Raw genomic sequence first — 56,999 nt, 5'->3', positions numbered from 1 at the left:
CTACCTGAAGCCGGCGCGCGAAGCCGCGATGGAAGTGTGCAAGGCGCGCTACCTGTCCTTCGGTTGCGAAGGCATGGCAGCGAAGATCAAGCCGGTGCCGCTGGAAAAGATGGCCGAGCGCTACAAGGCCGGCGAGCTGGCCCAGATCGTGCAGTAAGCCTCGCATCCGCATGGCGCCGCCGCCCCAGCCGCGGTGGCGCCATGCGAATTGACGTAAAATGTCGCATTCGGCCCAGGCCATCCCCGGCCTGGGCGCCCTCACCGGAGGCCTTCTCCGGCTCTGTTTCCTGATATCCCTTCTATGAACAGCCTCTACAAATCCACCATCCAGTCCCTGCCATTGCTCGGCCACGGCAAGGTGCGCGACAACTATGCCGTCGGCGACGACAAGATCCTGATCGTCACCACCGACCGCCTGTCTGCCTTCGACGTGGTCATGAACGAGCCGATTCCCGGCAAGGGCATGGTGCTGAACCAGATGAGCGACTTCTGGTTCGAGAAGCTCGGCCACATCGTGCCGAACCACCTCACCGGCGTGGCGCCGGAAAGCGTGGTGGCCCCGGATGAGGTGGAGCAGGTGCGCGGGCGCGCCGTCGTGGCCAAGCGCCTCAAGCCGATCCTGGTCGAAGCCGTCGTGCGTGGGTACATCTCTGGTTCGGGCTGGAAGGACTATCAGGAAAGCGGCGCCGTCTGCGGCATCCAACTGCCGGAAGGCCTGCGCCAGGCCGACAAGCTGCCGCAGCCGCTGTTCACTCCGGCCGCCAAGGCCGACCTCGGTGAACACGACGAGAACATCTCGTTCGAAGAGATGGAAAACCGCATCGGCAAGGAACTGGCCGCCAAGATGCGCGACATCAGCATCCAGCTCTACACCACCGCCGCCGAATACGCGGCGACGAAGGGCATCATCATCGCCGACACCAAGTTCGAGTTCGGCCTGGACGACCATGGCGTGCTGCACCTGATGGATGAAGTGCTGACCGCCGATTCCTCGCGCTTCTGGCCGGCCGACTCGTACGCGCCGGGCATGTCGCCGCCCAGTTTCGACAAGCAGTTCGTGCGCGACTACCTCGAAACCCTGACCGACTGGGGCAAGACCGCCCCGGCCCCGACGCTGCCGCAGGACGTCATCGAGAAAACCCAGGCCAAGTATTTCGAAGCCATCGAGCGCCTTACCGGCGAAAAGCTGAAGGCGTGACGATGACGGATCAAGCAAAACCGGTTGTCGGCGTCATCATGGGTTCCTCGTCCGACTGGGACGTGATGAAGAACGCCGTGGACGTGCTGAAGCAGTTCGGCGTGCCCTTCGAGGCGCAGGTGATCTCGGCGCACCGCATGCCGGACGAGATGTTCAGCTACGCGGAAAGCGCGCGCGCGCGCGGCCTGCGCGCCATCATCGCCGGCGCCGGGGGCGCTGCCCACCTGCCGGGCATGGTGGCCGCCAAGACCATCGTGCCGGTGCTGGGCGTGCCGGTGCCCTCGAAATACCTGCGCGGCGAGGATTCGCTGCTGTCGATCGTGCAGATGCCGAAGGGCGTGCCGGTGTCCACCTTCGCCATCGGCGAAGCGGGCGCCGCCAACGCGGCCCTGACCGCGGTGGCGATCCTGGCTGCCACCGACGATGCGCTGGCCGGGAAGCTGCAGGCCTTCCGCCTCGAACAGACCGCGGCCGCCCAGGCCATGACCCTTCCGGTGTGACGCATGACTGAGGCATTTCTCCCGACCGCCACGCCTGCCGCCGTCCTCGGCGTGATGGGCGGCGGCCAGCTCGGCCGCATGTTCGCGCATGCGGCCCAGGCCATGGGCTACCAGGTGGCCGTGCTCGAACCCAGCCGGGTCAGCCCGGCAGGGCAGGTGGCCGAACACCTGATCGCCACATCCTATACCGATCCCGATGGCCTGGCCGAACTGGCACGCCAGTGCGTGGCCATCACCACCGAATTCGAGAACGTCCCGGCCGACAGCATGGCCTGGCTCGGCGAGCGCAGCTTCGTCGCGCCAAGCGCGTCCTGCGTGTCGATCGCCCAGGACCGCATCGCGGAAAAGCGCTTCTTCGTCGACTGCGCGCCAGCTTCCTCCGTGATGCCGGCGCCGCACAAGACCATCGCCTCGTACGCCGACATCGACGCCATCGATGACGCACTGCTGCCGGGTATCCTGAAAACCGTGCGCATGGGGTATGACGGCAAGGGCCAGGTGCGGGTGCGTACGCGCGAGGACGTGCGCGCGGCGTTCGACAGCATGGGCGGCGTGGCCTGCCTGCTGGAGAAGATGCTGCCGCTGGCCTACGAGGTCTCGGTGCTCACCGCGCGCGGCGCCGACGGCCAGTCGGTGGTCTATCCGATCGCCGAGAACGTGCACCGCGACGGCATCCTGTTTACCACCACCGTGCCGGGACCGAATGTGTCGGCCGCCTGCGCGAAACAGGCCCAGGACGCGGCCACCGCCATCGTCGCCCAGCTGGGCTACGTGGGCGTGCTGTGCATCGAGTTCTTCGTGCTGGAAGACGGCACGCTGGTCGTCAACGAGATGGCGCCGCGTCCGCACAACAGCGGCCACTACACCATCGACGCCTGCGTCACCAGCCAGTTCGCGCAGCAGGTACGGGCGATGGCGCGCCTGCCGCTGGGCGAAGTGCGCCAGCATTCGCCCGCCGTGATGCTCAACATCCTGGGCGATGCCTGGTTCGAGGGCGATGGCGATACCCTGCGCGAGCCGGCCTGGGACCGCATCCTGGCCCTGCCGGGTGCGAACCTGCACCTGTACGGCAAGGACGATCCGCGCCGCGGGCGCAAGATGGGCCACGTGACCTTCGTCGCGCCGACCCTCGACCAGGCCCGGGCCAGCCTGCGCGCGGCCTGCGCGATTCTGGGCATCCCGGAGTGACGATGGACCACCAGGACCTCGACCAGGCCGCCATCGCGGCCGCGGCGCGCGCGCTGGAAGCCGGCGCGCTGGTCGCCTTCCCGACCGAAACCGTGTACGGCCTGGGCGCCGACGCCGAGAACCCGGCCGCGGTAGCCGCCATCTACGCCGCCAAGGGCCGCCCGCAGGACCATCCGGTGATCGTGCACCTGGCGCCGGAAGCGCCGCTCGACTACTGGGCGGCCGACATTCCGCAGCAAGCCCGTGCGCTGGCCGACGCCTTCTGGCCCGGCCCGCTGACCCTGATCCTGAAACGCGCCGCCAATATCCCGGACGCCGTCAGCGGCGGCCAGGACACGGTCGGCCTGCGCTGTCCCGCACACCCGGTGGCGTTGGCGCTGCTGCGCGCCTTCAAGGGCGGCCGCGGCGGCGTGGCCGCTCCTTCCGCCAACAAGTTCGGCGCGGTCAGCCCGACCCTGGCCCAGCACGTGCGCGACGAGTTCGGACCGGACGGCACGGTGGCCATGGTGCTCGATGGCGGCGCTTCGCAGGTCGGCATCGAATCGACCATCGTCGACCTGTCGCGCCTGGCCACCCATGGTCCGGTGCTGCTGCGCCCCGGCCACATCAGCGCCGAGGCGATCGCCGCGGTGATCGACCAGCTGCCGAGTGCCCCCGATGCTGCCGCGCCACGCGCTTCCGGCACGCTCGACTCGCACTACGCGCCGCATACGCCGGTAGCGATGCAGGACAGTGCCCAGCTGCGCCTGACGCTGGCTGAGCTGGCGGCGGCCGGCCGCAAGGTCGCGCTGATCCATTATTCGGCGATGCCGCCCGCGCATGCGGCCCTGTGCCTGCCGGCCACCCCGGACGGCTTCGCGCATGCCCTGTACGCCGCGCTGCGCGCGATGGATGGCCAGGGCGCCGACCTGATCCTGGTCGAAGCGCCGCCGCAGGAAGGTGCCTGGCTGGGGGTCAACGACCGCCTGCGCCGCGCCGCCCACGGCTCGACTGGCATCGTCCACGGCCTGCTCAACAGCAGCGCGCCAGGCAAGCCTGCCTGAACCGCCGATCGGCCAGAACCCCTGTATTCACAGGGGTTCTTCGATACCACACCGTTCACAAACCATTTCGTGCTGCCTCGGCAGCAGGGCTATAATCGCCTCCCCGTTGTGTTTGCCTGTTGTCACGAAAAACTGACATATCGGCAAGCATTTCGCTATACAAGCAAGTTGAACACTGGCATATTATTATCGGTACGAATAGCACGCTCGTTCGTTTCGTGGCAAACCAAAAAACTTAGGAGACAGAATGCGTCAAACCAAACTCGCGCTCGCCCTGTTGACGGCGGCAGTGCTGGCGGCATGCGGTGGCACCAGCCCAGGTGGCGGCGACCAAACGCAAAAACTCAGCTTCACCCAGCAGGTCTCGTTTGGCGACAGCCTGTCGGACGTTGGTACCTATGCCGTGGGCGCGGTCAAGCAGGCCGGCGGCGGCAAGTTCACCATCAACGGTGATGGCACCGCCAAGAACCCCGAACTGAACGGCAAGATCTGGGTCGAATTCCTGGCCGCCGAGCTGAAACTGCCGGCGCCATGCGCGGCCCAGACCGGCCTCGAAGGCGACCCTGCGCGTGGCTTCTCGGTACCTGTCACGAACAACCTGAACTGCTTCAACTACGCCCAGGGTGGCTCGCGCGTCACCAACCCGATCGGCCCGGGCAACAAGGCCACCGGCTCGCCGATCGGCGAAATGACGGTGCCGCTGGTGACCCAGGTCGCCAACCACCTGTCCCGTACCGGCAACAAGTTCAGCGGCACCGAGCTGGTCACCATCCTGTCGGGCGGTAACGACGTGCTGATGGCGCTGAGCACCCTGTCGGCGCAGGCCACGGCTGCCGGCAATGCCGCCGGCGCGCAAGCCTTCGCGACCTCGCTCACGGCCCAGCTGGCCGCCGGCGCCACCAATCCGCAGACCGCCGCGCAGGCGATCGGCGCGGCCATCATGGCCGAGAGCGCACGTCCGGGCAGTACCTCGGAAACCATCGTCGCCGCCGCTGTCGGCACCGCCGCGCGCCAGCCGGGCAACGCCGCCGTGGCGCAGCCTGCGGTGTATGGCCCGATGGTCGCCAAGGCCCAGGCCGACGCTACTGCCGCCGGCGCCAAGGCCGGTGCCGACTATGCGGCAGCCAACGGTCCGAAGCTGGTCCAGGACCTGGGCACGGCTGGCGCGCAAATGGCCGCGCTGGTAAAGAACGAGATCCTGGGCAAGGGCGCCAAGTACGTCATCGTGGCCAACCTGCCTGACGTTGCCAGCACCCCGGCCGGCAAGTCGCGCAGCGCCGACATCCAGCAGCTGATCACCGCCATGGTGAACGCCTTCAATACCCAGCTGAAGGGCGGCCTGGGCACCGACGAGCGCATCCTGTACGTCGACCTGTACACCATCAGCAACGACCAGGTGAAGAATCCGGCGCCTTACGGCCTGACCAATACCAGCAGCCCGGCCTGCGGCCCGAACGCACTGGGAAGCACGTCCCTGATCTGCACCAACGCCAACACGGTGGCCGGCGACGTCAGCCACTACATGTTCGCCGACGACATCCATCCGACGCCGTTCGAGAACAACCTGATCGCACGCCTCGTCCTCAAGGAGATGGCGGTCAAGGGCTGGCTGTAACAGAGCAGCGAGGCCTGCCGCGAGGGCAGGCCTCTACAAAAACATCAGGAGAAAACATGAAAGTTCGTTTCAATAGCCTGTGCAAGGCGCTGGGCGTGGCCGCCGCGCTGGCCTGCGCTTCGACCGCATCGGCCCAGTCGGCCGGCCAGCTCACCGCCAAGATCGGCGCCAACCAGCTGACCCCGAAGGTCGAGAGCGGCGACATCAGCGCGCCGGCCCTGCCGGGTTCCAAGGCCGACGTCGGCAAGGACACCCAGCCGGTGCTGATCTTCGCCTACGGCCTGACCGACAACGTCTCGCTCGAAGCCGCGCTCGGCACGCCGTACAAGCACAAGATCTACGGCGCCGGCGCGATCGCCGGTACCGGCGAGCTTGGCACCGTGCAGGCCCTGCCGCCGACCCTGTTCGTGCAGTACCGCTTCGGCGCGCCGAACGCGCTGTTCCGTCCTTTCGTGGGCATCGGCGCCACCTACGCCTACTTCATGAAGGAACGCGGCTCGGCCAAGATGACGGCCATCACCAATCCGGGCAGCGGCGTGCCGACCACCTTCAGCATCGACAACAAGTTCACCTACACCGGCCAGATCGGCCTGGCGATGAACTTCAACGAGAAGTGGTTCGCCGACGTTACCGTCAACAAGAGCAAGCTGCGCACCGACGTGCAGTTCTCGACCGGCCAGACCCAGCACATGAAGCTGGATCCGGTGGCCGTGGTGCTGGCGGTCGGCTACAAGTTCTAAGCGGGACCACGCCCTGTCGGAAGGCCCGCCGCGTGCGGGCCATTTTCTTGGCTGCCAGGCTCCTGCCCTGTGCGACCAGATGCGGTGTCGGGTCCCGCGCAGCGCGCGTGGCGCTGACACGGGATGCAAGCTGGCATTGCGCGCTCAGCGCTGCGCCAGGCGCGACGAGATCACGATGCGTTCGGCAAAGCGCCGGTCCGGCGCGTAGCTCATTTGCATGTCGTCGCCGGTTTCGCCGAGGTTGAACTGCATGGTCACGTTGCCGTCGCCCGAGACGAAGCGGTAGGGCGCTACCTGGACCAGGCGCAGCGGTGGCTGGTCGTCGATGACCGTCTCGATGAAGCGGCGGGCGATCCATACACGCATGTACCAGCCGTTCGACATGTCGTACGCGCCGGAAATCTTGCGCGCTTGCTGGGGCTTGATCGGTGCTGAAAAGGAGGGTGCCGTCACCTGCACGGACGAGGTGATGGGGGCGGTATCGGCTGGTGGATAGGGCATGTTCTGGGCACCGGCTCCGGCGGCGAGCAGCAGCGAGGCGGGGATCAGGAGGACGAGAGGACGCATGATGGTTCCTTCACGAAGCGACAATAGGCCTTCGGAACAGGCGTCGCGCCGGGTGGCGCGGTGTCGACCGTTGGGATGCCGCGCTGCGCGGAGCAGGCGGATGCTTCAGTCTAGAGCGGTCTCTGCCCGATACAAGAGGCCATCCTCCGGCATCACGAAACAATCTCAGTTTTCGTAAATACAGAACGCCGTGAAATGATTCATTTTTGGCCTCTGGCGCCGCGTTCTGGATCGTCTTTTTCCACGCTAACGATCGAGGTGCACTCAGGCCTGGCCGCCTTTGCGGGCCTGGTACCACAAGATGCCGATCAGTTCGTAGAGCGCGTACCAGGAGCGCCGCAGTCCCTCTGCGCTTGGCACCCAGGCATGCAGGCTGCGCGCCTGTCCGCTGAAGAACATGGTTGGTGCATCGACCACCTCGAGTCCGGCGCGCTCGAAGGCGGCGCGCGAACGCGCCATGTGCATGGCATCGGTCACCAGCAAGACCCGCCGCACCCCGTCCGCCCGCAGCAGGGCGGCGCTATAGGCCGCGTTCTCGGCGGTATCGCGCGAACGCGCTTCGGTCCACCTGACCGGCACGCCGAAATCCTCGCGCAGCGCGCTTGCCATGGCATCGGCCAGCGTATACGGCCGGTCGGCGGGCGCCGGGGGGCCGGCGCTGCCTCCGCTCACCAGGATCGGCAAGCCGGTGCGGCGCTGCAAATGGGCCGCATAGCGCAGGCGCGCCAGGGCGATGTAGTCGGGAATGTCGCGTCCGCCGTATTCCGGCGCATCGCGCAGGCGCCCGGCGGCCAGCACCACGATCGCCCCGGCGCCGGCGCGCTCCGGCGCCGGCAAGGGCGCCGTCATGCGCTCCAGCGGCGTCAGGAACAGGTCCGCCACCGCCGTCATCGACAGCAGGGCCAGCAGGACCACGCCGGTGCCGGCCAGGATGCGTCCGGTGCGCGGCCGGCGCCGCCACAGCGCCAATCCCACCAGGATCAGCAGGAACAGGCTGGCGGGCGGAAGGATCAGGCTGCGCGGGATGGCGTTAAGCAGGTCGAGCACGGGCGGATTCCTGAGTTGGTTGTTGGTAAGTCGCTAATTGGCAACAGGTGATTCTAGGCCATATTTGCTTTGTATGATTTGCATCAACTCTGAGGGCGCAGCGTTGTGCCGGGATTCACGGTCCGCCATCGAACTCCTCGAGTAGCCGCCGCAGTTCGCGCAGGTCGCCCTGCGACAGTCTGTTGCGGCGCCCGAAATGCGCCACCAGCGGCGCGATGCGTCCACCGAACAGGCGCTGCACCAGCCTGTCGCTTTCGGCCGCCAGCCAGGTCTCGCGCGCCAGGACGGGGCGGTACAGGCAGCGCCGCCCATCCTGCTGCACGGCGATGGCGCCTTTCCTGTGCAGGCGGTCGAGCAGGGTCCCGACCGTGGCGCTCTGCCAGTGACGGGTTTCGTACAGTGCGACCACGACCTGCTCGGCCACCACCGCGGCGGGCGCGCGCCACAGCACTTCCATCACCTGCGACTCGGCGTCGCTGATACTGATTCCTTGCTCGTCCGGCATCGGTAGCCCATGTGCGGTTGTCATCGGCGGGCATGATGGCAAGCGGCGGTGGCAGCGTCAAGCGCCGCCCGATTCGACTTTTCACGCGCCGCACGCTACCCTGTGCGCGCTGATCATATGGAGTGCTGGACAGGATGCAGGGCAGGGACAGGGAATCAAAGGGAGGGCTTCCGCCCTTGCCGGTGCCGGCGGCGACGCTGGAAGAGCAGGCGGCGAGGAAGCTGGCGCAGGAAGCGCGCGACGCGGCGGTGCGCGGCGTGGTCTCGATCGCGGCGATGCGCGAGGCGGTCAAGGCGCAGGCGCGCAGCCTGCCGCCGCTGCGCGAGATTGCTCGCCTGAAGCGGCTGGATGCGCGGGATTTCGCCGCGCGCGCCGCGCTCGGCCAGCCCTTCATCATGCGCGGCCTGGTCGAGCGCTGGCCGCTGTATGGCCTCGGTCCGGAGGCGCTGCGCGAACGCCACGGCGACCTGCCGGTGCGCGCCCGGGTCGGCGACTACATCCGCCAGCCGTTCCGGGCCGACCGCCCGATGCGCGACATGCTGCTGCGCGACTATCTGGATCTGGAACCCGGCCGCATCCACGGCACCGGCGAGCCGCCGCCCTACGTCGGCAACATGGAGCTGCGCGAGCTGAACCGCCTGTGCCACTGGCCCGCCTACTTCCGCAAGATGGGGCCGCCCCGCTTCTGGCTGGGCCCGGTTGGCACGATGACGCCGCTGCACTGCGACTTCGACGACAACATCTTCGCCCAGGTCTGGGGCCGCAAGCGCATCTTCCTGGCGCCGCCGCACCACGACACCTGCCTGTATGCGCGCGAAGCGAACCCGGTGCTGTTCGGTTCTCCCTTCGACCCCGAGGCGCCCGATTTCGACGCCTATCCGCTGGCGCGCCAGGCGGCCACGGTATCCTGCGTCGTCGAACCGGGCGACATGCTGTACGTGCCGGCCGGCTGGTTCCACCAGGTGCGCGCGCTGGCGTTTTCGCTGTCGTCCAACCGCTGGGCGCGCGGCATGCCGCTGGCGCTGGCGCCGGAGCAGGCTGCCAGGCTGCGCCGGGCCTAGTGCGCGCTGCGCGCGTACTGCGTGAAGTGTTCGGCGCTGAGCGCGTGCTGGTACAGGAATCCCTGGTAGATGAAGCAGCCGGCGTCCGACAGGAACTGGCGCTGGCCCGGCGTCTCGACCCCTTCCGCGATCACCTGCAGGCCAAGGCTGTCGCCCAGCGCGATGATCGAGCGCACGATCGATGCGTCGTTCTGGTCGGTGAGCACGTCGCGCATGAAGGACTGGTCGATCTTGAGCTGGTCCAGCGGCAGCTTGCGCAGGTAGGCCAGCGACGAATAGCCGGTGCCGAAGTCGTCCAGCGAGAAGCTGATGCCGCGCTGCTTGAGCAGGGCCATGGTGCGCGCGGTCTGGGTGAAGTCGCTCACCACCAGGCTCTCGGTCAGCTCGAGCTTCAGGCTGGCCGGCTGCACGCCGGTCTCTTCGAAGATCCCCTGCAGCATCGGCACGAAATCCGCTTCCGTGAACTGGTTGGCGCTGACATTGACCGACAGCGTCAGCCCGGCCATGTCGGGATGGCGCTGCCAGTGCGCCAGTTCGGCGCAGGCGGTGCGCAGCACCCAGCGCCCGATCTCGATGATCAGGCCGCTCTCTTCGGCGGCTCCGATGAATTCCGCCGGATACAGCAGGCGCCCGTCCGGCAGGCGCCAGCGCAGCAGGGCTTCGGCGCCGATCACGCGGCTGCTGCGGTCCAGCTGCGGCTGGTAATGCAGGACGAACTCGCCGTGGCGCAGCGCGCGCCGCATCGCCCCTTCCAGCTCGGCGCGCGCGGTCCACGCGGCCTGCACCGCAGGATCGTGGAAGCGGTAGGTGTTGCGTCCGCAGGCCTTGGCCTGGTACATGGCGGCGTCCGCCTGGCGCAGCGTCGATTCGACTGTATCCACCGTGCCGCACAGCGTGGTCACGCCGACGCTGACCGAGACCGTGTACATCACCTCGGCCAGCTGAAAGGGCGCGGCCATTGCCGCCACCACCTTGGCGGCCACCGTCTCGGCCTGGGCCGCCGCGCCTTCGCGCGTGTCCTCCACCGGCTGGATCAGGATCACGAACTCGTCGCCGCCCAGGCGCGCCACCATGTCCGCTTCGCGCACGCAGTGCTCGAGGCGGCGCGCCACCGCCTGCAGCAGCATGTCTCCGGCGGCATGGCCCTGCGAGTCGTTCAGGTACTTGAAGTTGTCGAGGTCGCAGAACATCAGGGCGCCGCACTTGCGGCTGCGCGCGCTGCCCAGCAGGGCGCGGCGCAGGTGGTCGAGCAGGCTGGCGCGGTTCGGCAGGTCGGTCAGGGCATCGAAGAAGGCGAGACGGTAGATCTTGGCTTCGTTGTGCTTGCGCTCGCTGATGTCGGTGCCGATCACGAGGATCTTGCGCGGCGTGTCCGTTTCGCGGTCGGCGGCCAGCAGGGTCCAGCGGGTGTCGGTCTCGACGCAGACCCCGTCGCGGCGCAGGTGCGACAGTTCGCCGCTCCACTCGCCATTCGCCAGCGTGCTCTCCCAGGCGGCCTGGTAGGCTGGCGGATCGCCGCACAGGAGGTCGGAAAACCTCTTGCCGCGCACCTCGGCCGCGCTCCAGCCGTACAGGCGTTCGGCACCATTGTTCCAGTAGCTGATGCGGGAATCCATCTCGATCGCGATGATGGCGTCGCGTGCCTGCTGCAGGTAGGAAGCCTGTTCGCGCACCAGCAGGGTGGCGTCGTGCAGGGGGGTGTAGTCGAACAGGAAGCCTTCCAGGATCCGGCCCTTGGCCTGCGGTAGCGCGGAGCCCTGCTCGAAGACCCATTTCAGGCTGCCGTCGGCACAGCGGATGCGATAGGTCATCTGGAAAGATTTCCCCCTGGCAAGCGCCTGGGCGACGCGGCGCCGGACCCCGGCCCGGTCTTCCGGCAGGATCAGGTCGGCGAAAGGAATGCCATGCTGCGCCATGAACGCGGAGGCGGGATAGCCGGTAAGGCGCTCGATGCCGGCGCTGACGAATTCCAGTACCCACTGGTCGTCATTGCGGCAGCGGTAGGCGGCGCCAGGCAGGTTCTGGAGGAGCAGTTCGAGCGACAGCGTCTGCGCGTCGGCGACGTGCGCGTTGGCGACATGCGCGTCGGCGACATGCGCGTACGTGCTGTCGTACGGGTGCGTTCCGTCAGGAACTCTCAGCGGACCTCTCGACATGGTATGGGAGCCGAAGACCTTCGTGCGAAGTTATCACTTATCGTAACGCAAAAACGATGTGTATTGACGTCGCTCGATTGAAATCAGAAAAGATTGTGGTATGGGCGGAAACACCGGCATCAGCCCCAATACCACTCAGGTAAGGATTATCGTAGGGTGGGCGGCGTCGCCGCCGACGCGGTGATCGTTGTGATACGAACAGTCGCACGGGGCCACAGTACTGTGATTTGACCGCGTGGGCGGCATAGCCGCCCATGCTACGGATGAGCAGCACCTCTTCAGTGACCGGCTCGCGGAACAAGTCCGACAGCAGCGGTTCAGCGTCCGCCTGCGGCAGCCATTCGACAAAGCCGGGATTGGAACGCCCGAACAGCTCCCCAGGCAGAAAGCCCGTACCGCGACCGGTACGGGCACCGCATCAGAACGCCGCGATGCCGGTCTGGGCGCGGCCCAGGATCAGCGCGTGGATGTCGTGCGTGCCTTCGTAGGTGTTGACGACCTCGAGGTTGACCATGTGGCGCACGATGCCGAACTCGTCCGAAATACCGTTACCGCCCAGCATGTCACGCGCCGTGCGCGCGATCTCGAGCGACTTGCCGCAGGAATTGCGCTTCATGATCGAGGTGATCTCGACCGCGGCCGTGCCTTCGTCCTTCATGCGGCCCAGGCGCAGGCAGCCCTGCAGGCCGAGCGTGATCTCGGTCTGCATGTCGGCCAGCTTCTTCTGCACCAGCTGGTTGGCCGCGAGCGGCTTGCCGAACTGCTTGCGGTCCAGCACGTACTGGCGCGCGGTGTGCCAGCAGTCTTCGGCCGCGCCCAGCGCGCCCCAGGCGATGCCGTAGCGCGCCGAGTTCAGGCAGGTGAACGGACCCTTCAGGCCGCGCACGTCGGGGAAGGCATTCTCTTCCGGGCAGAACACCTCGTCCATGACGATCTCGCCGGTGACCGAGGCGCGCAGGCCGAACTTTCCGTGGATCGCCGGGGCGCTCAAGCCCTTCCAGCCCTTTTCTAGCACGAAGCCGCGGATCGCGCCTTCGTCGTCCTTGGCCCAGACCACGAACACGTCGGCGACCGGTGAATTGGTGATCCACATCTTGCTGCCGGTGAGCGAATAGCCGCCCTCGACCTTGCGCGCGCGGGTGACCATCGAGCCCGGGTCGGAGCCGTGGTTCGGCTCGGTCAGGCCGAAGCAGCCGATCCATTCGCCGGTGGCCAGTTTCGGCAGGTATTTCTGCCTGGTCTCTTCATTGCCGAATTCATAAATCGGCACCATCACCAGCGAGGACTGCACGCTCATCATCGAGCGGTAGCCGGAATCGACGCGCTCGACTTCGCGCGCGATCAGGCCATAGGCGACGTAGTTCAGGCCCGGGCCGCCATACTGTTCCGGAATGGTCGGGCCGAGCAGGCCGAGTTCGCCCATCTCGCGGAAGATCGAGGTGTCCATGCGCTCGTGGCGGAAGGCTTCGAGGATGCGCGGCTTGAGCTTGTCCTGGCAATAGCTGGCGGCGGCGTCGCGCACCATGCGTTCTTCGTCGGTGAGCTGCTGGTCCAGCAGCAGCGGGTCGTCCCAGTGGAAGGCGGCTTTACGGGGCGAATCGGAATGGCTCATGGATCTTCCTGTCTCGATGGTTTTCTCACAAGAGGCGCGCACCCGTCCCTGGGCGACGCCATAGCCTGACCATTATAGGAATGCGGCGGCGCGGCATCTTTTGAATCTGCGACAGGCATTTTCATTTTGGCGCAGTCAAGCAACATACCGTAGCGTGGGCAAGTCCCTTGCCCACGCGTTGTGCCCTGGCCCAGCTACGCAGGCGCGCCTAGCCGGTCTGGCCGAACCGTCCGCCATGGAACAGCAGCGCCGGTTGCGGATGCACCGCGCACTGCTCGACCTCGCCCACGAAGATGACGTGGTCGCCTTCCGGATAGCGGCTGCGGTTGTGGCATTCGAACCAGGCCGCGACGCCTTTCAGGATCGGCTGGCCGGTGCGCGACAGTGCGTAGTCGACGCCTTCGAAGGGATTGTCGTTGCGGCGCGAGAAGCGCAGCGCGAGCTCTTCCTGGCCGGCGCCCAGCACATTGATCACATAGTGGGAATTGCCGCTGAAGATGGGCAGGCTGTTGGCCCCGGCGCCCAGGCTCCACAGGACGAGCGGAGGCTCGAGCGAGACCGAATTAAAGGAGCTGGCCGTCAGCCCGCGATAGGAACCGTCGGCAAGGCGCGTGGTGATGACGGTGACACCGGTGGCGAACTGCGACAGCGCGTGGCGGAAATGCGCCGAATCGAAACCGCGCGTCGTGGCGCGGGGAGCACGTGTATTCATTGGACCGCCATTATGCCACTGTCGGGACCTTGACCGGGTTCGCCTCCTGCGCGCCTGCACGAAAGCCTGCTTTGCGTTACATTAAGAACTATCAAAACTGACGATAGCAAGGTGTGCGATGAGCGAGCAATCAGCAACCGAGATCGCGATCCTGGGTGGCGGGTGCTTCTGGTGCCTGGAGGCGGTCTACCTGGAGGCGCGCGGCGTGACGCGTGTCGAATCGGGCTACATGGGCGGACACGTGGCCGATCCCAGCTATGAACAGGTATGCTCCGGCACCACCGGCCACGCCGAAGTGGTGCGGGTGGAGTTCGATCCCGCCGTGATCAGCTATCGCGACATCCTCGAGGTCTTCTTCACGATCCACGACCCGACCACGCCGGATCGCCAGGGCAACGACGTCGGGCCGCAGTACCGTTCGGTGATCTTCACTACTTCGCCGGAACAGGAGGCAACCGCGCGCAAGGTGATAACCGAGATGGCGGCGGTATGGGACGCGCCCATCGTGACCCAGCTGCTGCCGCAGGAAACCTGGTACAAGGCCGAGGACTACCACCAGAATTATTTCGCGCAGCATCCCCTGCAGGGCTACTGCGCCTTCGTGGTCGCGCCCAAGGTGGCCAAGTTCCGCAAGACCTTCAGCGAGCGCCTGAAGTAGCGTGTTGCGCAAGCGCGCGCCTCACGGATACATGTAGCTGCGCGACCAAGGCAGCTGCTCCACGTCTTCGTCAGCCTTCCCGCACACGATCTGGTACAGGCTGATCCGCCCGTGTGCGAACGCATAGGCGCAGCCGGCCAGGTACACGTGCCAGATGCGGAAGCGCTTCTCGTCCGTCAGCGTGCGGATGTGCGCGGCCTGGCTTTCGAAGTTCTCGGTCCAGATCGCACAGGTCCTGGCGTAATGGCGGCGCAGGTTTTCCACGTCGCGCACTTCCAGCCCCCCTTCCTGCATGGCGCGCACCACGGTGGACAGGTGGGCCAGCTCGCCGTGCGGGAACACATAGCGGTCGATGAATTCGCCGCCGCCGTAGGGCGTGGCGCGGTTGTCCACGTTGGTGGTCGTGATGCCGTGGTTCATCACGATGCCGCCCGGTGCCAGCAGCCGGTTCACGCGTGAAAAATATGCCGGCAGGTGCTGCACGCCGACGTGCTCGAACATGCCGACGCTGGTGATGCGCTCGAACTGCCCCTCGAGGTCGCGGTAGTCCTGCAGGCGGATCTCGATCTGCTCCTGCAGGCCGGCCCGCGCGACCCGTTCGCGCGCCAGCGCGGCCTGGTTTTCCGACAGGGTGATGCCGACGCAGCGCGCGCCGAAGTGCCGGGCCGCGCGCAGCACCAGCGCGCCCCAGCCGCAACCGATGTCGAGCAGGGTCTGGCCCGGCCGCAGGTCGATCTTGCGCAGGATGTGGTCGATCTTCTGCTGCTGGGCCGTGGCCAGGTCCTCGGTGCCGTCCTCGAAGTAGGCGCAGGAATACACCATGCCCGGGTCGAGCCAGGCGGCATAGAAGTCGTTGGAGACGTCGTAGTGGTAGCGGATTGCCTGCGCGTCGCTCTCGCGCGTGTGCGGGGTGGCGCGGCGCAGCATCTCGCCCAGGCGGCTGGAGCCCTTGTCCAGGCTCGCCGCCAGCGTGTTGCCGATGCTGATGATGTCGGCGGCGCGGCCCTTGATGTCGATGTCGCCTTCGACGTAGGCGCGCCCCAGGTTGTACAAGGAAGGAGAGCGCAGGTAGCGCAGGGCCGAGCGCCCCGGAACGCGGATGGTGACCCGCGGCGGCTCCGCCGAGAATTCCAGTTTGCGGCCATCCCACAGCTCCACCCGCAAGGGCAGGGACGGCATCCCGCGCAATCCTGCGCTCCAGGCCGACAGCACCATCTGCTCGAACACGTTCACCTCCGGCGTCAAGGGCCGGCGTGCCGCGCGCCTGGTGGGGCTGCGCGGCGCCGGCGTCAGGGTTGCAGGCGCAGGCGCGTCCAGCTGCCGTCTTCCTGCCGCTCGTAGACGATGCGGTCGTGGAAGCGGGAGCGGCGCCCCTGCCAGAACTCCAGGCGGTCGGGCACGAGGCGGAAGCCGCCCCAGTTGCCCGGCCGCGCCGGATCTTCTCCGGCCTGCCGCGCGACGTCCTCGTAATGCTGTTCCAGTTCGGCGCGGCTGCCGATCGGAGCGCTTTGCTGCGAGGCGATGGCCGACAGCCGGCTCTTCAGCGGCCGGCTGCGGAAATAGCGGTCGCTTTCCTCGCTCGACGTGCGCTCCACACGTCCTTCGATGCGAACTTGCCGTTCAAGTTCGCTCCAGAAAAACAACAGTGCGGCATACGGCCTGTCGTCCAGCTCGTGGCCCTTGCGGCTGTCGTAGTTGGTGTACCAGGTGAAGCCGCGCTCGTCGAACTGCTTGACCAGCACGATGCGCGAGCTGGGGCGGCCATTGGCGCCCACGGTGGCCACCGACATCGCATTCGGTTCGTTCACCTCGGCCTTCAGGGCCTGCTCGAACCATTGCGTGAACTGGAGCATCGGGTCGTCCATCGCGTCGGTTTCGTTCAGGCTGGCCTGGCCATAGTCCTTGCGCAGGTCGGCCACGGCCTGCCCGATCGCGGGCGCAGCCACGGTGGTGGTGGTGGCGCCGATCCCGCGCCGGCGCTGCATGGCCGCGCCCATCTGTGCCATCTGTTCCGGGCCGAACAGGCGCAGGGCCATCGGCGCCAGCGTGCTTTCCTCGCGCTCCATGTGCGCCGCATAGCGCTGGATGAAGCGCTGCACGGCGCTGGCCGACAGCGTCGCCGCCGTGCCCTCGGCAATCGCCGTCAGCTGTTCGTGCAGGTCCTGCCACAGCGCGTCCATGTCCTTGTGGTCCTGCAGGATCACCGGCGCCAGCGCCTGCAGCGTGGCCGCGTCCTCGCCCTGGGCCAGGGCGCGCAGCATGGGAATCAGGTCCTGTTCCTCGTCCTCGTGGTGCAGGTGGGCCGCTCCCTCGAAATACTTCAGGACCGCGGCTGCCGCCTGGCGTGCCTGCGCGTCGGCGCCGAATTCCGGCAGGTGGGCGAGCAGCTTGTCGAGCGTGGCCAGTTGCTTGCGGATGCGTCCGTGGCAATGCTTGAGGACGGCGATCGGCTGGCCGAAATCGGGGGCGGGGTCGGGAAGAAGTGAGGTCATTGGCGTTTGTTGGGCACGCGAGTGGAATTTGATTGACGAGAAGCTATTTTAGTGCAGTTGCGAAACGATCGTCCGCTAAAATGGCGGGATGAACCTGAACGATACCCCATCCTTTGCCAGCACCCTGGACGACGAAGTCGACTTCGCGCGCCGCTTCGGCGGGATCGCGCGCCTCTACGGCGAGCGTGCGCTCGAACGCTTCCGTGCGGCGCACGTTTGCGTCATCGGCGTCGGCGGCGTCGGCTCCTGGATCGTCGAGGCCCTGGCGCGCAGCGCCGTTGGCCAGCTCACCCTGATCGACCTCGACAACGTGGCCGAATCGAACATCAACCGCCAGCTGCAGGCGCTCAGCTCGACCATCGGCATGCCGAAGATCGCTGCGCTGAAGGAGCGCATTGCGCTGATCAACCCGTTCTGCCGCGTCAACCTGGTCGAGGATTTCATCGACCCGGAGAATCTCGAGAGCATGATCGCCGGTAAAGGTTTCGACTATGTGGTCGATGCCATCGACGGCGTCAAGTCGAAGGCGGCGCTGATCGCTTATTGCAGCGCCAGCAAGCTGCCGCTGGTGGTGATCGGCGGCGCCGGCGGCCAGACCGATCCGACGAAGATCGAGGTGCGCGACCTGGCCCGTACCGAACAGGAGCCGCTGCTGAAAAAAGTGCGCAAGATCCTGCGCGCCCAGTATGGCTTCGCCAAGGGCGAGAAAAACAAGTACCACATCGACGCCGTGTTCTCGATGGAACCGCTGCGCTATCCGGACGCGGGCGACGCTTGCGCCGTGGAGCCGGCCAGCATCACCGGCCTGAACTGCGCGGGCTTCGGCTCGAGCATGGTGGTCACCGCCACCTTCGGCATGGTCGCGGCCGGCCACCTGCTGCGCAAGCTGGCCGATGCGGCCGACGCCGAGGCCAGGGCCAGGGTGGTCGCGGCCGAGCCTGTTGCTCATCTGCAAACTGTGCAAGCGGAAGCGGCCTTGCTATCATAGGATCAGTTATTTGATCACCTTGATGGAAGAAACCACATGATCCGTCGTACCGCATTCGCCGCCCTGGTGCTGGCCGCCGCACCGCTGTCCTGCGCGCTGGCCAGCGCCACCGCGCAGGACATCGCCGCCCAGCAGCAGGACGCATCCAAGCCCACCAGCCAGCCCGCGCCCGAACAGCAGAACGTGCCCCAGGCCACCCAGCCGCAGGCCGCGCCCCAGGCCGCGCCTGGCGTGCAGGTCGCGCCCGCGCCCCAGGTCGAGATCATCGACCGCGTGGTCGGCAAGGGTCGCGAAGCCACGCCCGGCAATACCGTGTTCGTGCACTACACCGGCTGGTTGCACAAGCCGCTCGCGCCCAAGCAGCGCGGCAAGAAATTCGATTCCTCGCTCGACCGCGGCGAACCGCTCGAGTTCCAGCTGGGCGCAGGCCGCGTCATCAAGGGCTGGGAGCAGGGCGTGGCGGGCATGAAGGTGGGCGGCAAGCGCACCCTGGTCATCCCGAGCGCGCTCGGCTACGGCCCGCGTGGCGCCGGCGGCATGATCCCGCCCGACGCCGACCTGATCTTCGATGTGGAACTGGTCAACGTCAAGTAAGGCCGATCGAGTAAGGTCAGGTAAGTCCAATCCAGCATCATTCGGGAGCCCGGCATGCGTATCGCCAACGACGTGACTGAACTCATCGGCAACACACCGCTCGTACGGATCCGCAGGCTGGGCCGGGGCGCCGGCGCCGAGATCCTCGGCAAGCTCGAATTCCACAATCCGGCGCACAGCGTCAAGGACCGCATCGGCCTGGCCATGATCGAGGCCGCCGAGCGGGCCGGCCTGATCCAGCCCGACACCGTCATCGTCGAACCCACCAGCGGCAATACCGGCATCGCGCTGGCGATGGTGTGCGCCGCGCGCGGCTACCGCTGCAAGCTGGTGATGCCCGACACCATGAGCAACGAGCGGCGCATGCTGCTGCGCGCCTATGGCGCGGAACTCGTGCTCACGCCGGGCAGCGAAGGCATGCTGGGCGCGATCCGTCGTGCCGAGGAGCTGGTGGCGGCCGATCCGCGCTGCTTCATGCCGCAGCAGTTCAACAATCCGGCCAACCCGGAAGTCCACCGCAACACCACCGCCGAGGAAATCTGGCGCGATACCGAGGGCCGGGTCGACATCCTGGTGGCCGGGGTCGGCACCGGCGGCACCATCACCGGCGTGAGCGAAGTCATCAAGGCGCGCAAGCCGGGCTTCCAGGCCATCGCGGTGGAACCGGAAGCCTCGCCCATGCTCTCCAAGGGAAGCAAGGGACCGCACCCGATCCAGGGCATCGGGGCCGGCTTCGTGCCGGCGGTACTCAACACCGGCATCTACGACGAAGTCATCGCTGTCAAGAACGAGGATGCCTTCGAGACCGCGCGCGCGGCGGCGCGGGAGGAAGGACTGCTGGTCGGGATATCGTCCGGCGCCGCCCTGTGGGCGGCGGTGCAGGTGGCGCAGCGGCCGGAGAACGTCGGCAAAATGATCGTGACCATCATTCCTTCGTTCGGCGAGCGCTACCTCAGCACGGCCCTGTACGCCAAGCTTGGCGGCTAAACGTGTAAGAAATTGCCAGTAATCAATATTGGCGCCACCGATGCTCCTATGCTCTCACGGGTGGCGACCAAGCGCAGCTAGCCGGGACCTGCCCGGCGGCGCATAGCGAACGAGGACCGGCCCCGGCGCCGGCATGGCCGCCCACCTTTCCCGTGGAGCGCGCCATGATCGACATTCCCCGCAAGGCCGGCCGGCATGGCGGCTTGACCCTGATCGAACTGGTTTCCGTCATCGTCATCCTCGGCATCCTGGCCGCCACGGTCCTGCCGCGCTACGCCAGCCTGGCCGGCGATGCCCGCGCCGAACACCTGCGCGCGGCCAGGAGCGCGCTGGCCTCGACGGCATCCCTGGTGCGGGCCAGGGCCATGATCGACAACAATCTGTCGACGGGCACGCTGCTGCTCGAAGGTCATGGCCTGTACGTCCGGCATGGCTATCCGGCCGCGGGCAACATCATGGAAGCGCGCGCCTTCGCTGCCGCCGCCGGGCTCGGCACAGGCCTGGGCCAGAACGACGACTACCGCATCAGCTTTGAACATGGCGGCCTGACGGTCGCGCCCAACAAGGTCAGCGCCGCCAACAGGGCTGCCTGCGCCATCACCTACATCGGGGCGGCCAGCCCGGGCCAGCCGCCGGTCCACGTGGAGCACACCCGCAACGGCAGCTTCGCGTGCGATTGAGGCGCGGCGCTAGTGCGCGTGGGCGTGGCCATGCGCGTGGCCATGCCCGAGCGCGCAGTCGTGGTGGGTGCTGCCTTCCTCGACCTGGAGCGTGCAATGGTGGATCCCGAAGTCGTGGCGCAGCGCGGCCACCATCTCGTCCAGCGCGTGGTCGCCCGGATAGCCGCCCGGCATGACCACGTGGGCCGTCAGTGCGTTCTCGTTCGTGCTCATGGCCCAGATGTGCAGGTCGTGCACGTCCTTCACGCCCGGCCTGCCTGCCAGGTAGCTGCGTACCCCGTCCACGTCCACGCCGGGCGGCACCGCCGCCATCGACAGCTGCACCGACTCGCGCAGCAGCGACCAGGTGCCGAACACGATCACCGCCACGATCGCCAGGCTCACCACCGGGTCGATCCAGGTCCAGCCGGTGCCCATGATGACCAGGCCGGAGACCACCACCCCCAGCGACAGCGCGGCGTCGGCCGCCATGTGCAGGTAGGCACCGCGCAGGTTCAGGTCGCCCTTGCTGCCGGCCATGAACAGCCAGGCCGAGAAACCGTTCACCAGTACGCCCACCCCCGCCACCACCGACACCGTCAATCCTTGTACCGGGGCCGGTTCGGCGAAGCGCTGCACCGCTTCCCAGGCGATGGCGCCGCAGGCCGCCATCAGCAGCAGGCCGTTGCCCAGCGCCGCCAGGATCGAGGAGCCGCGCAGGCCATAGGTGTAGCGGTGCGTCGGCGCACTCTTGCTCAGCACCGCCGCGCCCCAGGCCAGCACCAGGCCCAGCACGTCGGACAGGTTGTGGCCGGCGTCCGCCATCAGGGCGGTGGAGTGGGCGATGAAGCCGTAGGTGAACTCGATCGCCACGAACAGGGCATTCAGGCCGATCGCCAGCGCGAAGGCACGCTCGTGCCCGGCCGGGTCGGGCATGGGGTGATGGTGGCCGGCGCCGTGGTGTCCGTGGCCGTGGCCGTGATCATGGTTCATGCGTCGATTCCGTGGGCTGGTTCGGCGATGTGCTCGAACATGTTGGCAAGCAGGCTGCTGATGTGGGCATCGGCGGCCGAATAGAACACCTGCTTGCCCTGGCGCTCGGCCTTGACGATGCGGGCGGCGCGCAGCAGGCGCAGGTGGTGGCTGACGAGGGAACTGGACAGGTCGAGCGAGGCGGCGATGTCGCCCACCGCGGTCGGCTGCGCCAGGCAGGCCAGCACGATGCGCAGGCGCGTGGCGTCGCCGAGCAGGTGGAACAGGTCGGCCAGTTCATCGATCACGCCGGGAGCGTGGCTGGAGTCGGGTAGGTTTGTCATATCAAACAAATGAAGATTTGTTCATATGTTATGCGATTCCAGCGCGCGCCGCAAGCGTGGCCTTCCTGCTATAGCGGGAGACAGGTTGCGGCGGTCGCGCAGCCTGCGAACCCCGGCTACTTCGCCTTGCGCGACGACCAGTGCACGTGCACGATCGCCCAGGCATCGCCTTTTTTCTCCAGGACAGCCGTCCCGGTGCCGAAAACGTGGACTGGCTTGCCCCGGGAAGTACCGGTCGTCTCGCTCTCTTCCCATACGATGGCCGTGTTGCCATCGATGCGCTCGGTCTGCGCCAGGACCTTCCGGGTCGAGCTCCTGGCAAACTCCATGTCGCCGCCGAGGTGGTGGCTGGCATATTCGTCGCGCGAGCGTTCGACATAGCCGGCTTCATAGATCGCCACCTCCGGCGCCAGGAGCGCCAGCGCTTTCGCTTTGTCGCCGCTGGTGAGTGCCGCATGGAAGGCCTCCAGCGTTTCCTTGGGCGAGGCGGCGAAGCCGCTGGCGTGAACGCCGAAGAGCGCGGTGGCGAGGAGGGATGCTGCCATTGATTTCTTGAACATGTGTGCTCCTGAGAGGTTGTCGCTGGTTTCTTTTAGTCCGCCATCGGTGGCGGGGTCGAGGTGAGAAAGGCGGCAGCAATGATGACCGCAAGCAGGATTACCGCTTCGGCCTGAAGCACGCGCGCGAAGCGTCGGCTTGCCTTGCGTTGCGGCGGTCCTGCCGCCTGGAGGGACGCGATCAGCTGGGGCATCACCAGGAACCGGTTGACACCGCCGAGTGCCGCGGCGCAAAGGACGAGTCCGACCTTGATGAGCAGGGTCGTGCCATACGGATTCCCGATGAGGTCCGCAGGACTTGCCAGCACGCGCCAGGTGCTGATCGCCCCGGTCACGAGAATACCGGCCAGGGCGATGGTCGCGCTGCGCGAGAGTGCCTCGACGTAACAGGCACAGTCCGACCTGCTGGCAAGCTCATCGTTGGGAAGGAGACGCAGGGCGAGCAGGCCTGCCACGATCACCGCGCCGGTCCAGACGCTGGCCAGCACAAGGTGGACCCAGTCGACCGCAACGGCCCAGGTGAAGTCGCCGCCAGCGCCGGCGTGGCTGACCATGCTGCGGCTGTACAGCAGCACGCCGATGGCGGCGATGCGGAGCGCCGTCGCCGCGCTGCCCGCTTGAGCGCGTGATCCGGCGGCGCAGGTCGCGCCCGTCACGACGAGCGCCACGGCGCCGATCGTCCATGCGAGGCCATAGTGGGTTGCCGTCAGCACCGACCGAACCGCAGGCCATGCCTCGGCCAGGGGCACTTCCGCCATCGAAGCCGCCTCGACCCAGAGGATCGCCACATGGGCCAGCATTGCTGCGCCACACGCGACAAGCAGCACGCGGCGCAGGCGCGGCAGCAGCGTCGCCGCCCACGGCGAATGCCGGGCACGCAGCCATAGGCTGGCCGCACTGCCTCCGGCGAACAGCGCGAACGACAGGTTCAGGACGACGGTAAGGACGCGTTGCAGCAACGCGAGGTCCGGCTCCACTACTTGACCCGGAACCCGAACTCGCCCTTGACCTTGTGTCCGTCACGCGTGACGGTACTCCACTGGACACGGTATGCTCCCGGGTGCAGTGCCGGCATCGTCGCGACCAGGACGTTGGCATGCGCCGGGTCGACGGCGATCTTCGACGGGGCGACAACGGCGCCCTGGTCGTCGACGAGCTTGATCTTGCTGAACGGTAGTTCCAGCGGGTCGCTGAACTGCAGCCGCAGCTGCGCCGGCGCCGGGCTGACCACGCTGTCCGCCTGCGGAGATGAGGCTTCCAGCCTGGTGTGGGCGAGGGCGGGCGGGGCGCTGAAGATGGCGGCGGCTGCAAGCGCAGCGGTTGTGAGCTTCCTGATAGGCATGTGGTTCTCCTGGTTTCACGCGCCCGGCGGGCGCAGGAATCTGGCAGTGTGTCGGGATGCAGGCAGCGCGGCTTACTGCGCCTTCTGCAGCTGCACGATGGTCACCGCACCATCCACGCGGTCGGCGGCGAACCGGATCCTGTCGCCGACCTGGACCTGGTCGAGCATCGCCGCATCCTTCACGCGCAGGACCATGGTCATCGCGGCCATGTTGAGGTTCTTGATTTCGCCGTGGCGCAGGGTGATCTTGCCAGCGTCCTTGTCGATCTTCCTGACTTCACCATCGGTCAGCTCTGCCGCAGCAGCCATCTCGTGGCCGGCCGCGGCGCCATGGCCTGCATGGGAATCCTGCGCGAATGCGGCAGGGCTTGCGGCGCTCATCAGGATCGCCAGGCTGAGTTTCAGGATTGCGTTCATGGTGTTTTCTTTCCTTGAGTCGGTTCAGTTGTCATGCTTGATCATGTTGGTCTTGCCTGTCAGTGATGGCCCTGATGCCCCTTGGGCTTGCGCACCGTGACTTCGACCTCCGCCGGCCTTGCTGCCGGCATGGACTGGCCGCCCGCCGCCTGGTGACGGGTCGCCGCAGGCGGCGCGCCCTTCCATTCGTAGGCCAGCGTCCCGGCCGGGTGCCGGTACCAGCCCGGATCCGTGTAGTCCCCGGCTTTCTGGTCCTTGCGCACCTTCAGCACCGTGAACATGCCGCCCATTTCCACGCCGCCGAACGGGCCCTGGCCCGTCATCATCGGCAGCGTGTTGTCCGGCAGCGGCATTTCCATGTCGCCCATCGAACCGCCTTTTTCGCCCATGACCATGTAGTCCGGCACCAGCCTGGTGATCTTCTCGGCCACGCCGCGGTGGTCGACGCCGATCAGGGTCGGCACGTCGTGGCCCATGGCGTTCATGGTGTGGTGCGACTTGTGGCAGTGGAATGCCCAGTCGCCCGGCTCATCGGCGATGAACTCGATGGCGCGCATCTGGCCCACGGCGACGTCGGTCGTCACTTCGGGCCAGCGCGACTCCGGGCGGGTCCAGCCGCCGTCGGTGCCCGTGACCTCGAACTCGTGCCCGTGCAGGTGGATCGGGTGATTCGTCATTGTCAGGTTGCCGACCCGGATGCGCACCCGGTCGTTCTGGCGCACGTTCATCGTGTCGATGCCCGGGAACGCGCGGCTGTTGAAGGTCCAGAGATTAAAGTCCAGCATCTCGTTGACGCGCGGCGTGTAGCTGCCGGGCTCGATGTCGTAGGCGTTCAGCAGGAACACGAAATCGCGGTCGACGCGGTGGTGGGCCGGATTCTTCGGGTGCGTGACCCAGAAGCCCATCATGCCCATCGCCATCTGGACCATCTCGTCCGCGTGCGGGTGGTACATGAAGGTACCGGGTCGGCGGGCGATGAACTCATACACGAAGGTCTTGCCCGGCTGGATCCCCGGCTGGGTCAGGCCGGTGACGCCGTCCATGCCGTTGGGCAGGCGCTGGCCATGCCAGTGGATGCTGGTGTGCTCCGGCAGCCTGTTGGTGACGAAGATGCGCACGCGGTCGCCCTCGACGACCTCGATGGTCGGCCCCGGGCTCTGGCCGTTATAGCCCCACAGGTTCGCCTTCATGCCGGGCGCGATCTCGCGCACCACCGGTTCGGCGATCAGGTGGAACTCCTTGACGCCATTGTTCATGCGCCAGGGCAGGGACCAGCCATTGAGCGTGACGACCGGATGGTAGGGACGGCCATTCGGCGGTGCCGGCGGCGGCTGGGTTGCCGCGCTGGTCATGGTGGGCGCTTCGGGCAGGGTGGCCGCGCCGGCGCGGCTCACCAGGCCGGCGCCGACCAGTGCGGCGGCGCCAGTGAAGAAATCTCGACGAGAAGACATTGCTGGTTTCCTTGTTTAATGTGCTGGCGCCGCGGCGTCAGTGCTTGCGCCGCCGGTCATACCGAGCGTGGCGCCACCCGTACCGTTGATGGCAGCCTGCAGGTCGGTGTCGGCCAGCCAGTAGTCGCGCTGCGCCTCGATCGCCGCATTCACCCCGTTGATCTGCGCACGCGCGTCCGCCAGCAGTTCGAACACGCTCATCAGCATGCCGTTGTAGCGCAGCAGGGTCTCTTCCGAGATCTTCTTGCGCAGCGGGACGATCTCGTCGCGGTAGTACTTCGCCACGTCGTAACTGGTGCGGTAGGCGGAATAGGCTTCGCGCACCTGGGACCTGGCCGAAATGGCGGTATCGGCGGTGCGGTGAACCGACTGCATGTAGAGCGCCTCGGCTTTCGCGACGCGGGCGCCACCCCAGTCGAACAAGGGCAGGGCAAGCTCGACTTCGTAGCCGTTCTCGCGTGGCTGGCCGGTCTTGCTCGCGTTGACGTAGCCGGCTTCGAGCACGTTGACGAAGCCGGTGGCCCGCGACAGCCCGAGTGCGCGCGCCGTCGCCTGGGTGCGCAGCTTCGCCAGTTGGACGTCCAGCCGCTGCTGCATCGCCAGCGCTTCGATATTGCCGGGTTCGCGCGGCGCGCCCGGGAGATCGGGAAGCCGGTCCGGCAGCTGGAAAGCGGTCTGCGCGCCCCATACGCCCATCAGCCTCGCCAAGCGTTCGCGCGCCGCCGTCGCGTTGTGGCGCGCACGCGCGAGCTGCGCGGTGGCCTCGGCGGAGAACACCTGCTCGCGCGCCTGGTCGAGGGCGCTCAGGTTGCCCACCCTGGCCATGCGCGCCGCCAGTTCGGCGCTGGCCTGCGCGGCCTCGCGCACCTGCTCGGCGTAGCGGGCCGACTGCGCTGCCGCGACCGCGTTGAACCAGGCCTTGCGGGTGTCCGACGCCGTGCGCACCGCTTCGGTAGCGGCAACGAGCTTCGCGCTGTCGAAGCGGCGTCCTTCGATGTCCCGGCGCAGCGGGATCGTCACCAGTCCGACCAGATCGAACATGACGCTGCGTTCGATCTCGGTTTCGCCGCCGCCGCCCATGCGGCCAAAGCTGAAGGACGGATTCGCCATGCGGCCGGCCTGCACCAGGTCGGCTTCGGCGACGCCCAGTTCGGCCAGCGAAGCACGCAGGCCGCGGTTGTTGAGCAGGGCGACGCGCACGGCGTGATCGGCTGTGAGCGCTTGCTTCAGCAGCACGTCCAGTTCCGCCTGCGCCTCGGTGTGCGTACTGGTGCCGCGCGGCAGGCGGATGTCCTGGCCAATGCGCTCGGTGGTCATCGACGACACGGCGTCGAGGCCTCCATCACTGGAGAAGGTGGCGCAACCGCCGAGCGCGAGAGCCATGGCGCCGGTCACGACAGCGCGAAGGGCTGGATGTTGTTGTGTTGTTCTCATCGGCGTCGGCTCAGTGGTGCTGGTGTTGATGCTTGGACGGGGTGGCCGGCGCGGGCGCGGGTGCGGGCGCTCGTGCGGGTGCAGGGGCGGGAGCGGCGTGGCCGCCATGACCAGCATGGCCGGCCTGGCCCGCCTGACTCGCCTGACCTGCAAGGGCATCATTGGCCGCGCGCCAGGTCTTGTCAGGCGTCTGCTTGCTGCCCGCGGGCGGGACGTGGCCGGTCACCGATTCATATACGGTCGCAGGTACGGCAATGGATGGGTCGGCCGGATCGGGCGTCGTGGGGAGCTGCTGGGCCTGGGCGCCAGGCGCAGCAGCGGACAGGGCGGCAAGAGCAGCCCACAGCGTGCGTTTCATCGTTCAATCCTCGAAATCGGTCATGCGGTGCCGTGGCACCAAGGTTCAGGGCGCATCAGTGCCGCGGCTGGGTGCCGGCACGAACGCCTGGTCGATTGAGCGGATCAGGGCCGTGGAGGCCGTTGCGGGCCGTCGGGAATGAAACCGGCGACCAGGTCGGAAGGGGAGCCAAAAACCGCCTCCGATCCAGCGAAGCTGGGAACGGCAAGCGGCGAAGAGGGAGGCGCAAGGGCGCCGATACAGAATGCCGAGCATGCGCTGCACGAGGGGTGCGACAGCTTTTCCGTCTCGGCACCGGAAGAACCGCCGTCTGCTGCCGTGTCGGCCGCGTCCGTGGCGTGCATGCCGTGATGGGCATGCGGATCATCGGCGGCGGCGCCAGCGTGCGGCGCATGCCCGATCATCTGGACTGCGCCGGCATGTTGCGGAACCGGTGCGCAAGACATGTTGACGGACGCAGCCGCCGCGTGCAGCGGAAGTGCGGCCATCAGGACCCATACCAGCAATGTCGTGAGCAGACGGTTCATAGGTGCGGCGAGTATAGCATGACAGTTTTCGCGTCGTTACAGCCCGTATCCCCGCTACGACAACAGTAAGGTTTGCGCCTGGGTGCCAATACAGAAACGCAAACACTTGACCTTTCCATTGTTGGAGGGTTTACAGTGGTTTTATTCAGAGCGCGCCGTCAAGTCTTGCCGGTCTTGCCTATTTAGCCGTTACGCCAACATCTGCGATACCTTGCTGGACAAGGATATCGGCATGCAGCTTGTCTGCGGTGCAGCTGACCCCGGCACGAGCAGGTCGGGTAATGGACGGACAGGAAAACACGTCTTTCTCAAGGAGCCACCATGAAGCACGACCCACACGAGCATTCAGGTCACGAGCATGGAAACGGACGATGCCATCATGATCACACCGCACCGCCTCAAATGACAGGCAATGCCAGATCCGCTGCGGCACGCGCACCTGGCGACGTAACTGCTGTGGCCGACAAGCCGTTCACCGACGCCGCGGGAACAGAGGCGGAGGGCGTGCAGCCAGCTGGTCCGGCCGGCACCATCTACACCTGCCCGATGCACCCGCAGATCCAGCAGTCCGGTCCAGGAAATTGCCCAATATGCGGAATGTCCCTTGAGCCGATGATGCCTACGCTGGAAGAGGAGGAGAATCCGGAGCTGGCCGACTTCCGCCGACGATTCTGGTGGACCCTGCCGTTGACGGTCATCGTCGCCGTCCTGGCGATGGTGGGCCATCGCCTGTTCAGCGGCATACAGGCCTATCAAAGCTGGATCGAGCTGGCTCTGAGCACGCCGGTCGTCTTGTGGGCAGGCTGGCCTTTCTTCGTGCGCGGCGTGGGGTCGATCCGCAAGCGTAACCCGAATATGTGGACCCTGATCGGCATTGGCGTCTCCGCTGCCTACTGGTACAGCGTGGTGGCCACTGTCGCGCCGGGCCTGTTCCCTGCGCGGTTCGAAATGCACGGGCGCATCGGCGTGTACTTTGAAGCCGCCGCTGTGATCATCTCGCTGACGCTCTTGGGACAGATCCTGGAGCTGCGTGCGCGTTCGCAGACCTCGGCCGCAATCAAGTCCTTGCTCGGCCTGGCGCCGAAGACTGCCCGCCGCATCCGCACCGACGGTCGCGAGGAAGACGTGGAGCTGTCGCACGTGCACGTCGGCGACCAGTTGCGCGTGCGGCCTGGCGAAAAGGTTCCGGTCGACGGTACCGTCATCGAAGGCGAAAGCGCGATCGACGAAAGCATGCTCACCGGCGAGCCGCTACCCGTGACCAAGCGCGCAGGCGACAAGGTCATTGGCGCGACGATCAATACCAGCGGCAGCCTCATCATCGAATCCGAGCGCGTGGGCTCGCAGACGATGCTGTCGCAGATCGTGCAGATGGTCGCAAGCGCACAGCGCTCCCGTGCACCCATGCAGCGCCTTGCCGACGTCGTGGCCGGCTACTTTGTTTCGGTGGTCGTGCTGGTTGCAGTGGCGACGCTCCTCGGCTGGGGACTTTTTGGGCCGGAACCGGGCTGGGTATATGGCTTCGTCAACGCGGTGGCCGTCCTGATCATCGCTTGTCCATGTGCGCTTGGCCTGGCCACGCCGATGTCGATCATGGCGGCGACCGGCCGCGCCGCAACCCAGGGCATACTCTTTCGCGACGCCGCGGCGATCGAGGCCATGAGAAAGGTCGACACCTTGATCGTCGACAAGACCGGTACCCTCACGGAAGGAAAACCCGCGTTTGATCGCGTCGTCGCCGCGCCAGGGTTGCAGGACGAGGAGGTGCTCCGTATCGCCGCCAGCCTGGACCAGGGAAGCGAGCATCCGCTTGCGCACGCCATCGTCGCCGAGGCACGGAAGCGCGAGCTCAGGCTCGACAAGCCGGAGACGTTCGAGTCATCGAGCGGAATCGGTGTACGCGGTACCGTACGAGATCAACGGGTCTCCTTGGGAAATACGGCGTTGATGGAGAGCGAAGGGATCGACTGGAAACCGATGCAGCGCATTGCGGAGGAACTGCGCCAGGCGGGCGCGAGCGTGATGTACCTGGCACGTGAGGACCGTTTGATGGGACTGGTAGCGGTCTCGGACCCGGTGAAGGAAACCACGCCAGAGGCGCTTGCCGCGCTGCGCGACGCCGGCCTCAGGGTCGTCATGGCAACGGGCGACGGAGTCACGACTGCGAAGGCGGTGGCGTCGCGTCTCGGGATCGAGGAGGTGCAGGGGGAGGTCAAGCCGCAGGACAAGTTGGCACTCGTGCAGCAGCTTCAGAACGAAGGCCGGGTCGTGGCCATGGCCGGCGACGGTATCAACGATGCGCCGGCGCTGGCCAAGGCCGATGTCGGCATCGCCATGGGAACCGGGACCGACGTCGCGATCAATTCGGCGCACGTGACCCTGATCAAGGGCGACCTGCGTGCGATCGCCCGGTCGCGCCTGCTTTCGCTCCAGACCGTGCGCAACATGCGGCAGAACCTCGGGTTTGCCTTCATCTACAACGCGCTAGGTATTCCGCTGGCGGCCGGCGCACTTTATCCCTTCACCGGGCAGCTGCTGTCGCCAATGATCGCGGCCCTTGCAATGAGCTTGAGCTCGGTTTCCGTCATCGCCAATGCACTTCGCTTAAGGCGCATGCAAGGCGATGACTACGGAAGTGCTTGATCTCCCCTAAGGCCTTTTCCGTTAGCACTCATTCAAGACAGTACTCCAGCCAGACACTGCCGCCAGTATTTCCGGCTCCTAGGGCGAGGCTGGCGGCAGCTGCCCGTCGTCGTCGCGCAGTTCGGGCTGGCCCAGCGCCAGCGGCCGCAGTTGCGCCAGGATGCGGCGCCGGTCGCCGACGGCCACCACCACCATGTGCGCGGGATCGAGTGCCTTGCGCGCCGCATCCTGCACCTGGGCCGCGCTCACGGCGGACAGCTGGGCCGGCAGGCGCGCGTAGTAGTCGGGCGGCAGGCCGTAGATGAACAGTTCGGCCAGGCTGGCGCCGATCTCGGCATTGGTCTCGAACTGGCCGGGCAGGGACAGCACCTGGGCGTCGCGCGCCGCCTTCAGTTCGGCCGGCGGCAGCGGCGCAGTGCGCAGCGACTCCAGTTCCTGGAAGATGATGCGAACCGAATCGCCGGTGGCATCGGCCCGCACGCTGGTGCCGATCGTGAACGGGCCGGGGCTGCGCTCGTAGTGGAACTGCGAGTACACGCCATAGGTATAGCCCTTGGCTTCGCGCAGCCTGAGGTTCAGGCGGCTGGAGAACATGCCGCCCAGTGCCCCGTTCAACACCTGCAGCACCGGGAAGTCGGCGCTGTCGCGCGCGGCTCCGAGCGTGCCGACCTGCAGCGCCGTCTGGACCGCGTCCGGCTGGTCCACCACGACCAGGCGTGCGCGGGTGCCGGCTGGCGCGGGCGAGCTCGCGGCCGGCACCTCGGCGCGCGCCCAGGCGCCGAAGTGCGTTGCGGCGAGCGTCTTCAGCTCGGCGTGCGCGATGTCGCCCGTCACCACCAGGGCGGCATTCCCGGGCACGTAGTGGCGCCGCCAGAAGTCGACCAGGTCGTCGCGCGTCACGGCGCGGATCGCCTGCTCGGTGCCGAGCTGCCCATGGCCCTTGGGATGGCGGCTACCGTACAGCGCGCCGAGCGCCGCCACCGCCGCCACCGCTTCCGGATCGTCGCGCTGCTGGACCAGGTCGCCGACCCGGCTGGCGCGCTGGCGCTCGATTTCGGCGATGGGAAAGGCCGGGCGCTGCACGATGTCGGCCATGATCTCCAGCGCCGCAGGGAAGCCCGCGCGCAGCGCCAGCAGCGAGACGGCCGAGGCGTCGGCGCCACTGGCGGTGTCGAGGAAAGCGCCGAGCTGCGCGATCTCGTCAGCGATCCGGGGCGCGCTGCGGGTGGCCGTGCCTTCTTCCAGCATGTGCGCCGTGAAGCCGGCCAGGCCCGGCAGGCCGGCCGGATTGGCGGCGCTGCCGCTGCGCACCACCAGCTGGGCCGACACCAGCGGCACGCCCGGGCGCTGGTGGTGGATCACGGTCAGGCCGTTCTCCAGCCGGAAGGATTCGCCCTGCGGCGGCGTGAACTGGGGGGGCGGTCCGGCTTTCGGCCTGTGCGCGCGCCAGGCTTCGGGGGCATTGATGCCTGCGCTCGTGCCGCCACCCGCGACCGGGGCGGCGGAGCGTGCCTTCGGCGGGCGCGGATCGTGGATCACCGGCTTGCCGGGCACGCCGGTGACCACGGCGCGCGCGTCCTGGCGCAGCCAGCTGCGCACGGCGCGCTGCACGTCGGCCGGGCTCACGCGGCGCAGGCGCTCCAGGTCCTTGCCGAGGTAGCCGGGGTCGCCCGTATACTGGTTGTAGTGGTTGAGCTGGTCCGCCAGGCCATCGCCGCCCAGCTTTTCGATCGTGCTCAGGAGCGCGGTCTCCAGGCTATTGCGGGCGCGCTCGACTTCGCGCAGCGTCGGCCCGTGCTCGCGCAGCGCTGCCAGCTCGGCGTCGATCGCCGCTTCCAGCTCGCGCGCGTCGTGCCCGGGGCGCGCGGTGACGTCGATCACGAAGGTCGAGACCAGGCCCAGGGCGTTCTGGCTGGCGTCCACGTCCTGCGCGATCTGGTTTTTGTAGACCAGCTTCTTGTACAGGCGGCTGGACTTGCCGCCGCCGAGGATTTCCGCCGCCACCGCCAGTTCGGCGTCGCCCGGCCCGTAGGCGGGCGGCGTGTGCCAGCCCATGAACACGCGCGGCAGCTCGATCCGGTCGCGTACCACCACCCGGCGCTCGCTGGTGATTGGCGGGGTCGCCACGCTGGGGCGCGCCACCGGCGGGCTGCGCCGGAAGCTGCCGAAATAGCGCTCGACCAGGGCGCGGGTCTTTGCCTTGTCGATGTCGCCCGCGATCACCAGGCTGGCGTTGTTCGGACCGTAGTAGCGGGCGAAGAACTGGCGCACGTCTTCCAGCTTCGCGTTCTGGATGTCGGCATGCGAGCCAATGATCGAGGCGTGGTACGGATGGCCCTTGGGGAACAGCGCATGCGCCAGCGCCTCGCGCACCAGGCCGTAGGGTTCGTCCTCGACCGTCTGGCGGCGCTCGTTGCGCACCACGTCCTGCTGGATGCTCAGCGCTTCCTGGTCCAGCACGTCGAGCAGGTAGCCCATGCGGTCGGCGTGCACCCACAGCGCCAGCTCCAGCTGGTTCGAGGGCACGGTATCGTAGTAGGCGGTCTGGTCGTAGCCGGTGCCGCCGTTGCTGTCGGTGGCCCCGGCGCCTTCCAGCAGGCGGTCGGCCATGCCGCGCGGGATGTGGCGGGTCTGGGCGAACATCATGTGTTCGAACAGGTGGGCGAAGCCGGTCAGGCCCGGCGCTTCGCTGGCCGGGCCCACGTGGTACCAGAGGTTGACCGCCACCACCGGCAGGCGCCGGTCTTCGACCAGGATCAGCTGCAGGCCGTTCGGCAGGACGGTCTTGTCGAAAGCAATGTGGGGCAGCGGGGCGGGGGCCGGCTGGGCGCCGGCCATGGGAGAAAAAGTTGTCAGCATCAGGGTAGCAAGGAGCAGCCAGGAGAGTTTCATGTCGGGCTCCGGTCAATGGCAGCTGGCGCGTCCATGGTCCGGGGTGGCGCCCGGGCGCACGCGGGCCGGGTCGGCCGGCAGGAAGCGCCATTCGTAGGCGCCGTCCAGCAGGCGCAGCGCCAGTACGCCATCATAGCTGGCTTCGCGCACTTCGCTGTTGGCGGTCAGTTGCAGGAAGGGCGTGGCATAGGCGCCGCCGGTGCCGACCACGAACTGGCGCACGCCGCGCGCGCGGTCCAGGCCACCGTCGGCGTCTTGCGGCGCGAAGCGCTCGTAGTCGTGGTCATGGCCGGACAGCACGATGTCGGCGCCGGCCGCGTGCAGCAGCGCGAAGGCGTCGCGCATGCGGCCCGGACCCAGGTGCCCGCCCGAACTGTACAGCGGATGGTGCCAGAACGCCAGTGTGCAGCGCGCCGGCTGGCGCGCCAGCTCCGCGCGCAGCCAGTCGAGCTGGGCGGCGTGCGCGGCACCGCTCAGGTTGCTGTCGAGCGAAATCACCAGCCAGCTGCCGAGCCGCAGGCTGTAGTGGCCCTTGCCGGCGCGTTCGCCGAAGTAGTCGAAATAGGGCCTGGCGCCGGGCGTCGCGTACTCGTGGTTGCCGGGCGTGGGCCAGGTGCGGTCGCGGAAACGTCCCCAGGTCGGCGCATAGCAGCGGGCGAATTCCGCCGCCGTGCCGTGCGGATAGGTATGGTCGCCCAGCGACAGCACGGCGGCATCGGGGTCGGTGCGCAGCAGGCCCTCGACCAGGCTGGCGGTGGCGGCCGCGCCCGACCAGCGCGGGTCGGGATGCTTGCAGCGCGCGATGTCGCCGGCCGCATAGACCGTGTAGGCGGCCGCTGCGGCCGCTGTGGCCGACACCGGCGGCGCGGCGGACCCCGGTCCGGCCGCCAGCAGCGCCAGGCCGCCCAGCAGGCGCGCCGCGAGCCGGCCCATGGCGGCCGGCGCTATTCGATGAAGCGCAGCAGGCCGCGCAGCGCGTGCGCCACGGTCTGCTCGCGCACGGAGCGGCGGTCGCCCTGGAATACCAGGCGCTCGGTAAAGGTCGTGTCGCCGCGCGACCAGCCGAAGCACACCGTACCCACCGGCTTGCCCGGCACCGCGCCGGTCGGGCCGGCGATGCCGGTGGTGGACAGCGCGACATCGGCCATGCTGTTCGACAGCGCCCCTTCGGCCATCTTGCCGGCCACTTCCTCGCTCACCGAGCCGAACTGCGCGATCAGTGCGGCCGGCACATCGAGCAGCTCGGTCTTGGAGGCGTTGGAATAGGTGACAAAGCCGCAGTCGAACCAGCCGGTGGAGCCGGGGATCTCGGTGATCGCCTGGGACACGCCGCCCCCGGTGCAGGACTCGGCGGTGGCCAGCACCAGGCGCCTGGCCTCGAGCGCCTGGCCGACTTTGGTAGCAAGATCGAGAATATCGTTCGTCACGTGAGGCTCCTTTGAATGCGGTGAGGACCGGTTGCCGGACAGTGGCGCACGCAGGCCGCGCGCAGCTTCATTCTAGCGCGCTCCGTGCCCGGCCGATACAGAAAGCTTGCACGAAATATCAGCTTTCACCCGCCACGCATGGGTGCATCGGGAAGGGCGTGACCATTTTGAAAAGTGAACACTTCTGTGCGCCATGGGAGGGGTTGCTCCGTTATGCTTGAATCACTGTTTTCCGCTATTGGTAGGACCCTCGATGCCGCTCGTACGATTTGCGCGTGACCGGATGGGGCCGGCGCAAGTTTGCGGCATGGCCGGCCGGCCCGCGTCCGCCCGCCGTGTGGCGGAGACTGCGTGATGGGCGCGCGCTCGATCCGCAGCAAGCTGGTGTCGGCCGTGATGACGGCCACCCTGCCGGCCCTCCTGCTGTCGATCGCCATCATCATCGTGTACGACCTGCGCAGCTACCACCGCAGCCTGCTGAACGACCTGGCGACCCAGGCCGAGCTGGTCGGCCATATGAGCTCGGCCGCGCTGACCTTCGACGATCCGCGCCTGGCCAACGAGAACCTGGCCCTGCTGCGCACCCGCCCCGAGGTGCGCGCGGCCGCCATCTACGACGCCAACGGCGAGCTGTTCGCCTCCTACCGCGCCAGCAGCGAAGCGCGCGCCATGCCGGCCGCCCTGTCCGGCGCGCCCGCCTCCGACCGCCAGGACCTGGTGCTCCACCATCGCATCGTCGAAAATGGCGAGACCCTCGGCACCGTCTACCTGCGCGCCGAGAACCGGCTGCTCGGGCGCACCCTCGACTACCTCGGCATCGCGCTGGCGGTGGCCCTGCTGGCGCTGGGCGTGGTCTACCTCATGATGCGGCGCATGGGACGGGTCGTGACCGCGCCGATCGTGGCCATCACCGAGATCGCGCGCGACGTGGTCGCCACCCGCGACTATTCGCGCCGCGCGCCGCGCATCAGCGACGACGAGGCAGGGGAGCTGGTCGATTCCTTCAATGCCATGCTGACCGAGATCGAAGGCCGCACGCGCGAACTGGAAACCTCGAGCAGCGCGATCGCGCGCGAGGCGGCCGAACGTACCCGCGCGCAGCAGGAAATCATGCGCCTGAACGAACAGCTCGAGCAGCGCGTCGACGAGCGCACCTTGCAGCTGGCACTTGCCAACGCCGAACTGGCCAATGCGATCGAGGAAGCGCGCAGCGCCAACCAGGCCAAGTCGGCCTTCCTGTCCTCGATGAGCCACGAGCTGCGCACGCCGCTCAACGCGATCCTCGGCTTCGCCCAGATCCTCACCTTCGATACGCTGCCCTCGACCCTCGAGCAGAAGAAGGAGTTCGCCAGTCACATCCTGAAGTCGGGCCGGCACCTGCTCACCCTGATCAACGAGATCCTCGACCTGGCCAAGGTGGAATCGGGCACGGTGACGCTGTCGATGGAGCCAGTGGTGCTGGACGAGATCCTGCTGGAGACCCGCACCATGGTGGCGCCGATCGCGGCCGCGCGCGGGGTGCGCGTGCTGTTTCCCGAGACCCCGGGCGCAATGGTGCTGGCCGACCGCACGCGCCTGAAGCAGGTGCTGCTCAACCTGCTGTCGAACGCGGTCAAGTACAACCGCGAGGCGGGCGCGGTGGTGGTCGACTGTGCGCAGGTCGGGCCGAGCCGGCTGCGCCTGTCGGTGCGCGATACCGGCGCCGGCCTCGATGCGCAGCAGGTGGCCGGCCTGTTCCAGCCCTTCAACCGCCTCGGCCAGGAGGGCGGCAACCAGGAAGGCACCGGGATCGGCCTGGTGGTCACCAAGCGCCTGGTGGAACTGATGGGCGGCGAGATTGGCGTGTCCAGCAGCCCGGGCGTGGGCAGCGTGTTCTGGATCGAGCTGGCCAGCACCGCGCCGCTGGCGGCGCCGGCGATGACGGCGCCGGGCGCGCAGGCCGCTTCCCCCGGCGTGGAGGGGGCGTCCGCGCCGGCAGGCGAGGGCGCCGGCCCGGCGCCGCGGCTGCTGCTGTATGTGGAGGACAATCCGGCCAACCTGCGCCTGGTGGAAGAGATCGTGCGTTTTCGGCGCGACCTGCAGCTGCTGTCGGCGCCCGATGGCCACCTGGGCCTGGCGCTGGCGCGCGCGCGCCAGCCGGCGCTGATCCTGCTCGACCTGAACCTGCCAGGCATGGGCGGCCTGGGAGTGCTGCGCCAGCTGCGCGCCGACCCGGCCACGTCCGGCATTCCCGTCATCGCCCTCACCGCCAACGCCATGCCGCGCGACATCGAGCGCGGCCTGGCGGCCGGCTTCGACCGCTACCTGACCAAGCCGATCGACATCGGCCAGTTCACCGAGGCCATCAACAGCACGCTGGCGCAGCGCCGCTGCGCGCCGGCGCAGAACACGGACAACGATACGGACGCGGATGCCACCGCGCCGGCCGCAAGGAAGGACGCATGATTTCACTGAACGACATCCGCCGCGCGCGCATCCTGGTCGTGGACGACGAACCGGTCAACGTCCAGCTGCTCGAATACCTGCTCAAGACCACCGGCTACGAGAACGTGGCCAGTACCAACGACCCGCGCCAGGTGGTCTCGCTGCACCTGAAGCACCGCTTCGACCTGATCATCCTCGACCTGCACATGCCGGGCATGGACGGCTTCGACGTGATGGAGGCCCTGAAGCCGCTGGAAAGCGATTCCTGGCTGCCGGTGCTGGTGGTGACGGCCGAACCGGACAAGAAGCTGGCGGCGCTGGAAGCCGGCGCGCGCGACTTCATCGGCAAGCCTTTCGACACGGTGGAGGTGATGACCCGCATCCGCAACCTGCTCGAAGTGCGCCTGCTGCACCGCGAGTCTCAGGACTACGGCGTGCAGCTCGAAGGCGAGGTGCGCGAGCGCACCGCCGAGCTGGCGCGCTTTCGCGGCGCGATGGACGCCACCCCGGATGCGATCTTCCTGATCGACACTGCCTCGATGGCGATGGTCGATGTCTCGGATGGCGCCTGCCGCATGCTGGGCTTCTCGCGCGATGCGCTGCTGCGCATCGATCCGGTGGCGCTGGGACTGGCCACGCGCGCGCTGCTCGCGCGCCACCTGGCGGCCGACGCGCTGGCCCATGGCGGGGCGCGCAGCGCGGCGCCGGACGCGGACGACGCGGCGCACAGCTTCGACGCGCTGCCGGGCGACATCGTCGAGACCGAACTGCTGCGCGCCGGCGGACAGGGTGCGGTGCCGGTGGAGATCAGCTGGAAGCTGCAGGACCTGGGCAAGAGCCGCATGCTGATCGCGGTGGCGCGCGACATCAGCGAGCGCCTGCACGCGCAGGAACGGATGCGCCACATGGCCAGCTACGACGCGCTCACCGGCCTGCCGAACCGCACCCTGTTCTTCCAGAACCTGCGCGAAGCGATCGAGCTGGCGCGCGACAAGAGCTGGCGCGTGGCGGTCATGTGCATCACCCTGGACCGCTTCAAGATCGTCAACGATTCGCTCGGCACCGCGCGCGGCGACGAGTTGCTGGGCCAGTTCAGCACGCGCCTGGTGCGGGTGGTGCGACTGCGCGACACGGTCGGACGCCTGGGCGGCGACGAGTTCGCCCTGTTCCTGACCATGACCCGCGACCAGCAGGAAGCGGTGAGCGTGGCCAACGAGATCCGCGAGACGCTGCGCACGCCGTTCGACCTGCACGGCCAGCAGGCCGGGCTCACCGCCAGCATCGGCATCGCGATGTACCCGGAAGACGCGACCGATCCGGGTACCCTGGTCAAGTACGCCGACACCGCGATGGTGCGCGCCAAGGAAGCGGGGCGCGACGGCTACCGCTTCTTCACCGCCGGCATGAACGTGCAGGTGCTGGCCCGCCTCGACCTGGAACTGGCGCTGCGCGGGGCGCTCGAGGACGGCCAGTTCGTGCTGTATTACCAGCCCAAGCTGGAGCTGAACACCGGCCGCGTCTCCGGCGTGGAGGCGCTGCTGCGCTGGAACCGGCCCGGCTTCGGCCTGGTCTATCCGGCCGAGTTCGTGCCGATCATGGAAGAGACCGGGCTGGTGGTGCGGGTCGGCGAATGGATCGTGGACGAGGCCTGCCGCCAGATCGCGGCGTGGAGCGCGCAGGGGGTGCGCGACCTGAGGGTGGCGGTGAACGTGTCGAGCCGCCAGTTCGTCGAGGGCGACCTGGAAAGCGTGATCCGCGCCGCGCTGGCGCGCCACGAGGTCGAGCCGGGCCTGCTGGAACTGGAGCTGACCGAAAGCGCGCTGATGTCGAACGCCGAGCACACCATCGCGGTGCTGGGGCGGCTGAAGGAACTGGGCATCCGCATCGCGATCGACGATTTCGGCACCGGCTATTCGAGCCTGGCCTACCTGAAGCGCTTCCCGATCGACAAGCTGAAGATCGACATCGCCTTCGTGCGCGACATCGTGACCAATCCGGACGACGCCGCGATCGCGCTGGCCATCATCAGCATGGCGCACAGCCTGCACATGCAGGTGATCGCGGAAGGGGTCGAGTCGCGTGCCCAGATGGCCTACCTGCGGCGCCACCGCTGCGACGAGATCCAGGGTTTCCATTTCTCGCGCGCGCTGCCGGGCGAGGAACTGGCCCGGCTGGTGCAGGAAAACCGCGCCCGGCCCGACCAGCCGCCGGCGCACGACGACACGCTGCAGACCCTGCTCATCGTGGACGACGACGTCAACGTGCTGACCGCGCTGCACCGCCTGTTCAGGCGCGACAACTACCGGGTGCTGACGGCTTCATCGCCGGCCGAGGGCTTCGAACTGCTGGCCCTGTACCGGGTGCAGGTGATCCTGTGCGACCAGCGCATGCCGGTCATGAGCGGCACCGAGTTCCTCAGCAAGGTCAAGGAGATGTATCCGGAAACCATCCGCATCATCCTGTCCGGCGACACGGGGGTGGAGACGGTGCTGGACTCGATCAACCGCGGGGCGATCTACCGCTTCTATACGAAGCCGTGGGACGACCTGCAGCTGCGCGAGAACGTCCGGCTGGCGTTCCGGCATTACTGGCTGACCTACGGACCGTACGACGACCGCAGGACGCCGCGCGATGGGACAAGCGCTGCTCAGCTGAAGTGATCCCACCCGCTCACCTGAAGGTCGAGTGGCACCCCCTGCGCATCGACCAGACGCAGCCCCGGCTTCGCCTCAATGCGCCCGACCCGCGTCACCGCCGTCGCGCTCGCGCGCCCCGCTTCGAGCACCGCTTCCCGATGGGCCGCCGGGGCCGTGAAGCACAGTTCGTAATCATCCCCGCCCGCCAGCGTGAACCGGCGCCGCAGTTCGGGCGGCTGGCGCGCCAGCACCGGTCCGGCCGGCAACGCATCCACCTCCAGCGTCGCGCCGACCCGGGACGCGGCGAGGATATGCCCGAGGTCACCCACCAGTCCGTCCGAGATATCGAGCGCCGCGTGGGCCACCGGCTGCGCCGCCAGCGCCAGCCCGAGCGCCACGCGCGGCGCCGGCATGTGCATGCGCTGCGCCGCCTGCGCGTGGTCGGCGCCGGCCAGCGCCACTTCCTTCCAGTAGCCGGCCAGGGCCAGGCGCGCGTCGCCCAGGGTGCCCGAGATCCAGACGTCGTCGCCCGCCCTGGCCGCGTCGCGCCGCAGCGCATGGCCCGGCACCAGTTCGCCGAACACGGTAATGCAGATGTTGAGCGGCCCCTTGGTGGTGTCGCCGCCGACCAGCTCGCAGCCGTGGGCATCGGCCAGCGCGAACAGCCCGCGCGAAAAGCCGTCCAGCCAGGCCGGGTCGGCGGCGGGCAGGCTCAGGGCCAGCGTGAAGGCGAGGGGCCGTGCGCCCATCGCCGCCAGGTCCGACAGGTTCACCGCCAGGCTTTTGTGGCCCAGCATGAAGGGATCGGCGCCGGCGAAGAAGTGGCGGTCCTCGACCAGCATGTCGCTCGAGATCGCCATTTGGTGGCCGGGCGTGGGGGTGAGCAGGGCGCAGTCGTCGCCGATGCCGAGGTCGGCCCGGCCCGGACGCGCGCGCTGGAAGTAGCGTTTGATGAGATCGAATTCGGAGAGCATGGGGCGATTGTAAACTCCCCCTTTAATTATTAGATCAGCAAATGCAAAGGCTCAAACTATTAGGGAGTCTTATGAATCGCCGTGACCTGTTGAAAATACGTAGCCTTTGTCAACTGCCGGTCTGATAAAATTGGAGGTTCCCCTCTAGTTTCAGGAAGGCTGCCAGGCATGGACTCGTCATCGGACAAGAAAGAAGAATTGCGTCAACAACTGCGTGCTGCAGCACTCGAATACCACCAGATTCCCCGTCCCGGCAAGATCAGCGTGACCCCGACCAAGGGCCTGCTGAACCAGCGCGACCTGGCGCTGGCGTATTCACCGGGCGTGGCCGCGCCTTGCGAGGAAATCGTCAAGGATCCGGCCAATTCGTACAAGTACACCGCGCGCGGCAACCTGGTTGCCGTGATCTCGAACGGCACCGCCGTGCTCGGCCTGGGCAACATCGGCCCGCTGGCCTCGAAGCCGGTGATGGAAGGCAAGGGCGTGCTGTTCAAGAAGTTCGCCGCGATCGACGTGTTCGACATCGAGGTCAACGAGAACGACCCGGACAAGCTGGTCGACATCATCGCCTCGCTGGAGCCTACTTTCGGGGGCATCAACCTCGAGGACATCAAGGCGCCCGAGTGCTTCTACATCGAGCGCAAGCTGCGCGAGCGCATGAAGATCCCGGTCTTCCACGACGACCAGCATGGCACCGCCATCATCGTCGGCGCCGCCATCCTGAACGGCCTGAAGGTGGTCGGCAAGGATATCAAGCACTGCAAGCTGGTCGTCTCCGGCGCCGGCGCCGCGGCGCTGGCCTGCCTCGACCTGATCGTCGACCTCGGCTTCCCACTCGAGAACATCTTTGTCACCGACCTGGCCGGCGTGGTCTACAAGGGCCGCACCGAACTGATGGACGAGGACAAGGAACGCTTCGCCCAGGATACCGAGCACCGCTCGCTGCGCGAGGTGATTCCCGGCGCCGACATCTTCCTCGGCCTGTCGGCCGGTGGCGTCCTGAAGCAGGACATGGTGGCGCAGATGGCGCCCAATCCGCTGATCCTGGCGCTGGCCAACCCGAATCCGGAGATCCTGCCCGAGGATGTGAAGGCAGTGCGCAGCGACGCCATCATCGCCACCGGCCGTTCGGACTATCCGAACCAGGTCAACAACGTGCTGTGCTTCCCCTACATGTTCCGCGGCGCGCTGGACTGCGGCGCCACCACCATCACGCGCGAGATGGAAATCGCGGTGGTGCATGCGATCGCCGACCTGGCGCACGCCGAGCAGTCGGACATCGTCGCCTCGGCCTACGGCATCAATAACCTGTCGTTCGGCCCGGAATACCTGATCCCGATGCCGTTCGACCCGCGCCTGCTGACCCACATCGCCCCGGCGGTGGCCAAGGCGGCCCAGGACGGCGGCGTCGCCACCCGTCCGATCGCGGACCTGGCCGCCTATGCCGAGAGCCTGCAGCAGTTCGTGTACCGCAGCGGCACCTTCATGAAGCCGCTGTTCTCGGTGGCCAAGGCCGCCCCGCTGGAAGCCAAGCGCATCGTCTACGCCGAGGGCGAGGACGAGCGCGTGCTGCGCGCGGTGCAGGTGGTGGTCGACGAGAAGCTGGCGCGCCCGATCCTGGTCGGCCGCCCGGCGGTGCTGGAGAAGCGCATCGAGAAGTTCGGCCTGCGCCTGAAGCTGGGCCAGAACGTGGACGTGATCAACCCGGACTACGACGAGCGCTACCGCGACTACTGGCAGACCTACTACGAGATGGCCAAGCGCAAGGGCGTGACCGTCGACCTGGCCAAGATCGAGATGCGCCGCCGCCATACCCTGATCGGCGCCATGATGGTCCACAAGGGCGATGCCGATGGCCTGATCTGCGGCACCTACGGCACCACCTGGATGCACCTGCACTACATCGACCAGGTGCTGGGCAAGCGCGCCGGCACCAATGTTTACGCGGCGATGAACTTCCTGATCACCCCGGACCGCCAGCTGGCCATCGTCGACACCCACGTCAACGAGAACCCGAATGCCGAGGAGCTGGCCGAGATCACCGTCATGGCGGCCGAGGAGATGGAACGCTTCGGCATGCAGCCGCGCGCGGCCCTGCTGTCGCACTCGAACTTCGGTACCGCCAACAGCGCCTCGGCCCAGAAGATGCGCGCGGTCCTGCCGCTGGTGCAGCAGGCCAAGCCAAACCTGGAAATCGACGGCGAAATGCACGGCGACACCGCGATCGAAGCCAAGGTGCGCGCCAAGATCATGCCGAACTCCAGCCTGAGCGGCGATGCCAACCTGCTGGTGATGCCGAACATCGACGCCGCCAACATCTCCTACAACCTGGTCAAGAGCGCGGCTGGCAACGGCATCGCGATCGGCCCGGTGCTGCTGGGCTGTGCGCGTCCGGTGCACATCCTGACGCCATCGTCGACGGTGCGCCGCATCGTCAATATGACCGCGCTATGCGTGGTGGATGCGGTATCGCAGCGTTAAGCACGTCACAGTTGATGTTGTAAAACCTGCGCCTGATGCGGCTAATTGAGCTGCATCAGGCGTGTTTGTCTCCAAATTTCGATGTTTGTCATCGCGCAAATACAACGGTAACAAACCGTAAGCAAGCGACGTTTGGGGGTGTTTTCAGGGCATAATGTACGACTAATTGTTGCTCTTTTTACATTTTTTTCCGTTGTGCAAGAGTCATCGGCACGTCCTCTCTGATACAATCCCGGCTGCCCTGCGTCTGGCTGCCCGCGAGACCATCTTCTAGAACCAAGAACATGCTTACAACAAAGAGAGCCCTGATCACCGGCATTACCGGCCAGGACGGCGCCTATCTGGCCCAGATCCTGCTGGAAAAAGGCTACCATGTGACAGGCACCTTCCGCCGCTCCAGCTCGGTCAACTTCTGGCGCATCGAAGAACTCGGCATCGAGAAGCACCCGAACCTGGCGCTGGTCGAATACGACCTGACCGACCTGTCCTCGAGCATCCGCCTGGTCGAGAGCAGCCGTCCGGACGAGGTCTACAACCTGGCCGCGCAAAGCTTCGTCGGCGTCTCTTTCGAGCAGCCGGTCACCACCGCCTCGATCACCGGCCTGGGCGCCGTCCACCTGCTCGAGGCGATCCGCATCATCAACCCGAAGATCCGCTTCTACCAGGCGTCGACCTCGGAGATGTTCGGCAAGGTGCAGGCCATCCCGCAGGTCGAGGACACCCCGTTCTACCCGCGCAGCCCGTACGGCGTGGCCAAGCTGTATGCGCACTGGATGACGGTGAACTACCGCGAGTCGTATGGCATCTTCGGCTCCTCGGGCATCCTGTTCAACCACGAGTCGCCGCTGCGCGGCCGCGAGTTCGTCACCCGCAAGATCACCGACTCGGTGGCCAAGATCGTCCAGAACAAGCTCGACGTACTCGAACTGGGCAACCTCGACGCCAAGCGCGACTGGGGCTATGCCAAGGAATACGTCGAAGGCATGTGGCGCATCCTGCAGGCCGACGAACCGGATACCTTCGTGCTGGCCACCAACCGTACCGAGACGGTGCGCGACTTCGTCAGCATGGCATTCAAGGGTGCCGGCGTCGCGATCGAATTCTCCGGCGAGGGCGAGAACGAAGTCGGTCACTGCGCCCGCACCGGCAAGGCCCTGGTGCGCGTCTCGCCCAAGTTCTACCGTCCGGCCGAAGTCGACCTCCTGATCGGCGACCCCGCCAAGGCCAGGCGCGTGCTCGGCTGGGAGCCGAAGACCACGCTCGAGGAACTGTGCCAGATGATGGTCGACGCCGACCTGCGCCGCAACGACATCGGCTTCTCGTTCTAGATCATGGCAGGCATGGCCACGGACGGCACCCTGGCGGGCAAGGGCGGGCGCGAAGGAGAAGGGCGCCGCGCGCTTGTCACCGGCCTGCGCGGCTTTACCGGCCACTACATGGCGCAGGAACTGCAAGCCGCCGGCTACCGCGTGTACGGCATGGCCATGCCGGGCGAGGAGCTGGGGCCGGACGTCTACGCGGTCGACCTGTGCGACCGCGAAGCCGTGGCGCGCGTGGTCGACGAAATCCAGCCCGACGTGGTTGCCCACCTGGCCGGCATCGCCTTCGTGGCCCATTCCAACGCCGAACTGATCTACCGCGTGAACGTGGTCGGCACGCGCAACCTGCTCGAAGCGCTGGACCAGGGCGGGCACCGCCCCACCAGCGTGCTGCTGGCTTCCTCGGCCAATATCTACGGCAATGCCAGCGTGCCCGTGATCGACGAGGCGGTCGCTCCCAGCCCCGCCAACGACTACGCCGTCAGCAAGCTGGCCATGGAGTACATGGCGCGCCTGTGGATGGACCGGCTGCCGATCACCATTGCGCGCCCCTTCAACTATACCGGCGTGGGCCAGGCCGAGAACTTCCTGCTGCCGAAGATCGTCTCGCACTTCCGCCGCCAGGAAGCGCGCATCGAACTGGGCAACCTGGCGATCGCGCGCGACTTCTCCGACGTGCGCATGGTGGTGCGCGCCTACCGGCGCCTGCTGGCCCTGGCGCCCACCGGCGAAGCCTTCAATGTCTGCTCGGGCCATTCGCACTCGCTGGCCTCGGTGATCGACATGATGGGCGAGATTGCCGGCTACCGCATCGAGGTGCAGGTCAATCCGGCCTTCGTGCGCAGCAATGACGTGCTGACCCTGACGGGCAGCAGGCGCAAGCTGATTGACGCCATCGGCCCACTCGACCCGACGCCGCTGTCCGAGACGCTGCGCTGGATGTACCTGGCGTGAGGACCAACGGTCTCACCGTGGGACTCGGAACGACCATGATCGAACCGGGCCTGACCGGCGGCCGCCTCGATGGGATCGGGGTCTACACCCGAGCGCTGCTGCGCCACCTGCCGCGCACCGGCTGCAGTGTGCAGCCGTATTCCTGGCCGCGCATCGGCGCCGCCAGGGGAGCGGACATCAGCATCGGCAAGCCGCTGCCGCAATCCTTCGAGCGCGCCTCGCTGGTCGACCTGGCGATGCCCGCGGCGCACCGGGTCCACATGCCGGCCGACCTGTTCCACGTCACCGACTACCGCATCGTGCGCATGGATTGTCCGGTGGTGGCGACACTGCACGACGCGCTGCCGATCAAGTATCCCGAGTGGTGCAATCCGCGCCTGCGCAGCGTCAAGAACTGGCTGCAGCGCAAGGCCACGGCCAAGGCGGACCACGTGATCGCCCTGTCCCATTTCGCGATCGACGAGCTGGTCGAATGCTTCGGCGTGAAGCGCGAGCGCGTGTCGGTGGTTTATTGCGGGGTGGACGAGGAATGGCTGGAAGCGGCGGACGAGGCGGCCGTAGCGGCGACCCTTGTGGGATATAAACTACATCCCGGCTATTTCCTCACCGTCGGCACGCTGCAGCCGCGCAAGAACGTGGAGCGCCTGCTCGATGCCTGGCTGATGCTGCCCAAGCCGCTGCGCGACGAGCGCGCGCTGGTGATCGTGGGCGCGCGCGGCTGGCGCTGCGAAGCCCTGGTGGCACGGATCGAGACGGTGCGCGGCGTTGGCGAGAACCTGGTCTGGCTCGACCGGGTGACCGAGGCCACGTCCCTGCGCCACCTCTACCTGGGGGCCGGTGTGTTCGCCTTTCCCTCGCTGTACGAGGGCTTTGGCATCCCGGTGGTCGAGGCCTTCGCCTCGCGCGTGCCGGTGGTTGCCTCGAACGCCAGCTCGCTGCCGGAAGTGACCCGCGGCGCGGCGCTCGAGGTCGATCCGCACGACACCGGGGCGCTGGCCGACGCGTTGCGTGTCCTGGCGGGCGACGCCCGCGAACGCGCGCGCTGCATCGCCGCCGGGCGCGCGCGCGCCGAACAACTCACCTGGCACGCCACCGCACGGCAGACCGCCGACGTGTACCGTGCAGTACTTTCGCAGTAAGCTTCCAACATGCGTGTCCTTCACTTCTACAAGACCTACTATCCGGACTCGGTCGGCGGCATCGAACAGGTGATCCGCCAGCTGTGTGTCGGCACGACGCGCCTGGGCGTGAGCAATACCGTGCTGTCGCTGTCGCGCCAGAAGAACCTGGCCCCGATCAGCTTCGACGGCCACACCATCGAGCGGGTGCCGCAGAACTTCGAGATCGCCTCCAACGCCTGTTCCTGGCAGGCGCTGGGCGCACTGGCGCGCCTGGCGCGCGAGGCCGATGTGGTGCACTACCACTTTCCCTGGCCCTTCATGGACCTGGCCCATTTCATGGCGCGCGTGGACAAGCCGACCGTGGTCAGCTACCACTCCGACATCGTGCGCCAGAAGCACTGGCTGCGCCTGTACCAGCCGCTCAAGCACCGCTTCCTCAGCAGCGTGGACGCCATCGTGGCCGCCTCGCCGAACTACCTGGCTTCGTCTCCCGTGCTGGCGCGCTACCGCGACAAGACCCGCGTCATCACCTATGGCCTCGACAAGTCCACCTATCCGGGCGTCGAGCCTTGCCGCCTGGCGCACTGGCGTGCCAGGGTGGGACCGAAGTTCTTTTTGTTCGTGGGCGTGCTGCGCTACTACAAGGGCCTGCACATCCTGCTGGAGGCGGCATGCGGGCTGGACTGCCCGATCGTGATCGTCGGCACCGGGCCGGAAGAGCAGGCGCTGAAGGAGCAGGCCGCGCGCCTGGGCCTGAAGCACGTGCTGTTCACCGGGCCGGTGGACGAGCAGGACAAGGCGGCGCTGCTGGCCCTGTCCCATGCGCTGGTGTTCCCTTCGCACCTGCGCTCGGAAGCCTTCGGCATCTCGCTGCTGGAAGCGGCGATGCACGGCAAGCCGATGATCTCCTGCGAGATCGGCACCGGCACCACCTATGTCAACCGCGACGGCGAGACCGGCCTGGTGACGGCGCCGTCCGACCCGGGCGCGCTGCGCGGCGCCATGCGCCGGCTGTGGGAAGACCAGGAACTGGCGCGCCGCATGGGTGCGCGCGCCGAGCAGCGCTACAACGAGCTGTTTACCTCCGAGCAGATGGCGCTCGACTATGCGGACCTGTACCGCGAGCTGGTCGCGCGCCGCGCCACGGCCGATGCCGGCGAACACGTCAGGCTGGCTGGAGTGCCGCCGGCGCGCTGAGGCAGGAAAGGATCAGTCCTCGGCCCAGCGCTGCTGCACCGTGCGCACGGCCGGCATCTGTTCGATGAACAGGTCGACCAGCTCCGGATCGAAGTGGCGTCCCTTCTGCGCGCGCAGGAAGGCCAGCGCATCTTCCTCGCTCCAGGCCTTCTTGTAGGGGCGCTTCGAGGTCAGCGCATCGTACACGTCGGCGATCGCCACGATGCGCCCGGCCAGCGGGATGTCCTCGCCGCGCAGCCCGCGCGGGTAGCCGCTGCCGTCGTATTTTTCATGGTGGGTCAGCGCGATCTGCGCGGCCAGCGCCAGCATCCCGCCCTCGTGCTGGCCGATGATCTCGGCGCCGATCGTCACGTGGCTCTGCATCACCTTCCATTCGTCCGCATCGAGCGGCCCCGGTTTTTGCAGGATGCGGTCGGGGATGCCGATCTTTCCCACGTCATGCATCGGGGCGGCGTGCAGCAGGTCGTCCGCCTCCAGCTCGGTGAGGCCGGCCGCAATGCCCAGGATGCGCGACATGTGGCTCATGCGGATCACGTGCAGGCCGGTCTCGTTGTCCTTGTATTCAGCCGCCAGGCCGAGGCGCTGGACGATCTCCAGGCGCGTCGCGCGCAGCTCCTCCATGCGTACCAGCGACAGGTGGGTGCGCACCCGCGCACGCACGATCGGCGGGCTGACCGGCTTGGTGATGTAGTCCACGGCACCGGCCTCGAAGCCTTCGAGCTCGTCGGCGGTGTCGGTCAGTGCGGTCACGAAGATCACCGGGATGGCGGCGGTGCCTGGCTCGGCTTTCAGCGCCGCGCACACTTCGTAGCCGGACATCCCCGGCATCATCACGTCCAGCAGCACCAGGTCAGGGCCTTCCTGGCGCGCCAGCTCGAGCGCACGGGCGCCATCCTTGGCGAACAGCAGGCGGTAGTGGTCCTGCAGGATCTGGCGCAGCAGCTGCAGGTTGCTGGCCTCGTCATCGACCGCGAGGATCAGCGGACGGTTGTTCGGTTGGGTCATGCTTGTGCGTCCTGTGTTGCTTGTTCTTGTTCATCCAGGGTGGCCATCACGGCTTCCAGTTGCTCCAGCGCCGAATCGAATTCGAAGTCCCCGATCGCGCGCTGGACCTGGGCCACGCGCGCGGCCGCCGGATGCCCGGCCAGCGCGGCCGCCAGACCGGCCAGCGCGGCGTCGTCGAGGGCGCCGCGGCGCAGGGTCTGCAACAGCACGCCGCCGGCACGGCGCGCGCGCGCCAGGTCGTGGGCGGCGGGCACCGCGGGGGCGGCAGCGGGCGGCGCATCGCCGTCGCGGATCGCGGCCAGCGCCAGCTCCAGCGCCGCGGTGCAGGCTTCGAGCGCGGCGGCGGCGGCGCGTTCATCGGTTGGCACGGCATTGGTGGCCTGTTCCAGCTGCGACAGCGCGTCCGACAGCTGTTCCAGGCCGACGTTCGCCGCCACCCCGCGCACCTTGTGCGCCAGCATGCGCAGCTCGTGGTGGGCGCCGCCGGCCGCGTGCAGGCGCAGGGTAAGGGCCAGTCCGTCGTACTGGCGGCCGAAATGGGCGAGCGCTTCGGCGTACACGTCGGCCTTGTCGGCCCAGCGGTGCAGGCCGGCGCGCCGGTTCAGCACTTCGCGCGCCGGCGCCGGGATGCCGGCCAGGTCCGGATTGGCCTGTTGCTGGTCCAGCCCCAGCACGCGCGCGATCTCGTGCGACAGCGAGAACCAGTCGACCGGCTTGGTGGCGAAGCCGTCCATGCCGACCTCCGCGCTGGCGCGGCGGTGCTCGGCCAGCACGCTGGCGGTCATCGCGATCACCGGCGTGCGGCGGCGGCCGGTGGCCACTTCGTGGGCGCGGATCGCGCGGGTCGCGGACAGGCCGTCCAGCAGCGGCATCTGGAAGTCCATCAGGACCAGGTCGAACTCGGTATGCAAGGCCTGGTCCACCACGGCGGCGCCGTCCGCCACGCCGGTGAGGGTGTGCCCGCGGCGCGCCAGCAGCAGCTGCAGCAGCTCCAGGTTCTGCGGCACGTCGTCGGCCGCCAGCACGCGCAGCGGCGGCAGCACGGCGGCGCTGCGCACGCGCGGTGCCTGCTGGGCGAAGCGTGCCAGCACCAGCGGTAGGCGCACGTGGAAGGTGGTGCCCTTGCCGAGCTCGGACTCGGCCCAGATCCGGCCGCCCATCAGTTCGACCAGCTGCTTGCTGATGGTGGTGCCCAGGCCGGTGCCGCCGAAGCGCCGCGTCATCGAGGCGTCGGCCTGGGTGAAGGGATCGAAGATCGCCTGCAGGCGTTCCGGCGCGATGCCGATGCCGGTGTCGCTGACGGCAATGCACAGCTGGTCGCCCTCGGCACTCACCTCGAGGGCGACCGTGCCCTGCTCGGTGAACTTGATCGCGTTATCGAGCAGGTTGGTCAGCACCTGGCGTACCCGCAGTTCGTCGCCGCGCAAGCCGGTCGGCAGCGCCGGGTTGTAGCGGATGTCGAGGTGCAGGCCCTTGGCGCGCGCGTTCGCGGCCAGGGTCGAGGACAGTTCGTCGATCAGGGACAGCAGGTTGTAGTCGTTCTGCTCGAGCTCCACCGCGCCTTTTTCCAGCTTGGCGGTGTCCAGGATCTCGTTCAGCAGGCGCAGCAGTGAGCGGCCGGCGTTGCGGATGGTGTCCAGGTGGCGCCGCTGCTCCTTGTTCAGATCACCGTCGAGCAGCACGTCGGTGAAGCCCAGGATCGAGTTCATCGGCGTGCGGATCTCGTGGCTCATGTTGGCAACGAAGGTGGCGCGCGCGGCCGCGGCCTGCTCGGCCTTGTCCTTCGCCTCGCGCAGCGCATCCTCCATCTCGCGGCGCTCGGTGATGTCGAGGATCACCCCGTCCAGCCAGGCCACCTGGCCTGCCTCGTCGCGTACGCCGCTGCCGTTTTCCCACAGCCAGCGGATGCTGCCGTCCGCATGCAGCAGGCGGTATTCCACCAGGTAGGGGCGGTCTTCGCGCAGCGACGCTTCCAGTTCGGCGTTGACGCGCAGCCGGTCGGCCACATGGATCATGGTGCCGTACAGGCGGCGCGGCTGGCGGCCGACGAAGTCGGCCGCCGGATAGCCGGTGACGCGCTCGACCGCGTCGCTGATGAACACCATCGGCCAGTCGCCTTCGAGGGTACAGCGGAAGGAGATGCCTGGAATGTTGGCGATCAGGGAACGGAACTGGGCTTCGCTCGCGTGCAGTGCTTGCATGATGGCGCGCCGCTCGCTGATGTCGGTAATGAAGCAGACGAACAGGTCCTGCTGGTCGAGGCGCGCGTGGCCGATCGCGCGCCGGATCGGCACCAGGCTGCCGTCCTTGCGCTTGCCCATGATCTCGCTGCTGCCGGAGACGGCCGCGGTGTAGCCGTCGCGCGCGATGCCCAGCAGCCCTTCGCGCGAGGCGCCGTCGTCGTCGGCGATCAGCAGGCTGGCATTGTGGCCGACGATTTCCGCGCGCTGCCAGCCGAAGATGCGCTCGGCCGATGCATTGAATTCGGTGACGGTGCCGTCGCGCGCGATGGTGATCACGCCGTCCACCGTGGTGGTGAGCAGCGCGCGCATCCAGGCTTCGCTGCGGCGCAGTTCCAGGAACATCTGGCGGTAGCGCAGCAGGCCATTGGCGGCCACCACCAGGCCGGTAAAGACCACCGTGATCAGCGCCACCGCGAGCGCCAGGAAGGAACTGCTGTCGGTATCCAGGCTGGCCGCCCCGGCCGGCGCGACCCGGCCGACGAAGCGGGCGGCCGCCATGCCGGTGTAGTGCATGCCGGCGATGGCGCAGCCCATCACCACGGCCGCCAGCAGCAGCCGGCGCGATTCGCTCAGCGACTTGAAGCGCGACAGGCGGTAGCGCACCCCGAGCGCCAGCGTGGCCAGCACCACGGCCACCACAATCGAGAGCGCGAACATGGCGGGGTCGTAGCGCAGCTGCAGCTGCATCTGCATCCCGGCCATGCCGGCGTAATGCATGGCGCCGATGCCGGCGCCGACCAGCACTCCGCCCACCAAGAGACCGGCCGGACCGAGGCGCCGGCGCGAGATCAGCGACAGCGCCACCGCCGAGGCGCCGATGCTGGGCACGGCCGACAGCAGGGTGGCCAAGGGATCGTAGTCGACCGGCGTGCATAGCGTGAAGGCGAGCATGCCGATGAAATGCATGGCCCAGACGCCGGCGCCGAGCGCCAGGCTGCCGCTGGCCAGCACAATCGCGCGGTGGCCGCGGCTGGCCGCGGCCTGGCCCGCGATCTGCAGGCCCATCCAGGAAGAAAAGATGGCGATCAGGACCGACAGCAGCACGAAACGCGGCTCGTACACGCCATAGGTCAGCAGCGACGGGTCGTCCGGGATCGAGAATAGTTGCAGCATGGGCGGCTTGGCGGTAGGCGGGCAGAGAAGCGGGCAGAATCGGCGCCCAGAAAGGTCTTAGCAGTATCGCATTTTCATGGTGGAAAGTCTTGTTGATCGGCAGAATCGTCAAAACCCGGTGCGCATACTGTCGCGCATTCGCCACCGTTTCCGACATGCATTGCCCGACAATTCACGCTCCTGCTATGCTGCATTGACGATTAAGAAACCGGCGTTTCTGTACAGGCCCTCATCTTGCTCATTCCTTCTGTCGCGATCGCAGTCGCCGCCTTCGGCGGCATGGCCGGCACCGCCATCGGCGCGGTAGCGGATAGCAAGCCGCGTCTCTACATCACGACCGAAACCTCGGCGCCGTCGAGCATGCTGGATGGCAAGCGGGTAACTGGCATCGCAACCGACAAGGTGCGTGAAGCCATGCAACGTGCCGGCATCGACTACACGATCGAATTACTGCCCTGGAAACGGGCCTTCCTCGCCGCCCGGCAGCGTCCCGACGCCTGCGTCTACTCGACTTCGCGCACGCCGGAGCGCGAGGGCCAGTTCAAGTGGGTGGGACCGACCGATGTCGGACAATGGGTCCTGATGGCGCGTGCCGACAGGGATCTGAAACTGAACAGCCTGGAAGACGCCAGGGGCTTGCGCATTGGTACCTACAATGGCGATGCGCGCGACGCCTACCTGCGCGCGCGCGGCTTCCATGTCGATGCCGCCAACGAAGACCTGGCCAATGCGGGCAAGCTTCTGCTCGACCGTATCGACCTGTGGGCGGCCAGCCTGCGCAGCGGCAGCACCATCCTCAAGCGCTATGGCTACGACAAGAAGATCGTGCAAGTACTGGTCTTCAACCGCGTCGAACTCTACCTGGCCTGCAACCGGGCCGTGCCCGACGTGCTGGTCCAGCGCCTGAACACGGCCTTCGACGCGATCGCGCGTGACGGCACCGGGCGCCGTATCGAGCGCAGCTACGAAACCTGGGGCAAACCGCTGCGGCAACCGTGAGCGCAGGACGCAGCGCCGGAGTGTAAGTTTTTCCGACGACTACATGGATAGGCAAGCTGGCAAGTTGGGCGGCACGCGGGGCGTGCTTGCAGGAGCGAGGTTGCGGCAGCTCGCCCGAATGCCCAATAACTTGCACGAATTGCATGTAAGAAATATCGACAGCAGGCAAGGCTGCCCCGGACAAGGGCGCAAAACAAAAAACCCGCACTCGTTGGCAGAGAAGCGGGTTCAGGTCACAGCTTGCGATACTCGGGTGGTGCCTCCGGCCGGAATCGAACCGGCACGCCTTTCGGCGCTTGATTTTGAGTCAAGTGCGTCTACCAATTCCGCCACAGAGGCCCAATCGCAGGCGCGCATCTTAACACAAGGCTCGCGCGGCTGACCAGTAGCGGAAAGTGCGCCTCGGCAGACGCCTCTGCAGCCACCGCCTCAGCATCCGATCCGCTGCTGCAGCAGGCGCAGGCTGCCCACCGGGCCGACCACCTGCAGGGTATGCGGCTTGACCGCGACTTCGATCGCGCCTTCGCGTCCGCTGAGCCAGGGTTGTGGACGGAAATAGCTGATGCGCTCGGGATCGGATGCGGTGCGGTGGTAGCCGAGCGAAACCAGGGCATCGTCGAGCGCGCCCAGCATGTGCTCGGCATTGACGCGGGTGCGCATCTCGAAACGGCCCGGGCTCATCATCGCCACCGGCATCAGGCCCCCGGCCAGTGCCGGCAGCACGATGAAATGCAGTGGCGTTTCCGGGGCGATGGCGTGCAGCGCCAGCATCAGCAGCGGCAGGCCCAGTGCGAGGGTCAGGGCCCAGGGAAACAACTGGCGCCAGGTGGCGGCGCGGCGCAGGAAGAAAGGCCGTTCACGGATCCTGACGATTTCCGAAAAAATAACGCTTTGCATGGTGTCTCCTCGCAGCCTTGCATGATCGGCCATTCAATGTCGGCCAGTTTTCATTTTGATAACCGGCCTATTGGAATGCTTGAGTCCAATCAAACTTCGCTTCTTGCGAGCTTAGATTGTCACATCGGGCCGGCGTGCCGCGCACGGAAGAAAAAATATGCACGAACCGTGCCAGCAGACCGCCGGCAGTGCGAACGGCATCCAGAAGGTACTCGGCAGGAGCTCAGCGGGTACGGCGGAACAGGCGGAAGCGCTCGTCGCGGTCGGCGGCGCGGCGGCCTTCCCACAGGGCGGAACTGCCGCGCACGCCGTAGCGGCGGGCCAGGTCGCGGTCGTCGCGGCTCTTGAGGCTGTCCTGTATCAGCAGGTAGCGGCACTCGCCGCCCCCCAGGGGTGCGAAGGGGAGGCGGCCGAAATAGGCCAGCGAAGCGCGCTGGGCGGGTCCGACGTTGGTCTCGATGCAGTCGGCGTCGTGCGGCAGGCGGGCGGCCAACTGCTGGGCCACGCCGGCATAGCTCTTGCTGTAGTTGAGGTCGGGCAGGAACAGGGTCATCAGGAGCACCCACAGCAGGATCAGGCCGCTCGAGGACAGCACCACGGCGCGCCACAGTACCGAAGGCTGGCGCGACAGGCGCCAGTGGACCAGCATGATCCAGCCGATGCTGGTGGCGGCCGCCACCAGGAAGGCAAGCACGCCGACTTCGGGCTTGAAGCCGGGCACCAGCTTGAGCGCATTCTTGGCCAGCTGGGCCGGCCAGCCGGTGAGCTTGGCGATCCAGAACAGCCAGACCAGGGCGCCCAGGATGGTCAGTACCATCACCGAGAACCAGTCGATCGCGTTGATGGCGCCGCGCTTCATGGTGGGCAGGCCGAAGGCGGCCATTAGCGCCAGTGGCGCCAGCATCTTCAGGAAGTCGGCATTTTCCAGCGCCGGATCGCACAGCAGCAGCAGGGTGAGGGCGATGAAGAACATCACCGGCATCACGATGTGCAGCAGGTGCTGCTGGCGGCGCCAGGCCCAGATTGCCCAGGCGGCGAAGGGCCAGGCCGGCCAGAAGAACCAGACGCCGGTGCGGAAGAAGTTCTTCAGCGACGCCAGGGTCGGCAGGCCGACCTGGCCCGCGTTCCAGTCCAGCCAGGGGCCGACCGGCGACAGGCCGTGCGGTCGCAGCAGTCCGGCAGGCAGCAGCCAGACCAGGGTGATAAGAAATCCGACACCGGTGGCGACCGCCAGGTGGCGCAGGGTGTCGGTCGTGGCCAGCTTCAGGTAGCGGGTGCAGGCATACAGCGCCAGCACCAGAACCGCCGGCGCCAGGACGCCGCGGGTGAGTGCCAGCCCGCCCAGTGACAGGCCGACCAGCACGGCATTGCGGACCGACGCGGTTTCCACGTAGCGCACCGCGCGGTACAGGGAATAGGCCAGCAGGGCGCCCTGCAGGGTCGCGGCCAGCGTCAGGTGGCTCTGCACCAAGAGGCCCAGGCAGCCGAGGTAGATCAGGACCGCGGTATCGCCCAGCGTGCGGCCATAGTCATCGGGCTCGGGCTGGCCGCCAAAGGCCAGGCGCAGCGGCTGCGCCTCGGCGCGCCGGCCCAGGTGGAAGGCGGTGTACCACAGCGACATGGCGCCGGTCACGAAAATACCGATGGTCGACACGCGCGCGGCCAGCACGTCGCCAAGGATCCAGCCGAACAGCTTGATGCAGATGGCGCCCAGCCAGAAGGCGAGCGGACCCTCCTCGCTGGCAGCCAGGCCGGCGATGTTCGGATACAGCCAGTCGTCCAGGCCGCCGTGCGCCATGGTCCACATGATGCCGAAGCTGCCGGCGTCTTCCTTCCACGGGTCGCGGCCGATCAGGCCCGGCAGGATGTACAGCATGCCCAGCGCGAGCAGGGCCCATCGAGGCAGTGCCAGGGTGGCGGCGGCGGGAAGGCGGACGGGTTTCATCATTCAGCGGAGCGGAAGAACAGGCGCGTAGTATAGCCGCGAAAAAAAAAGAAGCCGGAGAACCGGCTTCTTTTCTGGCAACTCCGGCTGCTGTCAGCCGGAAGCTTGCATGGTGCCCGGCAATTAGCCGTTGGCGACGGCGGTCTTCGAACCGACCGAACCGAACTTCTGGCGGAACTTCTCGACGCGGCCAGCGGTGTCGACGATCTTGTGCTTGCCGGTGTAGAACGGGTGCGATTCAGCCGAGACTTCGATCTTGACCAGCGGGTATTCCTTACCTTCGTAGGTAGCGGTTTCGCGGGTGTTGATGGTCGAACGGGTGATGAACTTGAAGTCGCAGGACACGTCGTGGAACAGGACTTCGCGGTAATCCGGATGGGTATCGGTCTTCATGATGATGCTTTCTCTATGGTTGGTAGCCAATCGGCACTTCGTCGGTCGTCTTGCTTCTTGACCCGATTGCCGGTCACTTGCCAGGGTTGGACTGAACCGGAGATTATAAAGGGCTTTGGGATGGGTGGCAACCGGGTGTGGCGCAGCCCCGGCAGCAATGAAAAAGGCGGCCCGCAGGCCGCCCATTCGCGCGATTGCAGCGTCGGCGATCAGCCGCCGCGGCGCATCATGTCGAAGAACTCGACATTGTTTTTCGTCGCGCGCATCTTGTCGAGGATGAACTCCATCGCCTCGATCTCGTCCATCGAGTACAAGAGCTTCCTCAGGATCCAGATCTTCTGCAGCTGGTCCGGCTTGATGAGCAGCTCTTCGCGGCGGGTGCCCGACTTGTTCAGGTTGATGGCCGGGTAGACGCGCTTCTCGGCCAGGCGGCGCTCGAGGTGCACTTCCATGTTGCCGGTGCCCTTGAATTCCTCGTAGATCACGTCGTCCATGCGCGAGCCGGTCTCGATCAGGGCGGTCGCGACGATGGTCAGCGAGCCGCCTTCTTCGACGTTACGTGCGGCGCCGAAGAAGCGCTTCGGACGCTGCAGGGCGTTGGCGTCGACACCG

48 protein-coding genes, 1 tRNA gene and 1 pseudogene (1 of these 50 running past the window's edge) are annotated in these 56,999 nt (G+C 67.2%); 22 read left to right on the top strand and 28 right to left on the bottom strand.

Annotated elements, in window-relative coordinates; genetic code table 11:
* From fba to LCI23_RS12190, 7 genes are all read left to right on the top strand, one after another.
* Positions 1–157, top strand: partial view of a class II fructose-bisphosphate aldolase gene (fba, locus tag LCI23_RS12220; RefSeq protein ID WP_224946738.1) — the 3' end only. Its footprint begins 908 nt before the window's first position; the window shows 157 of its 1,065 coding nt (coding positions 909–1,065); its start codon lies off the left edge, out of view; it ends in the stop codon at positions 155–157.
* Positions 158–301: 144 nt separating this feature from the next.
* Positions 302–1,198 carry a phosphoribosylaminoimidazolesuccinocarboxamide synthase gene (locus LCI23_RS12215; RefSeq protein ID WP_224946737.1) on the top strand — a complete coding sequence of 299 codons (897 nt, stop codon included), beginning with the start codon at positions 302–304 and terminating at the stop codon, positions 1,196–1,198.
* A 2-nt stretch (positions 1,199–1,200) separates the two neighbouring features.
* Positions 1,201–1,698, top strand: a complete 498-nt coding sequence (purE, locus tag LCI23_RS12210) for a 5-(carboxyamino)imidazole ribonucleotide mutase (protein WP_224946736.1) — start codon at positions 1,201–1,203, stop codon at positions 1,696–1,698.
* A 3-nt stretch (positions 1,699–1,701) separates the two neighbouring features.
* The gene (locus LCI23_RS12205) at positions 1,702–2,886 is read left to right on the top strand and encodes a 5-(carboxyamino)imidazole ribonucleotide synthase (protein WP_224946735.1); all 1,185 of its coding nucleotides are present in this window, start codon (positions 1,702–1,704) and stop codon (positions 2,884–2,886) included.
* Between the two features lie 2 nt (positions 2,887–2,888).
* A complete protein-coding gene (locus tag LCI23_RS12200; RefSeq protein ID WP_224946734.1) occupies positions 2,889–3,929 on the top strand; it encodes an L-threonylcarbamoyladenylate synthase in 1,041 nt (346 codons plus the stop codon).
* Positions 3,930–4,176: 247 nt separating this feature from the next.
* A complete protein-coding gene (locus LCI23_RS12195) occupies positions 4,177–5,544 on the top strand; it encodes an SGNH/GDSL hydrolase family protein (protein ID WP_224946733.1) in 1,368 nt (455 codons plus the stop codon).
* A gap of 56 nt (positions 5,545–5,600) precedes the next feature.
* Positions 5,601–6,284 carry an OmpW family protein gene (locus LCI23_RS12190; RefSeq protein ID WP_224946732.1) on the top strand — a complete coding sequence of 228 codons (684 nt, stop codon included), beginning with the start codon at positions 5,601–5,603 and terminating at the stop codon, positions 6,282–6,284.
* A gap of 144 nt (positions 6,285–6,428) precedes the next feature.
* On the opposite strand, the gene LCI23_RS12185 is transcribed toward LCI23_RS12190, so the two are convergent.
* The 3 genes from LCI23_RS12185 to LCI23_RS12175 all read right to left on the bottom strand — a co-directional run bounded on the left by LCI23_RS12185 (position 6,429) and on the right by LCI23_RS12175 (position 8,427).
* Positions 6,429–6,851, bottom strand: coding sequence for a hypothetical protein (locus tag LCI23_RS12185; protein ID WP_224946731.1), 423 nt, complete (start codon positions 6,849–6,851; stop codon positions 6,429–6,431).
* A 264-nt stretch (positions 6,852–7,115) separates the two neighbouring features.
* Complete coding sequence (locus tag LCI23_RS12180) at positions 7,116–7,898, bottom strand: YdcF family protein (protein WP_224946730.1); 783 nt, start codon at positions 7,896–7,898, stop codon at positions 7,116–7,118.
* A gap of 115 nt (positions 7,899–8,013) precedes the next feature.
* Complete coding sequence (locus tag LCI23_RS12175; RefSeq protein ID WP_224946729.1) at positions 8,014–8,427, bottom strand: BlaI/MecI/CopY family transcriptional regulator; 414 nt, start codon at positions 8,425–8,427, stop codon at positions 8,014–8,016.
* A 110-nt stretch (positions 8,428–8,537) separates the two neighbouring features.
* On the opposite strand from LCI23_RS12175, the gene LCI23_RS12170 reads away from it, so the two are divergent.
* Positions 8,538–9,464, top strand: a complete 927-nt coding sequence (locus LCI23_RS12170) for a cupin-like domain-containing protein (protein WP_224946728.1) — start codon at positions 8,538–8,540, stop codon at positions 9,462–9,464.
* On the opposite strand, the gene LCI23_RS12165 is transcribed toward LCI23_RS12170, so the two are convergent.
* From LCI23_RS12165 to LCI23_RS12155, 3 genes are all read right to left on the bottom strand, one after another.
* Positions 9,461–11,620 (bottom strand): bifunctional diguanylate cyclase/phosphodiesterase, encoded by a 2,160-nt coding sequence (locus LCI23_RS12165; RefSeq protein WP_224946727.1) that lies wholly within the window; start codon positions 11,618–11,620, stop codon positions 9,461–9,463. The genes LCI23_RS12170 and LCI23_RS12165 overlap by 4 nt on opposite strands.
* Before the next feature lie 418 nt (positions 11,621–12,038).
* Positions 12,039–13,232, bottom strand: coding sequence for an acyl-CoA dehydrogenase (locus LCI23_RS12160; RefSeq protein WP_224946726.1), 1,194 nt, complete (start codon positions 13,230–13,232; stop codon positions 12,039–12,041).
* Positions 13,233–13,440: 208 nt separating this feature from the next.
* Positions 13,441–13,944, bottom strand: coding sequence for a flavin reductase family protein (locus LCI23_RS12155; protein WP_224946725.1), 504 nt, complete (start codon positions 13,942–13,944; stop codon positions 13,441–13,443).
* 118 nt (positions 13,945–14,062) lie between these two features.
* Here LCI23_RS12155 and msrA point away from each other — a divergent pair, with 118 nt between their 5' ends.
* Positions 14,063–14,602, top strand: a complete 540-nt coding sequence (msrA, locus tag LCI23_RS12150; RefSeq protein WP_224946724.1) for a peptide-methionine (S)-S-oxide reductase MsrA — start codon at positions 14,063–14,065, stop codon at positions 14,600–14,602.
* A gap of 21 nt (positions 14,603–14,623) precedes the next feature.
* On the opposite strand, the gene LCI23_RS12145 is transcribed toward msrA, so the two are convergent.
* Both LCI23_RS12145 and pdxH read right to left on the bottom strand, forming a co-directional pair.
* Positions 14,624–15,829, bottom strand: a complete 1,206-nt coding sequence (locus LCI23_RS12145) for a cyclopropane-fatty-acyl-phospholipid synthase family protein (RefSeq protein ID WP_224946723.1) — start codon at positions 15,827–15,829, stop codon at positions 14,624–14,626.
* A gap of 62 nt (positions 15,830–15,891) precedes the next feature.
* A complete protein-coding gene (pdxH, locus tag LCI23_RS12140; protein ID WP_224946722.1) occupies positions 15,892–17,094 on the bottom strand; it encodes a pyridoxamine 5'-phosphate oxidase in 1,203 nt (400 codons plus the stop codon).
* An 88-nt stretch (positions 17,095–17,182) separates the two neighbouring features.
* On the opposite strand from pdxH, the gene tcdA reads away from it, so the two are divergent.
* The 4 genes from tcdA to LCI23_RS20640 all read left to right on the top strand — a co-directional run bounded on the left by tcdA (position 17,183) and on the right by LCI23_RS20640 (position 20,343).
* Positions 17,183–18,082, top strand: coding sequence for a tRNA cyclic N6-threonylcarbamoyladenosine(37) synthase TcdA (tcdA, locus tag LCI23_RS12135; RefSeq protein WP_224946721.1), 900 nt, complete (start codon positions 17,183–17,185; stop codon positions 18,080–18,082).
* Positions 18,083–18,118: 36 nt separating this feature from the next.
* Entirely contained in the window at positions 18,119–18,676 is a 558-nt protein-coding gene (locus LCI23_RS12130; RefSeq protein ID WP_224946720.1) for an FKBP-type peptidyl-prolyl cis-trans isomerase, read from the top strand.
* A gap of 54 nt (positions 18,677–18,730) precedes the next feature.
* Positions 18,731–19,663: a cysteine synthase A gene (gene cysK, locus LCI23_RS12125; protein WP_224946719.1), complete on the top strand. Its 933-nt coding sequence runs from the start codon at positions 18,731–18,733 to the stop codon at positions 19,661–19,663.
* A 164-nt stretch (positions 19,664–19,827) separates the two neighbouring features.
* Positions 19,828–20,343: a prepilin-type N-terminal cleavage/methylation domain-containing protein gene (locus LCI23_RS20640; RefSeq protein WP_307727727.1), complete on the top strand. Its 516-nt coding sequence runs from the start codon at positions 19,828–19,830 to the stop codon at positions 20,341–20,343.
* A gap of 9 nt (positions 20,344–20,352) precedes the next feature.
* Here the strand turns inward: LCI23_RS20640 and LCI23_RS12115 are convergent, their stop codons facing one another.
* The 9 genes from LCI23_RS12115 to LCI23_RS12075 all read right to left on the bottom strand — a co-directional run bounded on the left by LCI23_RS12115 (position 20,353) and on the right by LCI23_RS12075 (position 27,724).
* Entirely contained in the window at positions 20,353–21,315 is a 963-nt protein-coding gene (locus LCI23_RS12115; protein ID WP_224946718.1) for a cation diffusion facilitator family transporter, read from the bottom strand.
* Positions 21,312–21,638, bottom strand: a complete 327-nt coding sequence (locus tag LCI23_RS12110) for a helix-turn-helix transcriptional regulator (RefSeq protein ID WP_224946717.1) — start codon at positions 21,636–21,638, stop codon at positions 21,312–21,314. Before LCI23_RS12110 ends, LCI23_RS12115 begins: the two co-directional genes overlap by 4 nt.
* A 116-nt stretch (positions 21,639–21,754) precedes the next feature.
* Positions 21,755–22,183 carry a DUF4440 domain-containing protein gene (locus tag LCI23_RS12105; RefSeq protein ID WP_224946716.1) on the bottom strand — a complete coding sequence of 143 codons (429 nt, stop codon included), beginning with the start codon at positions 22,181–22,183 and terminating at the stop codon, positions 21,755–21,757.
* 47 nt (positions 22,184–22,230) lie between these two features.
* A complete protein-coding gene (locus tag LCI23_RS12100) occupies positions 22,231–23,154 on the bottom strand; it encodes a copper resistance D family protein (RefSeq protein WP_224946715.1) in 924 nt (307 codons plus the stop codon).
* A 17-nt stretch (positions 23,155–23,171) separates the two neighbouring features.
* On the bottom strand, positions 23,172–23,537 hold the full coding sequence (locus LCI23_RS12095) for a copper resistance protein CopC (protein ID WP_224946714.1): 366 nt from the start codon (positions 23,535–23,537) through the stop codon (positions 23,172–23,174).
* A gap of 72 nt (positions 23,538–23,609) precedes the next feature.
* A complete protein-coding gene (locus tag LCI23_RS12090) occupies positions 23,610–23,954 on the bottom strand; it encodes a copper-binding protein (RefSeq protein ID WP_224946713.1) in 345 nt (114 codons plus the stop codon).
* Positions 23,955–24,013: 59 nt separating this feature from the next.
* A complete protein-coding gene (locus tag LCI23_RS12085) occupies positions 24,014–25,405 on the bottom strand; it encodes a multicopper oxidase family protein (RefSeq protein ID WP_224946712.1) in 1,392 nt (463 codons plus the stop codon).
* A 15-nt stretch (positions 25,406–25,420) separates the two neighbouring features.
* On the bottom strand, positions 25,421–26,788 hold the full coding sequence (locus LCI23_RS12080; protein WP_224946711.1) for a TolC family protein: 1,368 nt from the start codon (positions 26,786–26,788) through the stop codon (positions 25,421–25,423).
* A gap of 513 nt (positions 26,789–27,301) precedes the next feature.
* Positions 27,302–27,724, bottom strand: a complete 423-nt coding sequence (locus LCI23_RS12075) for a hypothetical protein (protein ID WP_224946710.1) — start codon at positions 27,722–27,724, stop codon at positions 27,302–27,304.
* 321 nt (positions 27,725–28,045) lie between these two features.
* Here LCI23_RS12075 and LCI23_RS12070 point away from each other — a divergent pair, with 321 nt between their 5' ends.
* Positions 28,046–30,367 (top strand): copper-translocating P-type ATPase, encoded by a 2,322-nt coding sequence (locus LCI23_RS12070; RefSeq protein ID WP_268824724.1) that lies wholly within the window; start codon positions 28,046–28,048, stop codon positions 30,365–30,367.
* A gap of 78 nt (positions 30,368–30,445) precedes the next feature.
* Here LCI23_RS12070 and LCI23_RS12065 read toward each other — a convergent pair whose 3' ends face one another.
* From LCI23_RS12065 to LCI23_RS12055, 3 genes are read right to left on the bottom strand one after another with little or no spacing between them, the layout of a single operon-like run.
* Positions 30,446–33,259, bottom strand: a complete 2,814-nt coding sequence (locus LCI23_RS12065) for a pitrilysin family protein (RefSeq protein WP_224946709.1) — start codon at positions 33,257–33,259, stop codon at positions 30,446–30,448.
* Positions 33,260–33,271: 12 nt separating this feature from the next.
* Positions 33,272–34,192, bottom strand: coding sequence for a metallophosphoesterase (locus tag LCI23_RS12060; protein ID WP_224946708.1), 921 nt, complete (start codon positions 34,190–34,192; stop codon positions 33,272–33,274).
* Between the two features lie 11 nt (positions 34,193–34,203).
* A complete protein-coding gene (locus LCI23_RS12055) occupies positions 34,204–34,686 on the bottom strand; it encodes a CinA family protein (protein WP_224946707.1) in 483 nt (160 codons plus the stop codon).
* A 354-nt stretch (positions 34,687–35,040) separates the two neighbouring features.
* Here LCI23_RS12055 and LCI23_RS12050 point away from each other — a divergent pair, with 354 nt between their 5' ends.
* Both LCI23_RS12050 and LCI23_RS12045 read left to right on the top strand, forming a co-directional pair.
* Positions 35,041–37,131: an ATP-binding protein gene (locus tag LCI23_RS12050; RefSeq protein ID WP_224946754.1), complete on the top strand. Its 2,091-nt coding sequence runs from the start codon at positions 35,041–35,043 to the stop codon at positions 37,129–37,131.
* Entirely contained in the window at positions 37,128–39,770 is a 2,643-nt protein-coding gene (locus tag LCI23_RS12045) for an EAL domain-containing protein (RefSeq protein WP_224946706.1), read from the top strand. Before LCI23_RS12050 ends, LCI23_RS12045 begins: the two co-directional genes overlap by 4 nt.
* Here the strand turns inward: LCI23_RS12045 and thiL are convergent.
* Positions 39,758–40,720 carry a thiamine-phosphate kinase gene (thiL, locus tag LCI23_RS12040; RefSeq protein ID WP_224946705.1) on the bottom strand — a complete coding sequence of 321 codons (963 nt, stop codon included), beginning with the start codon at positions 40,718–40,720 and terminating at the stop codon, positions 39,758–39,760. The two genes, LCI23_RS12045 and thiL, sit on opposite strands and share 13 nt — an antisense overlap.
* Positions 40,721–40,888: 168 nt before the next feature.
* On the opposite strand from thiL, the gene LCI23_RS12035 reads away from it, so the two are divergent.
* The 5 genes from LCI23_RS12035 to LCI23_RS12015 all read left to right on the top strand — a co-directional run bounded on the left by LCI23_RS12035 (position 40,889) and on the right by LCI23_RS12015 (position 47,792).
* On the top strand, positions 40,889–43,201 hold the full coding sequence (locus LCI23_RS12035) for an NADP-dependent malic enzyme (RefSeq protein ID WP_307727726.1): 2,313 nt from the start codon (positions 40,889–40,891) through the stop codon (positions 43,199–43,201).
* Positions 43,202–43,485: 284 nt separating this feature from the next.
* On the top strand, positions 43,486–44,529 hold the full coding sequence (gene gmd / locus LCI23_RS12030; protein WP_224946704.1) for a GDP-mannose 4,6-dehydratase: 1,044 nt from the start codon (positions 43,486–43,488) through the stop codon (positions 44,527–44,529).
* Positions 44,530–44,541: 12 nt separating this feature from the next.
* A complete protein-coding gene (locus LCI23_RS12025; protein ID WP_224946752.1) occupies positions 44,542–45,474 on the top strand; it encodes a GDP-mannose 4,6-dehydratase in 933 nt (310 codons plus the stop codon).
* A 35-nt stretch (positions 45,475–45,509) separates the two neighbouring features.
* Complete coding sequence (locus tag LCI23_RS12020; RefSeq protein WP_224946703.1) at positions 45,510–46,613, top strand: glycosyltransferase family 1 protein; 1,104 nt, start codon at positions 45,510–45,512, stop codon at positions 46,611–46,613.
* A gap of 9 nt (positions 46,614–46,622) precedes the next feature.
* Positions 46,623–47,792, top strand: a complete 1,170-nt coding sequence (locus tag LCI23_RS12015; RefSeq protein WP_224946702.1) for a glycosyltransferase family 4 protein — start codon at positions 46,623–46,625, stop codon at positions 47,790–47,792.
* A 12-nt stretch (positions 47,793–47,804) separates the two neighbouring features.
* Here LCI23_RS12015 and LCI23_RS12010 read toward each other — a convergent pair whose 3' ends face one another.
* Both LCI23_RS12010 and LCI23_RS12005 read right to left on the bottom strand, forming a co-directional pair.
* The gene (locus tag LCI23_RS12010; RefSeq protein ID WP_224946701.1) at positions 47,805–48,797 is read right to left on the bottom strand and encodes an HD-GYP domain-containing protein; all 993 of its coding nucleotides are present in this window, start codon (positions 48,795–48,797) and stop codon (positions 47,805–47,807) included.
* Positions 48,794–52,153: an MHYT domain-containing protein gene (locus LCI23_RS12005; RefSeq protein ID WP_224946700.1), complete on the bottom strand. Its 3,360-nt coding sequence runs from the start codon at positions 52,151–52,153 to the stop codon at positions 48,794–48,796. The genes LCI23_RS12010 and LCI23_RS12005 overlap by 4 nt, the downstream gene beginning before the upstream one ends.
* Before the next feature lie 234 nt (positions 52,154–52,387).
* Between LCI23_RS12005 and LCI23_RS12000 the strand changes: the two genes are divergently transcribed.
* Positions 52,388–53,152, top strand: a complete 765-nt coding sequence (locus tag LCI23_RS12000; protein WP_224946699.1) for an ABC transporter substrate-binding protein — start codon at positions 52,388–52,390, stop codon at positions 53,150–53,152.
* Positions 53,153–53,406: 254 nt separating this feature from the next.
* On the opposite strand, the gene LCI23_RS11995 is transcribed toward LCI23_RS12000, so the two are convergent.
* The 5 genes and pseudogenes from LCI23_RS11995 to rho form a co-directional block, all read right to left on the bottom strand.
* Positions 53,407–53,491 (bottom strand) — tRNA-Leu (locus LCI23_RS11995).
* A gap of 90 nt (positions 53,492–53,581) precedes the next feature.
* Positions 53,582–54,049, bottom strand: coding sequence for a DUF4055 domain-containing protein (locus tag LCI23_RS11990; protein ID WP_224946698.1), 468 nt, complete (start codon positions 54,047–54,049; stop codon positions 53,582–53,584).
* Between the two features lie 223 nt (positions 54,050–54,272).
* Entirely contained in the window at positions 54,273–55,994 is a 1,722-nt protein-coding gene (locus tag LCI23_RS11985; RefSeq protein ID WP_224946751.1) for a glycosyltransferase family 39 protein, read from the bottom strand.
* 123 nt (positions 55,995–56,117) lie between these two features.
* Positions 56,118–56,387 carry a type B 50S ribosomal protein L31 gene (locus LCI23_RS11980; protein WP_036213036.1) on the bottom strand — a complete coding sequence of 90 codons (270 nt, stop codon included), beginning with the start codon at positions 56,385–56,387 and terminating at the stop codon, positions 56,118–56,120.
* Positions 56,388–56,596: 209 nt separating this feature from the next.
* Positions 56,597–56,999 (bottom strand): annotated as a pseudogene (gene rho, locus LCI23_RS11975) (transcription termination factor Rho); the annotation flags it as partial.

It is taken from the genome of Massilia sp. MS-15, assembly GCF_020176695.1.
In the GTDB taxonomy this organism is placed as follows: Bacteria; Pseudomonadota; Gammaproteobacteria; order Burkholderiales; family Burkholderiaceae_D; genus Telluria; species Telluria hydrophila.
This window is presented reverse-complemented; position numbering and strand designations above follow the sequence as displayed.

Bases quoted from the DNA above. Each gene is read 5' to 3' on its own strand.
- LCI23_RS12215 (WP_224946737.1), top strand. From the start codon at position 302: ATGAACAGCCTCTACAAATCCACCATCCAGTCCCTGCCATTGCTCGGC.
- purE (WP_224946736.1), top strand. From the start codon at position 1,201: ATGACGGATCAAGCAAAACCGGTTGTCGGCGTCATCATGGGTTCCTCG.
- LCI23_RS12205 (WP_224946735.1), top strand. From the start codon at position 1,702: ATGACTGAGGCATTTCTCCCGACCGCCACGCCTGCCGCCGTCCTCGGC.
- LCI23_RS12200 (WP_224946734.1), top strand. From the start codon at position 2,889: ATGGACCACCAGGACCTCGACCAGGCCGCCATCGCGGCCGCGGCGCGC.
- LCI23_RS12195 (WP_224946733.1), top strand. From the start codon at position 4,177: ATGCGTCAAACCAAACTCGCGCTCGCCCTGTTGACGGCGGCAGTGCTG.
- LCI23_RS12190 (WP_224946732.1), top strand. From the start codon at position 5,601: ATGAAAGTTCGTTTCAATAGCCTGTGCAAGGCGCTGGGCGTGGCCGCC.
- LCI23_RS12185 (WP_224946731.1), bottom strand. From the start codon at position 6,851: ATGCGTCCTCTCGTCCTCCTGATCCCCGCCTCGCTGCTGCTCGCCGCC.
- LCI23_RS12175 (WP_224946729.1), bottom strand. From the start codon at position 8,427: ATGACAACCGCACATGGGCTACCGATGCCGGACGAGCAAGGAATCAGT.
- LCI23_RS12170 (WP_224946728.1), top strand. From the start codon at position 8,538: ATGCAGGGCAGGGACAGGGAATCAAAGGGAGGGCTTCCGCCCTTGCCG.
- LCI23_RS12165 (WP_224946727.1), bottom strand. From the start codon at position 11,620: ATGTCGAGAGGTCCGCTGAGAGTTCCTGACGGAACGCACCCGTACGAC.
- LCI23_RS12160 (WP_224946726.1), bottom strand. From the start codon at position 13,232: ATGAGCCATTCCGATTCGCCCCGTAAAGCCGCCTTCCACTGGGACGAC.
- LCI23_RS12155 (WP_224946725.1), bottom strand. From the start codon at position 13,944: ATGAATACACGTGCTCCCCGCGCCACGACGCGCGGTTTCGATTCGGCG.
- msrA (WP_224946724.1), top strand. From the start codon at position 14,063: ATGAGCGAGCAATCAGCAACCGAGATCGCGATCCTGGGTGGCGGGTGC.
- pdxH (WP_224946722.1), bottom strand. From the start codon at position 17,094: ATGACCTCACTTCTTCCCGACCCCGCCCCCGATTTCGGCCAGCCGATC.
- tcdA (WP_224946721.1), top strand. From the start codon at position 17,183: ATGAACCTGAACGATACCCCATCCTTTGCCAGCACCCTGGACGACGAA.
- LCI23_RS12130 (WP_224946720.1), top strand. From the start codon at position 18,119: ATGATCCGTCGTACCGCATTCGCCGCCCTGGTGCTGGCCGCCGCACCG.
- cysK (WP_224946719.1), top strand. From the start codon at position 18,731: ATGCGTATCGCCAACGACGTGACTGAACTCATCGGCAACACACCGCTC.
- LCI23_RS20640 (WP_307727727.1), top strand. From the start codon at position 19,828: ATGATCGACATTCCCCGCAAGGCCGGCCGGCATGGCGGCTTGACCCTG.
- LCI23_RS12115 (WP_224946718.1), bottom strand. From the start codon at position 21,315: ATGAACCATGATCACGGCCACGGCCACGGACACCACGGCGCCGGCCAC.
- LCI23_RS12110 (WP_224946717.1), bottom strand. From the start codon at position 21,638: ATGACAAACCTACCCGACTCCAGCCACGCTCCCGGCGTGATCGATGAA.
- LCI23_RS12105 (WP_224946716.1), bottom strand. From the start codon at position 22,183: ATGGCAGCATCCCTCCTCGCCACCGCGCTCTTCGGCGTTCACGCCAGC.
- LCI23_RS12095 (WP_224946714.1), bottom strand. From the start codon at position 23,537: ATGCCTATCAGGAAGCTCACAACCGCTGCGCTTGCAGCCGCCGCCATC.
- LCI23_RS12090 (WP_224946713.1), bottom strand. From the start codon at position 23,954: ATGAACGCAATCCTGAAACTCAGCCTGGCGATCCTGATGAGCGCCGCA.
- LCI23_RS12085 (WP_224946712.1), bottom strand. From the start codon at position 25,405: ATGTCTTCTCGTCGAGATTTCTTCACTGGCGCCGCCGCACTGGTCGGC.
- LCI23_RS12080 (WP_224946711.1), bottom strand. From the start codon at position 26,788: ATGGCTCTCGCGCTCGGCGGTTGCGCCACCTTCTCCAGTGATGGAGGC.
- LCI23_RS12075 (WP_224946710.1), bottom strand. From the start codon at position 27,724: ATGAACCGTCTGCTCACGACATTGCTGGTATGGGTCCTGATGGCCGCA.
- LCI23_RS12070 (WP_268824724.1), top strand. From the start codon at position 28,046: ATGAAGCACGACCCACACGAGCATTCAGGTCACGAGCATGGAAACGGA.
- LCI23_RS12065 (WP_224946709.1), bottom strand. From the start codon at position 33,259: ATGAAACTCTCCTGGCTGCTCCTTGCTACCCTGATGCTGACAACTTTT.
- LCI23_RS12060 (WP_224946708.1), bottom strand. From the start codon at position 34,192: ATGGGCCGGCTCGCGGCGCGCCTGCTGGGCGGCCTGGCGCTGCTGGCG.
- LCI23_RS12050 (WP_224946754.1), top strand. From the start codon at position 35,041: ATGGGCGCGCGCTCGATCCGCAGCAAGCTGGTGTCGGCCGTGATGACG.
- LCI23_RS12045 (WP_224946706.1), top strand. From the start codon at position 37,128: ATGATTTCACTGAACGACATCCGCCGCGCGCGCATCCTGGTCGTGGAC.
- thiL (WP_224946705.1), bottom strand. From the start codon at position 40,720: ATGCTCTCCGAATTCGATCTCATCAAACGCTACTTCCAGCGCGCGCGT.
- LCI23_RS12035 (WP_307727726.1), top strand. From the start codon at position 40,889: ATGGACTCGTCATCGGACAAGAAAGAAGAATTGCGTCAACAACTGCGT.
- gmd (WP_224946704.1), top strand. From the start codon at position 43,486: ATGCTTACAACAAAGAGAGCCCTGATCACCGGCATTACCGGCCAGGAC.
- LCI23_RS12025 (WP_224946752.1), top strand. From the start codon at position 44,542: ATGGCCACGGACGGCACCCTGGCGGGCAAGGGCGGGCGCGAAGGAGAA.
- LCI23_RS12020 (WP_224946703.1), top strand. From the start codon at position 45,510: ATGATCGAACCGGGCCTGACCGGCGGCCGCCTCGATGGGATCGGGGTC.
- LCI23_RS12015 (WP_224946702.1), top strand. From the start codon at position 46,623: ATGCGTGTCCTTCACTTCTACAAGACCTACTATCCGGACTCGGTCGGC.
- LCI23_RS12010 (WP_224946701.1), bottom strand. From the start codon at position 48,797: ATGACCCAACCGAACAACCGTCCGCTGATCCTCGCGGTCGATGACGAG.
- LCI23_RS12005 (WP_224946700.1), bottom strand. From the start codon at position 52,153: ATGCTGCAACTATTCTCGATCCCGGACGACCCGTCGCTGCTGACCTAT.
- LCI23_RS11990 (WP_224946698.1), bottom strand. From the start codon at position 54,049: ATGCAAAGCGTTATTTTTTCGGAAATCGTCAGGATCCGTGAACGGCCT.
- LCI23_RS11985 (WP_224946751.1), bottom strand. From the start codon at position 55,994: ATGAAACCCGTCCGCCTTCCCGCCGCCGCCACCCTGGCACTGCCTCGA.
- LCI23_RS11980 (WP_036213036.1), bottom strand. From the start codon at position 56,387: ATGAAGACCGATACCCATCCGGATTACCGCGAAGTCCTGTTCCACGAC.